The following is a 57671-nucleotide window of genomic DNA, read 5'->3' as shown; positions in this document are numbered from 1 at the left end:
CCATGCCACCAGCAGACACGCACGGCCCGTCACTCCGCGTCACCCGCAAGAGTGTCCGAACCCGGAAACGGGTCGGGGGCGCGCCCTAGGGGCCGTCGGGGGCGGCGTCCAGGTGCCGGCGCTCGTGGCGGACCCCCGGTCGTCCGTCCACCGTGATGTTCTCCACCCGGACGAAGCCGCTGCGGGCGAGGACCTTCAGGGAAGCCGGGTTGTCCAGGGTCGTGACCGCGGTGAGGGACGTCAGACCGTAGCCGGTGGCAGCCAGCCGGCACACCTGCGCCACGGCTGCCGTCGCCACGCCCCGGCCTGCGGCCTGTCGGCCGACGCGGTAGCCGAGTTCGGCCTGGCCGTCCACCAGGTCCATCAGGTTCACCCGGCCGATCAGCTCGCCGTCCTCCCCGAGGACCACGTGGAAGCGGCACACGCGCGCGTGCTGCTCGTCGAGGAGCGCCCGAAGCCGTGCCGCGAACCCCGCCGCCGTGAAGAAGGCGTCCCCGCGGTCCGGCACGGTGCGGGCGAAGTACGCTCGGTTCTCCCGCTCGAAGGCCAGCAACGCGTCCGCGTGTTCCGCCCGCAGGGGCTCCAAGGTCACCATGGGCGCGAGGATACGGACGCGCTCAGTCCTTCAGCACCGGGAATTTCCGGGGCGCGAGGAACAGCAGCACCAGGAACGCCAGGGCCGCCGCGCACGCCGCTCCCAGGTAGACCGCGTGCACCGCGTCGGCGATGGCCCGCCGGGTCGCCTCCGGCGCGCTGCCCGAGTCGAGTGCCCGCGTCACCGAGTCGAGGTCGCCCGCCCCGCCGAGCCGCGCGGCCAGCACCCCGTTGGCGACCGCGCCGAACACCGCCGCGCCGATCGTCTGGCCGGTCTGGCGGCAGAACAGCACGGACGCGGTCGTCGTACCGCGCTCCGCCCATCCCACCGTCGACTGCACACCGACGATGAGCGGCAGCTGGAACAGGCCCAGCGCGGCGCCGAGCAGCAGCATCAGCAGGGCCGGCTGCCAGGCCTGCCCGGGGTAGGGCAGGAAGGGGAACGCGAACAGGATCAGTGCGGCCGTGCCGATGCCCAGCATCGCCGTGTTGCGGAAACCGATCCTGCGGTACACGTGCTGGCTCAGCGCCGCCGACACCGGCCAGCTCAATGTCCAGACGGACAGCACGAAGCCGGCCGCCACGGGCGCGAGGCCCAGCACCGACTGGGCGTAGGTGGGCAGGAAGACCGACGGCGCGACCATCAGCAGACCCAGCGCGCCCAGGGCCAGATTGACCGCGGCGATCGTACGGCGCCGCCACACCCAGCCCGGGATGATCGGCTCCGCCGCCCGGCGCTCCACCAGCACCACGACCGCGGCCAGGGCGAGTCCCGAACCGAACAGCGCCAGCGAGGGCGCCGACAGCCACGGCCACGCCACCCCGCCCTGCACCAGGGCCGTGAGCAGCACGCCGCCGCAGGTGAACACCGAGAGGGCCCCCGCCCAGTCCACGCGCGCGCGTGCGGTGGCTTCCCGCTCCGGCTCGTGGAGGTGACGCACGATCAGCCACAGCGCGACCGCGCCGATCGGCAGGTTGATCAGGAAGATCCAGCGCCAGTCCGCGTACGCGGCGAGCACTCCGCCGAGACCGGGGCCGGCGACCGCGGAGACCGCCCACACCGTCGACAGCTTCGACTGGATCTTCGGCCGGTCCTTCAGCGGGTACAGGTCGGCGGCGAGTGTCTGCACGGTGCCCTGGAGCGCGCCGCCGCCCAGGCCCTGCACGACGCGGAAGGCGATGAGCGCCCCCATGTTCCAGGCCAGCGCGCACAGCAGCGACCCTAGGAGGAAGAGCGCCGACCCCGCTATGAGGACCGGCTTGCGGCCGAAGGTGTCGGAGAGCTTGCCGTAGAGGGGCAAGGTGACGGTCACGGCCAGCAGGTAGCCGGAGAACAGCCAGGAAAAGACGGAGAAACCGCCGAGGTCCCCGACGATCTGCGGGACGGCGGTCGAGACGATGGTCGCGTCCAGCGCCGCCAGCGCCATCGAGAGCATCAGCGCCGCGACGACGGCTCCGCGCCGGCCGGCCGCGGCGGGTCGTGCGGCCTCACGTTCCGCGGAACTGGTGCTGCCCACCCCGGTCCTCCCCCTCGCCCGGCCACACCCTCGCCCCGGGCCCGTCGCTCATGCCTGCCCCTTGCACCTACCTGCCGCGGACAGCTTCCCACTTGACCCTGACGCTGCGGGAGGGTGGAGCCTGAGTGAGCCCACGGGTGGAGCCGACCCTGAGACGGACTCCACCCTTCGGTGGACTGCCCCTAGGGGTACCTCCGTACTACGACCTGGGGAGGGTTCGTACCGGCGGAGGACGAGACGGGCAGAGGCCCGTCCTTAACCTGGCTTTACGCCGCCGGGGGGCGGTTGGCACACCGGCGGGGGTGGGGTTTTCCACAGCAAAAGACTGCGCTGAACACCAGGGCGCGGGACCCCTCCCCGCCGCGAGACTGAAACACGTCGGACCGGTTCCGGGTCCGGCACCGCCCACAGCGGCTGCCGACCGGGCGACCGCCTTCACCATTTGCTGACCGATATAGGAGACATACCGTGACTTCGGCTGTGACCATTCCCAGGCACGGGGGTACTGGAGGGCGTACGGCCGTTGCCGCGCGGGCGCGGCAGGTCGTGAAGGCGTACGGATCCGGTGAGACCCGCGTCGTCGCCCTCGACCACGTCGACGTGGACATCGCACGCGGCCAGTTCACCGCGATCATGGGTCCCTCGGGATCCGGCAAGTCCACCCTCATGCACTGCCTGGCCGGGCTCGACACCGTGACGGGCGGCCAGATCTACCTCGACGAGACCGAGATCACCGGTCTGAAGGACAAGAAGCTCACGCGGCTGCGCCGGGACCGGATCGGGTTCATCTTCCAGGCGTTCAACCTGCTGCCGACGCTGAACGCGATCGAGAACATCACCCTGCCCATGGACATCGCGGGCCGCAAGCCCGACAAGGAGTGGCTGACGCGGGTCGTGGAGACCGTCGGGCTCGCCGACCGTCTCAAGCACCGGCCGACCCAGCTCTCCGGCGGCCAGCAGCAGCGCGTCGCCGTGGCGCGGGCGCTCGCCGCCCGGCCCGAGATCATCTTCGGGGACGAGCCGACCGGAAACCTCGACTCCCGCGCCGGCGCCGAGGTCCTCGGCTTCCTGCGCCGGTCCGTCGACGAGCTGGGCCAGACCATCGTGATGGTCACCCACGACCCGGTGGCCGCCAGTTACGCGGACCGGGTGCTGTACCTCGCCGACGGCCGCATCGTCGACGAGATGTTCAAGCCGACCGCGGAAGCAGTCCTCGACCGCATGAAGGACTTCGACGCCCGGGGGCGCACGTCATGACCGTCATGAAGACCTCGATGCGCAACTTCCTCGCGCACAAGGGGCGGATGGCGCTCTCCGCGATCGCCGTCCTGCTGTCGGTCGGCTTCGTCTGCGGCACGCTCGTCTTCACCGACACCATGTCGACCACGTTCGACAAGCTCTTCGCGGCCACGTCCTCCGACGTGACGGTGAGCGCCAAGGGCGCCTCCGACAGCGGTGAGACGACCGCGGACAACGGCAAGCCCCCGGTCATGCCGGCCTCCGTGCTGGGCGAGGTCCGCAAGGTACAGGGCGTGAAGTCCGCCGAGGGAACGGTGTTCTCCACCTCGGTGACGGTCGTCGACGGCGACAAGGACAACCTGTCGCCCTCCAGCGGCGCCCCGACCATCGTGGGCAACTGGAACGACACCGACGCCCGCACCATGAAGATCACCTCCGGCGCGGCGCCCGAGGGCCCCGAGCAGATCATGGTCGACGCCGACACCGCCGACAAGCACGACCTGAAGCTCGGCGACGAGATCGGCGTCATCAGCGCCGTCGGCACGCACAAGGCGAAGATCTCCGGCATCGCCGACTTCACCGTGACCAACCCCGGCGCCACGATCTTCTACGTCGACACCAAGACCGCACAGCAGACCCTGGTCGGTGAGAGCGACGTCTACACCAACGTCAACGTCACCGCGGCCGCAGGCGTCAGCGACGCACAGCTGAAGAAGAACGTCACCGCCGAACTCGGCGGCGGCTACCAGGTGAAGACGGCCAAGGAGACCGCCGACGCCAACCAGAAGGACGTCGAGGGCTTCATGAACGTCATGAAGTACGCGATGCTCGGCTTCGCCGGGATCGCCTTCCTCGTCGGCATCTTCCTGATCATCAACACCTTTTCCATGCTGGTCGCCCAGCGCACCCGGGAGATCGGCCTGATGCGGGCCATCGGCTCCTCCCGCAAGCAGGTCAACCGCTCCGTGCTGGTCGAGGCCCTGCTGCTCGGTGTCGTCGGCTCGGTGCTCGGCGTCGGCGCGGGCGTCGGCCTCGCCGTCGGCCTGATGAAGCTCATGGGCCAGATAGGCATGGAACTGTCCACCGACGACCTCACGGTGGCCTGGACGACCCCGGTGGTCGGCCTCGTCCTCGGCGTGATCGTCACCGTGCTGGCCGCCTACCTGCCCGCCCGGCGCGCCGGCAAGATCTCCCCGATGGCCGCGCTGCGCGACGCGGGAGCCCCCGCGGACGCCAAGGCCGGCTGGATCCGCGCCGCGATCGGCACGGTCCTCACCGGGACCGGCGGCTTCGCCCTCTACCTCGCCGCGGAGGCCGACAAGGCCAAGACCGGCTCCATGTGGCTCGGCCTCGGCATCGTGCTGTCGCTGATCGGCTTCGTCGTCATCGGCCCGCTGCTCGCCGGCGCCGTGGTGCGTGTCCTGGGCGCCGTGCTGCTGCGCATGTTCGGCCCCGTCGGCCGCATGGCCGAGCGCAACGCCCTGCGCAACCCGCGCCGCACCGGCGCGACCGGCGCCGCGCTGATGATCGGCCTCGCCCTGGTGGCGTGCCTGTCCGTGGTCGGCTCCTCGATGGTGGCCTCCGCCACCGACCAGCTCGACAAGACCGTCGGCACGGACTTCATCATCCAGTCCGACCGCGGCCAGCTGATCACGCCGCAGGCCGTCAAGGCCGCCAAGTCGGCGCCGGACGTCGAGCGGCTCACGGAGTACAAGCTGGGCAAGGCCGACTTCACCACCCCCGACGGCAAGACGCTCAAGGACACGTCGATCACCGCGGCCGACCCGTCGTACGCGACCGACCTGCGCACCGAGACCGTCGCCGGCAAGCTCCCCGACGCCTACAAGCCCGACTCGATGTCCGTCCACGAGAAATTCGCCGAGGACCACGGCATCACCCTCGGGTCCAAGATCAAGGTCGCCTTCAGGGACGGCTCAGCGGCCGACCTGACGGTCCGGGCGATCACCAGCAGTGACGTCGTGATCGACGCGGGCGCGATGTACACCTCCATCTCGACGATGGCCAAGTACGTCCCGGCCGACAAGATGCCGCTGGACTCGCTGGTCTTCGCCAGCGCCAAGGAGGGTCAGCAGGACGCCGCCTACAAGTCCCTGAAGTCGGCGCTGCACGACTACCCGCAGTACATCGTGCGCGACCAGACCGACTACAAGGACGCCCTGAAGGACCAGATCGGCCAGCTGCTCAACATGATCTACGGCCTGCTGGCCCTGGCGATCATCGTCGCCATCCTGGGCGTGGTGAACACCCTGGCCCTGTCGGTGGTGGAGCGCACCCGGGAGATCGGTCTGATGCGGGCCATCGGCCTCTCGCGCCGCCAGCTGCGCCGCATGATCCGCATGGAGTCGGTCGTCATCGCCCTCTTCGGTGCCCTGCTGGGCCTCGGACTGGGCATGGGCTGGGGCGCCACGGCACAGCAGCTGCTCGCCCTGGAGGGCCTGGGTGTCCTGGACATCCCCTGGCCGACGATCATCGGCGTCTTCATCGGCTCGGCGTTCGTGGGCCTGTTCGCCGCCCTGATCCCGGCGTTCCGGGCAGGCCGGATGAACGTCCTCAACGCGATCGCCACCGAGTAGCCGGAGCCGCCCGAGACCACCGCACACGGGGGTTGCGGGGGACGGGCCCGCCCCGGAGGTCTCCGCCTCCGGGGCGGGCCCGACGACTTGCCGGGCGGAGCGTGCGCTTCGGGCCGCATCGGCGGGTCGCTCAGGGGGCCGGGCCCGCTCCGCGGTGGATGCGTCGCCCCCGCCGCGTCAGACCCCGCCGCGTCATACCCCGGCCGTCGCCGTACGGCGCTCCAGCACCACGTACCCGGCCGCCTCGCCCGCGACCGCGTACTCGGCGAGGGGGTGCAGGGTCCGGGCGTAGCCCACGGGGTCGCGGTACCTGCCGTCGATGTTCTCCAGGGCGATGTACTCGGGGAGGACACCCCCGGTGTCGCCGAGCCAGAAGACCCGGCAGCGCGCCGTGAGGCGGCTGATCGGGCCGATGTTGGCCTCGACGGTGGCGTCGTCGGGAATCCGCGCCAGCAGCCGTTCCACGTCGGAGACCGCGGCCGGCCTGCGATAGACCTCGGCCTGGGTGAGCTGAGCCAGCGGCAGGGACGTGGTCAGCGCCAGTGCCGCCGCGGTGACGGCGGCCGGCAGGTGAGCGGCGTAGGAACGCAGCCACGCGCGTGTGCCGCGGCGAACGGCCGGGAGCGCGTCGGCGAGGGCGAGGAAGACGACCGGCATCAGGACCGCGCTGTAGTGCCAGTCGGTGCCCCAGTAGTGCTCGTCGCCGGAGAGGAACCGCCGGCCGAGCGTCGGCAGTGCGACCAGCAGCAGCGGGGAATGCAGGGCGAGCAGGCCCGAGGTCGGGATCAGCAGCCAGGCGAGCGTGCGCAGTTTGCTGCCCGCACCGCTGACCTTGCTCCAGTAGTCGTAGCCGCCGTCGGTGTTGAACGCCGGGACGGCCACCGTCAGGACGAGCACGGTCGCCGCAACGCCGAACACCGCCGCGCCGAGCGCGTACCGGACCGTCCGCGGCGACGAACCGCGCGCCCGCCAGGCGACGACGAGCGCGATCGCGGTCAGCGTCATCCCCAGGTCCTCCTTCACCAGCACCAGGGGGAGCGCCCACCCCAGGGCCGCGCGCGGGCGCCCCGCGAGGAGGGCCTCCAGGGAGAAGGCGATCAGCGGGACGGCGAAGCAGATCTCGTGGAAGTCGAAGTCGACGGCGCGCTGGACGCCCCACGACAGCCCGTACGCGAGACCGAGCGCGAGGCCCTGCCGGTGGCCCAGGAGCCGGGTGGCGGCGCGCGTCACCGGCACGGCGGACAGCGCGAAGAGCGCGGCCTGCGCGACCAGCAGCGTGACCGGTGTGGGGAAGAGCCGGTACACCGGTGCGAGCAGGGCGGTCACCGGGCTGAAGTGGTCACCGAGGATGTCGAATCCCGGCCCCTTGAGGTCGGTCGCCGGCGCCCGAAGCCGCGCGTAGGAGCGCACGACCTGCTCGAAGATACCCAGGTCCCAGGAGAGGGTCGCCAGGTGCCGGTAGCGGCCGACGGAGACGACCGTGTAGGCGGCGAAGAGGACCGCCGCGAGAGCCCAGGGCTCACCTCGCGCGCGGCCGGGGTTCCGGTCACCCGGGGGGCGGGCGACCGGCGCCGGTATGCGGGGTTGGGAGGCCTGGAGGGTGGGGGCAGGCATGCCGTGCCTTCAGGGGGGCGGTGAACGGCCGGAAGGGCGTCCGACCGATCATGCCGGGGTGAAATCAACGGGTGGGGATGATGCTGTGAAGGTTGGGCGGCCGGCGGGTGTTCGCCCCCGGGAGAACGGGCGTTATCCACAGGCCCGCCGCGCGGGCGCGCATCGTCGTACGCTGGAGACCCCCCGGCCCGCGGCGCGCGTCAGGCCCGTCGTCTTGCCCACCCTCTGCCCTCGATGCCCGCGACCAGCCCACTCCCGCCCGTCGACTTGCCCACCCCCCTGGACGGAAAGCCCCGAATGAGCCTGCACGGTCTGCTCGACGCCGTAGTCAAGGACGCCGCACTCGCAGAAGCGATCAGGGCGGCCGCAGACGGCAACCGCATGCACGTCGACATGGTCGGCCCCCCTGCGGCCCGGCCCTTCGCCGTCGCCGCCCTGGCCCGAGAGACAGGCCGCCCGGTGCTGGCGGTCACGGCGACGGGCCGCGAGGCGGAGGACCTGGCCGCGGCCCTGCGCTCCCTCCTGCCCGCCGAGGGGGTCGTGGAGTATCCGTCCTGGGAGACGCTGCCGCACGAGCGGCTCAGCCCCCGCAGCGACACCGTCGGCCGCCGCCTGGCCGTGCTGCGCCGCCTGGCCCATCCCCGCCCCGACGACCCCGAGACCGGCCCCGTCTCGGTCGTCGTCGCGCCCGTCCGGTCCGTGCTCCAGCCGCAGGTCAAGGGCCTCGGCGACCTGGAACCGGTCTCCCTGAGGAGCGGGCAGAGCACCGACCTCAACGAAATCGTCGAAGCCCTCTCGGCAGCGGCGTACGCGCGCGTGGAGCTCGTCGAGAAGCGCGGCGAGTTCGCCGTGCGCGGCGGCATCCTCGACGTGTTCCCGCCCACCGAGGAACACCCCCTGCGCGTCGAGTTCTGGGGCGACGACGTCGAGGAGATCCGCTACTTCAAGGTCGCCGACCAGCGCTCCCTCGAAGTCGCCGAACACGGCCTGTGGGCGCCGCCGTGCCGCGAACTGCTGCTCACCGAGGACGTCCGCACGCGCGCGGCTGCCCTGGCCGAACAGCACCCCGAGCTCGGCGAACTGCTCGGCAAGATCGCCGAGGGCATCGCCGTGGAGGGCATGGAGTCCCTCGCGCCGGTTCTCGTCGATGACATGGAGCTGCTGCTCGACGTGCTGCCCAAGGGCGCCATGGCCGTGGTGTGCGACCCGGAGCGGGTCCGCACGCGCGCGTCGGACCTCGTGGCCACCTCACAGGAGTTCCTGCAGGCCTCCTGGGCGGCCACCGCCGGGGGCGGCGAGGCGCCCATCGACGTCGGCGCGGCCTCCCTGTGGTCCATCGCGGACGTCCGGGACCGGGCCCGCGAGCTGGACATGATGTGGTGGTCGGTGTCGCCGTTCGCCGCCGACGAGGAGCTCGACGGGGACACCCTCAAGCTCGGCATGCACGCCCCGGAGACCTACCGCGGTGACACCGCCAAGGCCCTCGCCGACACCAAGGGCTGGCTCGCCGACGGCTGGCGCGCGGTGTTCGTCACCGAGGGCCACGGCCCGGCGGCCCGCACGGTCGAGGTGCTGGGGAGCGAGGGCGTCGCCGCCCGCCTGGACGGGGACCTCGCCGAAATCTCCCCCTCCGTCGTGCACGTGGCGTGCGGCTCGATCGAGCACGGCTTCGTCGACGACACCCTCAGACTCGCCGTCCTCACCGAGACGGACCTGTCGGGCCAGAAGGCGTCCGGCCGCGAGGGCGCCCGCATGCCGGCCCGCCGCCGCAAGACCATCGACCCGCTCACCCTGGAGCCGGGCGACTACATCGTCCACGAGCAGCACGGCGTGGGCCGCTACATCGAGATGGTGCAGCGCACCGTGCAGGGCGCCACCCGTGAGTACCTGGTCGTCGAGTACGCCCCGGCCAAGCGCGGCCAGCCCGGCGACCGCCTCTACATTCCCACCGACCAGCTGGAGCAGATCACCAAGTACGTCGGGGGCGAGGCCCCCACCCTGCACCGCCTCGGCGGCGCCGACTGGACGAAGACGAAGGCCCGCGCCAAGAAGGCCGTCAAGGAGATCGCGGCCGACCTCATCAAGCTGTACAGCGCGCGCATGGCCGCCCCCGGGCACGCCTTCGGGGCGGACACCCCCTGGCAGCGCGAACTGGAGGACGCCTTCCCCTACGCGGAGACGCCCGACCAGCTCACCACCATCGCCGAGGTCAAGGAGGACATGGAGAAGACGGTCCCGATGGACCGCCTGATCTGCGGCGACGTCGGCTACGGCAAGACCGAGATCGCCGTCCGTGCTGCCTTCAAGGCCGTCCAGGACGGCAAGCAGGTGGCCGTCCTGGTCCCCACGACCCTGCTGGTGCAGCAGCACTTCGGCACGTTCAGCGAGCGGTACGCGCAGTTCCCGGTGAACGTGAAGGCCCTCTCCCGCTTCCAGACCGACACCGAGGCCAAGGCCGTCCTGGAGGGTCTGCGCGAGGGCTCGGTCGACATCGTCATCGGCACCCACCGGCTGTTCTCGTCCGAGACGAAGTTCAAGGACCTGGGCCTGGTCATCGTCGACGAGGAGCAGCGCTTCGGCGTCGAGCACAAGGAGCAGCTGAAGAAGCTCCGCGCCAACGTCGACGTGCTGACGATGTCCGCGACCCCGATCCCCAGGACGCTGGAGATGGCGGTCACCGGCATCCGCGAGATGTCGACGATCACCACACCGCCGGAGGAGCGCCACCCGGTGCTCACCTTCGTCGGCCCCTACGAGGAGAAGCAGATCGGCGCCGCGATCCGCCGTGAGCTGCTGCGCGAGGGACAGGTCTTCTACATCCACAACCGCGTCGAGTCGATCGACCGCGCGGCGGCCCGGCTGCGCGAGATCGTCCCCGAGGCGCGCATCGCCACCGCCCACGGGCAGATGTCGGAGTCCACGCTGGAGCAGGTCGTCGTCGACTTCTGGGAGAAGAAGTTCGACGTGCTGGTGTCCACGACCATCGTGGAGTCCGGCATCGACATCTCCAACGCCAACACCCTGATCGTCGAGCGCGGTGACAACTTCGGCCTGTCGCAGCTGCACCAGCTGCGCGGCCGGGTGGGCCGGGGCCGCGAGCGCGGTTACGCCTACTTCCTGTACCCGCCGGAGAAGCCGCTGACCGAGACCGCGCACGAGCGGCTCGCGACCATCGCCCAGCACACGGAGATGGGCGCCGGCATGTACGTGGCCATGAAGGACCTGGAGATCCGCGGCGCGGGCAACCTCCTCGGCGGCGAGCAGTCCGGCCACATCGCGGGCGTCGGCTTCGACCTGTACGTGCGGATGGTCGGCGAGGCCGTCGCGGACTACCGGCGCCAGCTGGAGACCGGCGAGATCGAGGAGGAGCCGCCGCTCGAGGTCAAGATCGAGCTGCCCGTCGACGCGCACGTCCCGCACGACTACGCGCCCGGCGAGCGCCTCCGTCTCCAGGCCTACCGCGCCATCGCCTCCGCCAACTCCGAGGAGGACATCAAGGCGGTCCGCGAGGAACTCGTCGACCGCTACGGCAAGCTGCCCGAGCCGGTGGAGAACCTGCTGCTCGTCGCGGGCCTGCGCATGTTCGCGCGCGCGTGCGGCGTCGGCGAGATCGTGCTCCAGGGCAACAACATCCGGTTCGCGCCGGTGGAGTTGCGCGAGTCGCAGGAGCTGCGGGTCAAGCGGCTGTACCCCGGGGTCGTCCTCAAACCGGCGGTGCACCAGGTGCTGGTGCCACGCCCGAAGACGGCAAAGGTGGGCGGAAAGCCGCTGGTCGGCCGGGAACTGCTGGCGTGGGTGGGGGAGTTCTTGACGTCAGTGCTGGGGTCCTGAGCCCGGGTGCTGGTCCCGGGGGCCCGGGCCGGAGTCGATACCCGAGGGGTGATCGGTGCTGACGTCCGAACGGACGCCGCGGCCCGGTCGGCAAGGCCCGGACATGGGAAGCCGCCCGCAGGAGACCCGTCCGGGTCTCCGCGGACGGCCCCGCCCCCGAAGCCGGCGGCCTGACGGCGACCTGGCCGCGGGCCTGATCGTCGGAGGCCTTACTGCTGTTCCGGCCGGTCGCGGTCGCGGTCCATGCCGAGCGAGCCCTCGACGCGCTGCTGGCCGGAGTCGACCTGGTCCTCGTACTTGCCGCCGGTCCTCTCGTTGATCCGCTGTTCCGCGGTGTCAGAGCCTTGCTTGCCCTTGTTCCGCGCCTGGCTCTTGAACTTGTCGAAGATGCCCATGCAAAGCTCCCTCCGGAGGTGACTCAGAAGCGACGATACGCGCGAGATGCGAAGTATGCGCATTGAGGCCCGATGTGGTCTGAACCTCTTCCTCGCTACCGTGGGATCCGGCACGGGCCGCCCGTGCCCGAGCGGAACAGGCAGACAGAGGAGGGGCGCACGGTGACGCGTCTGAGGGGCGGGGCGGCACTGGCTGTCGCAATGGTGTTCACCGGTTCGGCGCTGGCCGGCTGCGAGGGCCTGGCCCCACCCGTGGACGGCGGCGGAGCCTCCGCTTCCGGCGCCCCGGCTGCGGGCAACGGACGGGCCGCGAACCCGTTGGACAACCCGGACGGCACCAAACCGGGGCTGGCGGCGATCACTTCCAGCGCCGACAAGGAGCGGGCGCGTGCCCTCATCGAGAAGGTGGCGACCAAGGGCCGCGGCCCCAGGACGGGCTACGAACGGGACAAGTTCGGCTACGCCTGGATGGACTCGGCACCGCGCGACGTCCCCTTCTCCCGCAACGGCTGCGACACCCGCAACGACCTCCTGAAGCGGGACGGGGAGAAACTGCGCTTCCGGTCGGGATCGGACTGCGTCGTCACCTCGCTGACGCTGCACGACCCGTACACCGGGGAGGTCATCGAGTGGACCAAGTCCCACGCCATCAAGGTCCAGATAGACCACGTCATGCCGCTGTCGTACGACTGGCAGATGGGCGCCTCGCGCTGGACGAAGGACAAGCGGGAGTCCATCGCCAACGACCCGCTCAACCTCGTCCCGGTGGACGGACCGACCAACGGCTCGAAGGGCGACTCAGGACCGGCCTCCTGGCTGCCCCCGAACAAGCGGATCCGCTGCGCCTACGCGGTGCGCTTCGCCCAGGTGTCTCTGAAGTACGAACTCCCCGTGACGGCGCCCGACAAGGACATGATGCTGAAGCAGTGCGGCGGGTAGGACCCTGCCCGCCGCCGTCATGATGGTTGGCGCTCGGCGAGCCAGATCTCACCGGCCGGGGGCAGCGTGCCCACCCGGTAATCCGGTTCCGGCGGTCGGCCCCCGTACTTACCCTGATCGGATGCAGCCGAAGATATCGAGCCTCGCCGACCGCCCCGACATGCTGGAGCAGGTCGTCGACATGGCGGACAGCTGGCCGGAGTTCGTGATCCAGGACCTCGTCGGCGCCGCCCACTTCCCGCGGATCGCCACCGAACTCCCGGAGTACGTCCTGTTCGCCGAGGACGAGCAGGGCGAGGTCGTGGCGAACGCCTACAGCGTGCCGTTCGCCCTCGGCACCGAGAGCCGCGGCGGCCGGCTGCCGGCCAACGGCTGGGACGCGACGCTGGTGTGGGCCTTCTCCGATCTGCGGAGAGGGGTCAGGCCCGACACGGTGAGCGCCGTCTCGGTCTCCATCGCCCCGCAGGCACAGGGCCGCGGCCTGTCCGCGCTGATGCTCTCGGCCATGCGCGACAACGCCCGGGCCCGTGGGTTCCGTGAGGTCGTCGCCCCGGTCCGTCCCAACGCCAAACACCTGGAGCCCCGTACGCCGATGGAGGAGTACGCCCACCGCGTCCGCCCCGACGGCCTGCCCCAGGACCCGTGGCTGCGCGTCCACGCCCGCGCCGGAGCCACCATCGACTCGGTGGCACCGGCGTCCATGACGGTGTCCGCCCCGCTCGCCGACTGGCGCCGCTGGACGGGCCTGCCCTTCGACACCGACGGCGACATCGAGGTGCCGGGCGCCCTGGTGCCGGTGCGCTGCGAGGCGGAGCGCGGGTACGCGGTGTACGTCGAGCCCAACGTGTGGATGCGGCACCCCCTGTAGAGCATGACAGGCCCGTACGGCCTTACGAGGCCCCTCGACAGCCATACGACGGGCCTACCACGGGCTGTTCACACGAAGTGATCAGCATGACAACGGTTCGGTACAACCCGTGACCGGTTGTCCGTGTCGGGCTATACGCTCGGATTCCCCACCAGGGTCTGTCACTCGCACGTCCGTCCTCATCGGCCACCGGTCCAGGAGCAGTCATGTACGGCCACGGCGCGGCGCCGCCTCCCCGCAGCGCGGCAACGGTCATCTCCCTGCGCGTACTGTTCGCAGCAGCCGGTTTCCTCACGTGCGGCGTGCTGGCCTGCGTACCGCTGTTCCGGGTGGCCGTCCTGCGCGGCCGGGTCCTCGACTGGGTGCTGGCCTGGGTGAGCCTGCCGCTGTCCATCGCGGGCTTCGCCGTGATCGGCGCGCTGCCGGAGGACGACTACCGGACCGACATCGCGCTGGCCATGATCCTGCTCCTCGGTGCGGGCTCAGCCATCTACTTCCTCGTTGTGGACATCGGCCACCACGGCGAGCAGCGCAGGCTCGCCGGCTACGCGTCGCCCCACGCGCACACCGTCACGCACACTCCGTACGGCTACCCGCACCCCGCGCCGCCCTACGCCCCGGCGTCCACGCCCGTCCCGCAGCCGCCGGACCCCCACTCACCCGCCCCGCACGACACGCCCCCGGTCGCGGGCCCGATCCAGCCGCCCCCGTCCCCCCAGCGCCCGGCCCCGGCCCGTATCGACCAGGTCCGCGCCGAACTCGACGAGCTCAGCGACTACCTGCGCCGGCACGAGGGCGAAGGCCACCGGGACGGCCACCACGAGGACGGAAGGTGACCGCGGCGGCAGGACGAGTCGTCGCCGGCCGCTACGAACTGTCCACCGTCCTCGGGCAGGGCGGCATGGGCCAGGTGTGGACGGCGTACGACCAGCGGCTCGACCGGCGCGTGGCGGTGAAGCTGCTGCGCCCCGACAAGGTGGCCGGACAGGACGCGGAGGAGCTGCGCCGCCGTTTCGTGCGCGAGTGCCGGGTGACCGCGCAGGTCGACCACCCCGGCCTGGTCACCGTGCACGACGCGGGCAGCGAGGGCGAGGAGCTGTTCCTCGTCATGCAGTACATCGACGGGGCCGACCTCGCCGGCCACCTCGCCGAGCACACCCCGTACCCCTGGCAGTGGGCGGTCGCGGTCGCCGCGCAGTTGTGCGCCGTGCTGAGCGCCGTGCACGCCGTGCCGATCGTCCACCGCGACCTCAAGCCGCGCAACGTGATGGTGAAGCAGGACGGCACGGTCACCGTCCTCGACCTCGGCGTGGCCTCCGTCATGGACGCGGACACGACCCGCCTCACCCACACCGGCACCCCCATCGGCTCGCCCGCCTACATGGCCCCGGAGCAGGCCATGGGAGGCGCGGTCGGCCCCTACACCGACCTGTACGCGCTCGGCGTGGTCCTGCACGAACTGCTCAGCGGCGACGTGCCCTTCTCGGGCTCCACGGCCCTCGGCGTCCTGCACCGGCACCTGTACGAGCCCCCGCTGCCCGTACGCCGGATCCGGCCCGAAGTCCCCGAGGCCCTGGAGGCCCTCGTCCTGCGCCTCCTCGCCAAGGACCCGCAGCACCGGCCCGCCTCCGCGCAGGAGGTCTACGAGCACCTGGAACCGCTCCTGCCCGCGCGCGGGACGCCCACCGGAGCGGCCCTGGATCCCACCCGCCCGTTCCTGCGCCCGCACGCCCCCTGGCCGGATCGTGCGCGCACCCCCGCTCCCCAGCCCACTCCGGCGACACCCGTCACCGAGGCGCCGGGGCAGACGGACATCGCCCGCGCCGTCGACGAGGTCAAACGGCTCCTCGGCGAGGGCCGCGTCACCCAGGCCGTCGACATCCTCGGGGCGATCCTGCCCGCCGCGGCCGAACAGCACGGCGCGCACTCCCCGGTCGTCCGCACCCTGCGCAAGCAGTACGCGGCCACGCTCCTGGACGACGGCCAGTACCGGCGCGCCCTGCCCGAGCTGCGCCGCCTCGCCGACGAACGCGCCGCCGAGGCGGGTCAGGCCGACCCGCAGGCCCTGCGCCACCGCTACGAGGCCGCCCAGTGCCTCGAACAGCTGGGCGAACCGGCCGCGGCGCTCGCCGAGTACCGGGCCGTGCTGCCCTACTACGAGAACCAGTACGTCGCCGCCGGCGGCCCGGAGCTCGCGCACGACGTCCGCCGCCGTATCGGGCACCTCCTGCTCGCCCTCGGCGACCGCGGCGCCGCCCACGACACCCTGGCCCGGCTGCTGCACGACGTCGAACGCACCCACGGTCACGGCCACCCGCTGGGGGCGGAGATCCGCAGGACGCTCCAGTGGCTGGGGCAGGTCCGGGGCTGAGGGCCGGTCCGGGGGCGGCGCGGCGGTGCCGGAACTCCCGGTGAATCGTTGGTCGAATGGGTTGGCCAGAGCTTGCCCACTGCCTACCATCGATCACCGCAAGACCTTGTGCACCGTCGCACAATCTCCTCGGGAGGTCTCCTTGCACCGCCGCCGTCGCACCGCGCTCGTCCTCACCGCCGCGATCGCCGCCGCGGCGCCCCTGCTCACCGCCTGCGGGAACGACGCGCATCCCGGCGCGGCAGCCGTGGTGGGCGGCCAGCGCATCACCGTCTCCCAGCTCGACGAGCGGGTCGGCGAGGTACGCGCTGCCCAGCGGGCGGCCGTGCAGGACGAGGCCCAGTACCAGCAGGCCATCGCCAGAACGGGCACCCTCACGCGCGACACCCTGCAGACCATGGTCCTGGACCGGGTGCTGCACCGCGCCGCCGAGGACGCCGGTGTGAACGTCTCCCGCAAGGAGATCCAGGCGATGCGGTCCGGCCTGGAGCAGCAGGCCGGTGGCGCCAAGGCGCTGGAGAGGACCTGGCTCCAGCAGTACGGCATCCCTCCGCAGCGGCTCGACGAGAACCTCCGCCTCCAGCTGGAGGCCCAGAAGCTGGCCGAAAGGCTCGGCACGGACACCGGCCGCCCCGAGTTCTGGAAGGCCCTCTCCGAGGCCTCCAAGGACCTGAACATCGACCTCAACCCCCGCTACGGCACCTGGGACGTCCAGAAGAGCAGCCGCGCGGACGCCAAGACGCCGTGGGTGCGGGACGTCACGACGGCACAGACCCAGCAGGGCATGTAGAACCCGCCGGGTCCGGGCCCCTCCGGGCCCGTGGACCCTGTGGATAACTTCGGGCGCTGTCGGCGACGTGGGATAGCTTCGAAACGTGAACGCCAACAGCCCCGAAGCCGCCCCGGGCCCCGAGCGGACCGCTCCCGCCGCGGCCGCCGCCCCCGGCCGCATCGTCCTGCTCACCACCAGCCACCGCGTCGCCCCCGGTCTGCTCTCCTGGCCCGCCTGGCAGGCACTGCACGCGGCGGACCGGGTGCTGTGCGCGGACGGCGCCCACCCGCAGTTGCCGTACCTGCGCGAGGCGGGGATCACCGTCGCGGAGGCGTCCCCGACCGCGCAGGAACTGGTCGACTCCTGCGCCGGCGGACACACGGTGGTCGTGGTGGCGACGGGCGAGGGCGAACCGGCCCTGACGGACGGCCTGGCCCGCCTCGCCGGCACCGGTCGTATCGCCATGCCCGAGCTGGAGCTGCTGCCCGCCTCCTACGACCTCCCGGGCGCCCGGCTCCTCGACCTCGTCCAGGTCATGGACCGCATCCGCGCCGAATGCCCCTGGTCCTCCCGGCAGACGCACGAGGGCCTGGCCAAGTACGGCATCGAGGAGGCGTACGAACTCGTCGAGGCGATCGAGGAGGGCGACCGCGACGAACTGCGCGAGGAGCTCGGCGACGTCCTGCTCCAGGTCGTCTTCCACGCCCGCATCGCCGAGGAGGGCCGCCCGGAGGACGGCGAGGAGCCCTTCTCCATCGACGACGTGGCCGGTGGCATCGTCGCCAAGCTGATCCACCGCCACCCGCACGTCTTCGGTGACGCGACGGCCACGACCCCCGAGGAGGTCAAGGAGCACTGGCTGCGCACCAAGGCGGTCGAGAAGCAGCGCACCTCGGTCACCGAGGGCATACCCCTCGGCCAGCCCGGCCTGGCCCTCGCCGCCAAACTGGCCTCCCGCACCCGCACGGCGAACCTGGACGTACCGCTCCCGCCCGTCGAGGGCATCGGCTACGACATCCTGGCCCTGGCGGTCCGCGCCGAGTCGGAGGGCGTCGACCCGGAGGCGGCCCTGAGAGCGGCGGCCCGCGCGTACCGGGACGCGATCAGGGAGGCCGAGGGCTGAGGAGCCCGGCGACGAGGGCGGGGGCTTCCGGACGCCGGAACCAGGGCCGGAACAGCGCCGTGGGAGCCGGCCCAGCCATGACGGAGGCAGGAGCGCTCCCGCAAGCCGGATACGGTCGAGGCGTGACCGACCAGCCCCAGCCCAGCACACCCGCGACCGCTCCCGACCTGTTCACCTGGGAGTTCGCGAGCGATCCCTACCCCGCCTACGCCTGGCTCCGTGAGCACAGCCCCGTCCACAAGACGCGGCTCCCCAGCGGTGTGGAGGCCTGGCTGGTCACGCGGTACGCCGACGCCAGGCAGACGCTCGCCGACAGCCGGCTCTCGAAGAACCCCGCGCATCACGACGAACCTGCGCACGCCAAGGGCAAGACCGGCATCCCCGGAGAGCGCAAGGCCGAGCTGATGACGCATCTGCTCAACATCGACCCGCCGGACCACACCCGGCTCCGCCGGCTGGTGTCCAAGGCGTTCACCCCGCGCCGGGTCGCCGAGTTCGCGCCACGGGTGCAGGAGCTCACCGACACCCTCATCGACGGGTTCGCGCGGAAGGGATCCGCCGACCTCATCCACGAGTTCGCCTTCCCGCTCCCCATCTACGCCATCTGCGACCTGCTCGGCGTCCCGCGCGAGGACCAGGACGACTTCCGCGACTGGGCGGGCATGATGATCCGCCACCAGGGCGGGCCGCGCGGCGGCGTGGCGCGGTCCGTGAAGAAGATGCGCGGCTACCTCGCCGACCTCATCCACCGCAAGCGCGAGGCGCTGCCCGCCGAGCCCGCCCCCGGCGAGGACCTCATCTCCGGCCTCATCCGCGCCTCCGACCACGGCGAGCACCTCACGGAGAACGAGGCGGCGGCCATGGCCTTCATCCTGCTGTTCGCCGGTTTCGAGACGACCGTGAACCTGATCGGCAACGGCACCTACGCCCTGCTCACCCACGCCGGGCAGCGCGCCCGGCTCCAGGCGTCCCTCGCCGCGGGGGAGACCGGCCTGCTGGAGACCGGCGTCGAGGAACTCCTCCGCTACGACGGCCCCGTCGAACTCGCCACCTGGCGCTTCGCCACGCAGCCCCTCACCCTCGGCGGGCAGCGCATCGAGGCGGGCGACCCCGTCCTCGTGGTCCTGGCCGCCGCGGACCGCGACCCGGAGCGGTTCGCCGATCCGGACGCGCTGGACCTCTCCCGCCGCGACAACCAGCACCTCGGGTACGGCCACGGCATCCACTACTGCCTCGGAGCCCCGCTCGCCCGGCTGGAGGGCCAGACCGCGCTCGCCACGCTCCTGACCCGCCTCCCGGACCTCCGGCTCGCGGCGAATCCGGCCGAGCTCAGATGGCGTGGCGGCCTCATCATGCGAGGGCTGCGCACCCTGCCGGTGGAGTTCGCGCCCGCCGAACGTGACGAAACATCAGACTTGTGATCTTCACGTGATCTGCGCGGCATGAACTTGTGACAAGTGATCGACTGCCGATACGTTCACCCATCAACGCGGCGGGGAATCGCACCGCCTCGGTCACTGCTGTCTCGCGAAAGGTCTCCGTATGCTCTCCGGGAACGGTCGGCACCGCCGCCCCCGCCAGGCTCCGGCTCTCCTCGTGGCGGCCGGGGTGACCGGTTCCGCCATCGCTATCCCGCTCCTCGGGGCCTCCGGTGCCAGCGCGGCCGACGGCACGACCTGGGACCGGGTCGCGGACTGCGAGACCGGCGGCGCCTGGAGCCAGAACAGCGGCAACGGCTACTACGGCGGCCTCCAGTTGTCCCAGGACGACTGGGAGAAGCACGGCGGCCTCGACTATGCCGCGAGCGCCGATCTGGCCAGCCGCTCCCAGCAGATAGCCGTGGCCGAGAGAATCCTCGCCGACCAGGGGGTCGGCGCATGGCGTACCTGCGGACTGCTCTCGGGGCTCCAGCAGGACACGGGGTCGGAATCACCCGACTCGTCCGACTCAGCCGGCGAGGTGGACTCGCCCGGATTGCTCGATTCGCTGGGGTCGTCCCCTTCTGAAAGTCCCTCGTCGTCTCCGTCGCCTGACGCGTCGTCGTCTTCGAAGGACGAAACCGCCAAGACCGACACGTCACGCGAAACCGACGGCTCGTCGCGGAATGGGCAGCCGGGCGGCTCCCCGTCGGCCACTCCCGAGGGTGGCGCGTCCGGCAACTCGCGGCAGGGCGACGACTCCTCGGCGTCGGCCGAGACCGGCTCCGGCCGCCATCGCGGTCCCAGTGCGGACGAAACCCGCGCGCCCGGGAGCGACGGTGCGGAGAAGTCCACGGGCCGTCACTCCGCGCCCGCCGACGAGAGTTCCGGCGACGCGTCCGAGGGTGCCTACATCGTGGGCGTCGGCGACAGCCTCTGGTCCATCGCCGACGCCCTTCGTGTCGACGGCGGATGGCATGCGCTCTACGAGGGCAACGAGAAGGCGGTCGGCGCCGACCCCGACCTCATCCACCCCGGTCAGGCGCTCGCGGTCGAGGGCGAAGCGGACGAGAAGTAGCTGTTCGGGCACTGCGGAAACGGTGGTCGAAGTCCCCCCTAAACCGGGTGAGTTCACGTCACGTTTTCATGCTTAATGTCCTGTATAAGGCCAGTGAGAGATAGATCTCAGAAGCCTTGATCGTCTTTGAAATTCCGTGGGCCGCGTGTCTACGGTCGTGACCGCTCGTCACCGCGAGCCCCGGCTGCCGCAACGCCGAATCCTGCCAGCGGCCGCACGGGAACAGTCGTCGCGTCAAGCGCCGTAGGCAGGAGCGGGGGACCCAAGGTAGGTGCCCGACCGGCCGGTTGTGCCGGAAGGGCTTGGGGTGAAGCCGCGTCCCGGGAGGGGCGCGGCCGGGCAACTCAACCGGCCCGAACCCGACAGCTCACCTCGCAGGCGTCGGTGAGGGGATCTCTCCATGCTGTTTTCCAGCAAGGGCAAGCACCGTCGTCCGTCCAAGGCCACCCGCGTCGTCGCGCTCGCCGGCGTCACCGGTGCCGCCGTCGCCGCCCCGCTGATGGCGGCCGGCAACGCCTCCGCCGCCACCGCCTCCGAGTGGGACGCGGTCGCCCAGTGCGAGTCCGGCGGCAACTGGTCCATCAACACCGGCAACGGCTACTACGGCGGTCTGCAGTTCTCCGCCTCCACCTGGGCCGGCTACGGCGGCACCAAGTACGCCTCCACCGCCGACCAGGCCACCAAGGCCCAGCAGATCGAGATCGCCGAGAAGGTCCTCGCGGGCCAGGGCAAGGGCGCCTGGCCGGTCTGCGGCAAGGGCCTGTCGAGCGCCGGCTACACCGGTGGCGGTTCCAGCGACTCCGGCAGCTCCTCGCAGAGCCAGAGCCAGCAGAGCACCGAGACCCGCGAGACCCAGCAGCCGGCCTCCCGCTCCGACGAGCGCCCGGCGGCCAAGAAGACCGTGACCACCCCGACCGGCAAGAAGGTCAAGAAGGGTGACGGCGAGTACAAGGTCGCCAAGGGCGACACTCTGTCCTCGATCGCGGCCGAGGAGAAGGTCAAGGGCGGCTGGGAGAAGCTGTACCAGCTGAACAAGGACATCATCGACGATGCCAACCTCATCTACCCGGGCCAGCAGCTGCACCTGAAGTAAGCAGCGGCCCACCCGGGCCCGCCCAGGGCCCACCGGCTCCCCGCTCCGGCGCGTCATCCCCCGTACGCGCCGGAGCGGGGTTTTTTTGCCGGACTTCGCGAACCGGCTTTGTTCCGTTCGGAAACAATTTACTCTCGGTTCTGTCCATGGGGTGGGCGACCCGGTGGCCGATCGCCCGGAGCCGGTTAGGCTCATGTCGCGAGCCACCGAGGCTCCGCACCTCGCCGGGCCCACGCGGCCCGCGTACCCGCGTCACATAAGAAGGAGATGCTCGTGCCGTCCATCGACGTCGTCGTAGCCCGGGAAATCCTGGACTCCCGAGGCAACCCCACGGTCGAGGTCGAGGTCGGCCTCGACGACGGCAGCACCGGTCGTGCCGCCGTCCCGTCCGGCGCCTCCACGGGCGCCTTCGAGGCCATCGAGCTCCGCGACGGCGACTCGAACCGCTACCTCGGCAAGGGTGTCGAGAAGGCCGTCCTCGCGGTCATCGAGCAGATCGGCCCGGAGCTGGTCGGCTACGACGCCACTGAGCAGCGCCTGATCGACCAGGCCATGTTCGACCTGGACGCCACCGACAACAAGGGCTCCCTCGGCGCCAACGCCATCCTCGGCGTCTCCCTCGCCGTCGCCCACGCCGCCTCCGAGGCCAGCGACCTGCCGCTGTTCCGCTACCTGGGCGGCCCCAACGCGCACCTGCTGCCGGTGCCGATGATGAACATCCTGAACGGCGGCTCGCACGCCGACTCCAACGTGGACATCCAGGAGTTCATGATCGCCCCGATCGGCGCGGAGTCCTTCTCCGAGGCCCTGCGCTGGGGCGCCGAGGTCTACCACACGCTGAAGAAGGTCCTGAAGAGCAAGGGCCTGGCCACCGGCCTCGGCGACGAGGGCGGCTTCGCCCCGAACCTCGGCTCCAACCGCGAGGCCCTCGACCTCATCCTGGAAGCGATCAAGGAAGCCGGTTACACCCCCGGCGAGCAGATCGCCCTGGCGCTCGACGTCGCCGCCTCCGAGTTCTACAAGGACGGCGTCTACACCTTCGAGGGCAAGGAGCGCTCGGCGGCCGAGATGACCGAGTACTACGCGGAGCTCGTCGACGCGTACCCGCTGGTCTCCATCGAGGACCCGCTGTTCGAGGACGACTGGGAGGGCTGGAAGACCATCACCGCCAAGCTCGGTGACAAGGTCCAGCTCGTCGGTGACGACCTGTTCGTCACCAACCCCGAGCGCCTGGCCCGCGGCATCGAGGAGGGCGCGGCCAACGCCCTGCTGGTGAAGGTGAACCAGATCGGCTCGCTCACCGAGACCCTGGACGCCGTCGAACTGGCCCAGCGCAACGGCTTCAAGTGCATGATGTCCCACCGCTCCGGCGAGACCGAGGACGTCACCATCGCCGACCTGGCCGTCGCCACCAACTGCGGCCAGATCAAGACCGGCGCCCCGGCCCGCTCCGAGCGCGTCGCCAAGTACAACCAGCTGCTGCGCATCGAGGAGATCCTCGACGACGCCGCGGTGTACGCCGGCCGCTCGGCCTTCCCGCGCTTCAAGGGCTGACCCCGGCCACAAGAGGCAGCGTCGTACGTACGTCCCCGTACCCGGTCCCGTACCGTGTCCGGGGACGTACGCGCGTATGACGGTGGAGCGGGAGGCGGACTGACATGGCCGTGAAGGACCGGGACCGGTTCTCCACCGCGACCAGGATCCGGTTGCTCGGCGAGCAGACCGCGGCCCGGGTCTACCGCTCCCAGACCAAACGCCAGGCCCGCCGCTCGCGGCTGACCGGCCGGGCCGCGCTGCTCGCCCTGGTGATGTGCTCGCTGATCGTGGCCCTGGCCTACCCGATGCGGGAGTACGTCTCGCAGCGTGCGGAGATCGACGACCTCCAGCGCGAACAGCGGCAGGCCCGTGAGCGCGTCGAACGGCTGCGCGACCTGAAGGCGCGCTGGCAGGACGACGCGTACGCCGAGCAGCAGATCCGGAAGCGGTTGCACTACGTCATGCCGGGGGAGACGGGATTCATCGTCATCGACCCGCACGCGGCGAAGCAGTCGCGCACCGACCTGGGGGCGGCGGACCGCCCTTGGTACTCCAACGTCTGGGACGGCGTCGACAAGTCCGACGCCTCCGGCCAGTGACCTGGCCTCCCAGCCTGCGATCAGAGAAAGACAGCCTGAAGACAGTCATGGAAACGCCCCCGCCGACCACCCCGCGCACCGAACCCACCGATGCGGACGTCGAGGCCTTCAAGCAGCAGCTCGGCCGGCCCCCGCGCGGTCTGCGCGCGATCGCCCACCGCTGCCCGTGCGGACAGCCGGACGTCGTCGAGACGGCCCCGCGGCTGCCGGACGGGACGCCGTTCCCCACGCTGTACTACCTGACGTGCCCGCGCGCCGCCTCGGCGATCGGCACGCTGGAGGCCAACGGCGTGATGAAGGAGATGACCGAGCGGCTGGCCTCGGACCCGGAGCTGGCGGCGGCGTACCGGGCCGCGCACGAGGACTACATCCGGCGGCGCGACGAGATCGAGGAGCTGAAGAACTTCCCGAGCGCGGGCGGCATGCCGGACCGGGTGAAGTGCCTGCACGTGCTGGTGGGCCACTCGCTGGCCGCGGGCCCCGGGGTGAACCCGCTCGGCGACGAGGCGATCACGATGCTGCCCGAGTGGTGGCGCAAGGGCCCGTGTGTGACGCCCGTCGAGGAGGAGGCCCAGTGACCCGTGTCGCCGCCGTGGACTGCGGTACGAACTCCATCCGCCTCCTGGTCGCCGACGCCGACCCGGCCACCGGCGAGCTGGTGGACCTGGACCGCCGGATGACGATCGTGCGGCTCGGGCAGGGCGTCGACCGCACCGGCCGGCTCGCCCCCGAGGCACTCCAGCGGACCTTCGCGGCCTGCCGCGAGTACGCCGGGATCATCAAGGAGCACGGGGCTGAGCGGCTTCGGTTCGTGGCGACCTCCGCCTCCCGGGACGCCGAGAACCGGGACGAGTTCGTGCGCGGCGTGCTGGACATCCTCGGTGTCGAGCCGGAGGTGATCACCGGGGACCAGGAGGCCGCGTTCTCCTTCACCGGCGCCACCAAGGAGCTCGCCGGGGGCGACCACCTCCCCAAGCCCTACCTGGTGGTGGACATCGGCGGCGGCTCGACCGAGTTCGTCGTGGGCGACGACCGGGTCCGCGCGGCCCGCTCGGTGGACATCGGCTGTGTCCGCCTGACCGAGCGGCACCTGGTCCGGGACGGTGAGGTGAGCGACCCGCCGACCGAGGAGCAGATCGCGGCGATGCGGGCCGACATCGAGGCCGCCCTCGACCTCGCCGAGCAGACGGTCCCGCTGCGCGAGGCGCGCACGCTGGTCGGCCTGGCCGGTTCGGTGACGACCGTGTCGGCGATCGCCCAGGAGCTGCCCGAGTACGACTCGCAGGCCATCCACCACTCCCGCGTCTCCCACGACCGGGTCCGCGAGATCACCGGGTGGCTGCTGCGCTCCACCCACGCCGAGCGCGCGGCCGTGCCGTCCATGCATCCCGGCCGGGTCGACGTGATCGGGGCGGGTGCCCTCGTCCTCCTGTCGATCATGGAGCGGATCGGCGCCCAGGAGGTCGTCGTGAGCGAGCACGACATCCTCGACGGCATCGCGTGGTCGGTCGCGTAGCCCGCTTCTGAGCAGGCATGGATCACGAATGAGCGTCTCCCGGGGGGTCCGGACGCCCCCCGGGCGACAGCCCGTCGGAAAAGTTCGTGAAGTTCTTCACAAGGAATTCGGCCCTCCCGGGCGAAGAGAGGGGTCCCGTTGACCCGTCCGGGGGCTGAACAGGCCTTTGAACATGTTCAGAAGCATGGTATGGAGGTGTCCGGGAGGAGGCTCGAGGTGACACTCCGGAGGTCCTCACGGCGCCTCCTCGGGTACAGAGAGGCAGCTCACGCGCCATTGACAACCCTCGGCGGTGCATAAAGCGGCCCGGTTGTCACCATGACATGGATCACGCGGGCCGCGGAGGATAGCACACACCCCACCCAAGCTTGTGAAGGGGCGCACGAGCCACCCCCCTGAGTCGGGTGGATACTCGATGGCATGAGCACCACGGAGCGTCCCAGGATCCTCGTAGTAGGCGGTGGGTACGTAGGCCTGTACGCAGCTCGGCGCATCCAGAAGAAGATGCGCTACGGCGAGGCGACCGTCACGGTCGTCGACCCCCGGTCGTACATGACCTACCAGCCCTTCCTCCCCGAAGCCGCCGCCGGCAACATCTCCCCGCGCCACGTCGTCGTCCCGCTGCGACGCGTGCTGCCCAAGGCGGAGGTTCTCACCGGCCGGGTCACCACCATCGACCAGGACCGCAAGGTCGCCACAGTCTCCCCGCTGGTCGGCGAGGCCTACGAGCTGCCCTTCGACTACCTGGTGATCGCGCTCGGCGCGGTCTCCCGCACCTTCCCGATCCCCGGCCTCGCCGAACAGGGCATCGGCATGAAGGGCGTCGAGGAGGCCATCGGCCTGCGCAACCACGTCCTGGAGCAGCTGGACAAGGCCGACTCCACCACCGACGAGGAGATCCGCCGCAAGGCGCTCACCTTCGTCTTCGTGGGCGGCGGCTTCGCCGGTGCGGAGACCATCGGCGAGGTCGAGGACATGGCCCGCGACGCGGCGAAGTACTACAAGAACGTGTCCCGTGAGGACATGCGCTTCATCCTGGTCGACGCCGCCGACAAGATCCTCCCCGAGGTCGGCCCCAAGCTCGGCAAGTACGGCAAGGAGCACCTCGAAGGCCGCGGCGTCGAGGTCTACCTGTCCACCTCCATGGACTCCTGCGTCGACGGCCACGTCGTGCTGAAGAACGGCCTGGAGGTCGACTCCAGCACCATCGTCTGGACCGCCGGCGTCAAGCCGAACCCGGCCCTGGCCCGCTACGGCCTGCCGCTGGGCCCCCGCGGTCACGTCGACTGCGAGCCGACGCTCCAGGTCAAGGGCACCGACTACATCTGGGCCGCCGGCGACAACGCCCAGGTCCCGGACCTCGTCGGCCGCAAGGCGGGCAACGAGAACGCCTGGTGCCCGCCCAACGCCCAGCACGCGCTGCGCCAGGCCAAGGTCCTCGGAGACAACGTCGTGTCCGGCATGCGGGGCTTCCCGCAGAAGGACTACGCCCACGCCAACAAGGGCGCGGTGGCCGGTCTCGGCCTCCACAAGGGCGTCGCGATGATCGTCATGGGCAAGATGAAGATCAAGCTCAAGGGCCGTCTCGCCTGGTACATGCACCGTGGCTACCACGGTCTGGCGATGCCGACCTGGAACCGCAAGATCCGCGTCTTCGCCGACTGGACCCTGGCGATGTTCCTCAAGCGCGAGGTCGTCTCCCTCGGCGCGATGGAGACGCCGCGCGAGGAGTTCTACGAGGCCGCCAAGCCGGCCCCGGTCGCCGCCGCGCCGAAGGAGAAGACCGAGGAGAAGGCCAAGGCCTCCTGACCGGCCGGTCATCCGTCAGACGAAGGGCCTCCCGCCATCCGTGGTGCGGGAGGTCCTTCGGCTTGTTTTGCCCAGACATGACGCGTGCCGGGGACTGCGCCGAAGCCCCGCAGGTGTTTACGTGGTGTCCGACATTCCGGGATTACCTGTCACGGAGGTGTACACCATGGCAGACGCCGCGCCGCGGCTGCAGGGCCTCTTCACACAGTTGCTGGGAGCGCCGCTCCCGGTGGGCATCCGTGCCTGGGACGGTTCGCAGGCCGGTCCGCCGGGCGCGCCGACCCTGGTCGTACGCAACCGCCGCGCCCTGCGCCGCCTGCTGTGGAAACCGGGTGAACTGGGCCTGGCCCGCGCCTGGGTGGCGGGGGACCTCGACATCGAGGGCGACCTCTACACGACCCTCGATCTGCTGGCGGGCCTCATCTGGGAGCGCGGCGAGGACGCCCGTACCCTCGCCCAGGCGCTGCGCGACCCCGAGGTCCGCGCCGCCGTCCGCGGACTGGTCAAGCTCGCCGGTCTCCCGCTGCCGCCCACGCCGCCCCGCGAAGAGGCCCGCAGCCCCCGCCGCCACCTGCACACCAAGCACACCGACCGACGCGCCATCAGCCACCACTACGATGTCGGCAACGACTTCTACGAGATCGTCCTCGGTCCGTCCATGGTGTACTCCTGCGCCTACTGGCCCACCCCGGACAGCACCCTCGAACAGGCCCAGTGGGACAAGCTCGAACTCGTCTGCCGCAAGCTCGGTCTGAGACCCGGCCTGCGGCTGCTCGACGTCGGCTGCGGCTGGGGCTCCATGGCCATCCACGCCGCCCGGGAGCACGGCGTGAGCGTCGTCGGCGTCACGCTCTCCCAGGAGCAGGCCGCCTACGCCCGCAAGCGCGTCGCCGACGAGGGCCTCACCGACAAGGTCGAGATCCGCGTCCAGGACTACCGCGACGTCCGTGACGGACCCTACGACGCGGTCTCCTCCATCGGCATGGCCGAACACGTCGGCGCCGAGCGGTACCTGGAGTACGCCGACGACCTGTACAGCCTGCTCAAGCCCGGCGGACGGCTCCTGAACCACCAGATCGCCCGCCGCCCGCAGCGCGACGAGTCGACCTACAGCGTCGACGCGTTCATCGACTCCTACGTCTTCCCCGACGGCGAACTCCAGCCGATCGGCAGCACCGTGGCGCAGCTGGAGCGCGCCGGGTTCGAGGTGCGCGACGTCGAGGCCATCCGCGAGCACTACGCCCTCACCCTGCGCCGGTGGGTGTCCCGCCTGGAGGCCGACTGGCGGCGTGCCGTCCAGCTGGCCGGCCCCGGCCGCGCCCGCGTCTGGCGCCTGTACATGGCGGCCTCGGCCCTGGCCTTCGAACGCAACCGCATCGGCGTCAACCAGGTCCTGGCCGTCCGCACCCCGGACCCGGGGATCTCCGGGATGCCGTTGCGGGCCCGCACCTGGGGCGCGCCCGACCGGGACTGACCCGGGCACGACCGACCGGGACTGACCCGGGCACGACCGGAAGGGCCGGGCCCCCCGTGACGGGGGGGCCCGGCCCTTCGGCGTACCGCGGAGCGGCGAGGTCACTCTGCCTTGATGGCGTTCAGCATGTTCAGCCGCGCGGCGTTGCGGGCCGGCCACATCGCGGCCAGGACGCCGACCAGACCGGCCAGCACCAGGAAGATCCCGATCCGGTCCCAGGGCAGGACCAGCGCGTACCCCGGGATCTGGTCCGCGAAGGTCTCGCCGATCGCCCAGCCGAGGAACGCCCCGAGACCGATGCCGACCACCGCGCCGAACACCGAGATGACGACGGCCTCCAGCCGGACCATCCGCTTCACCCGGCGCCGGTCCAGGCCGATGGCGCGCAGCATGCCGATCTCCTGCTGCCGTTCGAAGACCGACATCGCGAGGGTGTTGACCACGCCCAGCACCGCGATGATCAGGGCCATCGCCAGCAGGCCGTACATGATGTTCAGCAGGGTGTTGATGGCGCCGCCGAACTCGTTGCGGATGTCCTGCCGGTCCATCACGGTGATCGCGGGGTTGTCGCCCAGCGCGTCGACGAGGACCTGCTCGTTCGCCGCGGACTGGCCGCCGTCGACCTTCACGAAGATCTGCTGGATGGACGGCTTCGTCTCGTGCCGGTCGACGATCTTGCGATCGATGAGGACGGGGGAGAGGAACTCGCTGTCCTTGTAGACGGCGCCGACCGTCAGCTCGGCCTTCTTGTCGTCGCCGAAGGTGACGGGGACGGTGTCGCCGGTCTTCCAGCCCCTGCTCTTCGCCGTCTTCTCGGCGACCGCGATCCGGCCCTCGGCGAGCGAGTCCGCGCTGCCGCTGACGACGTCGACGGCCAGGACCTTCTCGATGTCGCCGGGGGTGACCGCCGAGGCGGAGACGAAGTCGTCGCCGTCGACCTTGAAGTAGGAGCTCTGCTGCGGCGAGAGAGCGGAGACGCCCTTCGCCTTCTCCAGCGCGGTCAGGGCCGACCGGTCGAGGTCACCGCCGTTGGCCATCGAGACCATGTAGTCGGCCCTGATGTTGTCGGTGGTCATCTTGTCGATGGCCGTGCCGACCGTGATGCCGAGCACCGACAGGCCGGTCACGAGCGTCAGTCCGATGGCCAGCGCCGAGGCGGTGGCGCCGGTGCGGCGCGGGTTGCGGACCGCGTTCTGGCCGGCCAGCTTGCCGGCCACCCCGAAGGGGCCGACGAGCAGCGGGCGGACGAGCGCGATCACGGGCCGGGACAGCAGCGGAATCAGGATGATCACGCCGATCAGCGCGAGGAAGGCGCCCGCCCCGATGTACATGCGGCCGTCGTCGCCACCGGTCGAGGCACCCGCCACGATCCCCACGGCGCCGGCGGCGGTGACGACCGCGCCGATGGAGTTGCGCAGCACCAGCGACTTGGTGGTGGCCACCGCGTGGACGCTGTTCATGGCCGCCACCGGCGGGATCTTCGCGGCCCGGCGGCCGGGCAGCCAGGCGGCGAACGTCGTGATCAGCACGCCCACCGAGAGAGCCGCGATCACCGGCGTGGCGGACAGGATCAGCGGACCGTCCGGCATCTTCATGTCGAACGCGGCCATGCCGGAGCGCAGTGCGACGGCCAGGCCGATGCCGAGGACGAAACCGACGGCCGAGGCGACCAGACCCACCAGCGCGGCCTCGGCGAGCACCGAGCGGGTGATCTGCTTGCGGGACGCGCCGACGGCGCGCATCAGGGCGATCTCCTTGGTGCGCTGGGCGACCAGCATCGTGAACGTGTTGGAGATCAGGAAGATCCCGACGAAGAGCGCGATGCCCGCGAAGCCGAGCAGGACCTGCTTGAGGTTGCCCATGCCCTGCTCGATCTGCTCGGCCTGTTCGTCGGCGAGCGCCTTGCCGGTCCGGGCCTCGGCCGTCTCGGGCAGCAGTGGCTTGACGGCGTCCAGGATCCGCGCGTCGTCGGCGCCGGACGCGGCGGTGACGGTGACGCTCTCGAAGTACCCCGGCTTGAGGTACTGCTTCTGGGCGACGGCGGTGTCGAAGAGGACGAGGCTGCCGCCGGCGTTGACGGCGCCGTCCTCGGTGGTGAACACGCCGCTGAGGGTGTACTCCTTCACCGGCCCGTTGGTCGCGACGCGCACCCGGTCGCCGACCTTGTACTCGCCCTTGGCTGCGGACTCCTCGTCCAGGGCGATCTGGTCGTCCTTCACCGGGCCGGAGCCGTCGGTGAACGTGTAGGCGGCGTCCTTGCCGTCCTTGCCGGGGGCGAAGTTGGAGCCCTTGTTGGACCAGCCGACGCCGATCAGCTTCCCGTCGGGGTCGGCGACCCCGGCGAAGCCCTCGACACGGCCGTGCACCCCTGCGACGCCGTCCACCGCCGAGATCCTGTCGAGGACCTTGCCGGACAGGCCCGGCTCCTGCTCGGGGTCGTCCGGGTCGGCGTGCGAGGAGACGGCGACGGCGACGTCGTCGTAGCTCTTCGCCGACTGGTTGCGGAAGGCGTTGGAGAGGGTGTCGGCGAAGACCAGGGTGCCGGAGACGAATGCGACGCCGAGCATCACGGCGAGCACGGTCATCAGGAGCCGGGCCTTATGCGCGAGCACATTGCGCAAGGCGGTACGGAACATGGGTTCTTCTTCTCAGTCCTGTCGGTCCTGACGGGGGATCAGCTGGTGCGGCCCTTGGCGTCGAACGCCTTCATGCGGTCGAGCACGGAGTCGGCCGTCGGCCCGTGCATCTCGTCGACGATCCGGCCGTCCGCCAGGAAGATCACCCGGTCCGCGTAGGCCGCGGCCACCGGGTCGTGCGTCACCATCACCACCGTCTGGCCCAGTTCGCGCACGGAGTTGCGCAGGAAGCCCAGCACCTCGGCGCCGGAGCGCGAGTCGAGGTTTCCGGTGGGCTCGTCGCCGAAGATGATCTCGGGCCGGGAGGCCAGCGCCCGGGCCACGGCGACGCGCTGCTGCTGGCCGCCGGAGAGCTGGGACGGGCGGTGGCCGAGCCGGTCCGCCAGGCCGACCATCCGGATGACGGAGTCCAGCCACTGCTTGTCCGGCTTGCGCCCCGCGATGTCCATCGGAAGGGTGATGTTCTCCAGGGCCGTCAGGGTCGGCAGCAGGTTGAACGCCTGGAAGATGAAACCGATCTTGTCCCGGCGCAGCTTCGTCAGCTGCTTGTCCTTCAGGGAGCCGAGCTCGGTGTCGCCTATGCGCACCGACCCGGAGGAGAAGGAGTCGAGGCCGGCCACGCAGTGCATCAGCGTGGACTTGCCGGAGCCCGAGGGGCCCATGATCGCGGTGAACTCCGCCTGCCGGAAGTCCACGGAGACCCGGTCCAGGGCGACCACCTGGGTCTCACCCTGTCCGTAGATCTTCGACAGGTCCGTGGCGCGCGCGGCCGCGGTGGTGGCCCGGTCGGTGAGGGGTGCGGTGGTCACGGGATGGTTCTCCTGTCGGACGGCTGGAGTCGGGGAAGGACGTGTTCCATCGTCCGGGTCCCACGCCGCCGTGTAGTCACCCGTTGTTCCGGTTCCGAGGGCCGACTGCGGTCTGACCGCGCGGGGCAATGTCATACCTGGGGATGACGAACACCCCTGAGGGGCCCCGGTGTCGGGAACCGATGCGTCCGGGTGTCGAGAACAGGTGGAGTGCCCTCGTTCAGGCGGTGAAATTCCGTCATTCCGTATGCGCGGCCGACCGTCGCACGCAAGGCTATTGGCAAGTGCGGATGGCGTGTTCCGTGTGCTGATGCACCCTCAGACGTCAATAAAATAAGACAACATCGGTCCACGCTTCCGCTGTTCGGGGGACCCGTCCGGATAGTCTCGGAACCTCGATGCGGAGCCCACGGCCTGCCCGGATGGTGGAATGCAGACACGGCGAGCTTAAACCTCGCTGCCCCTTCGCGGGCGTGCCGGTTCAAGTCCGGCTCCGGGCACCTTCCGATCCCTGCGTGGTCCATTGAAGAGTTCACGGCGTGCCCGTTGACAGCGGTCGCATGCCGTCGGAGACTCACAGGCACATGGTGAAGGAAATTTCACCTGACGAACGCAGATCGATGAGAAGCAGATCGATGAGAAGGGGTCGCCCGATGCGTACCACCGTCGGCATCATCGGAGCGGGCCCGGCCGGCCTCCTCCTCGCCCGGCTGCTCCACAACGCCGGCATCGACTCCGTCGTCCTGGAGAGCCGCGACCGCGCCTACGTGGAGCGGCGGCAGCGGGCCGGAATCCTGGAGCAGGGCACGGCGGACGTGCTGCGCGCGGCCGGGGCCGGGGAGCGCATGGACCGCGAAGGGCTGCGCCACGACGGCATCGAGCTGCGCTTCGACCGCACGCGCCACCGCGTCGACTTCCCCGGGCTCACCGGCGGCCGGTCCGTGATGGTCTACGCCCAGACCGAGGTGTGCAAGGACCTCATCGCCCTCCAGCTCCGCGAGGGCGGGCCCCTGCTCTTCGAGGCGGAGGCGCTGGCCGTGGAGGACGCCGGCACCGACACCCCGCGCGTCCGCTTCCGGCACGAGGGCCGCGAGGACGTCCTGGAGTGCTCCTACGTCGTCGGCTGCGACGGCTTCTGGGGCGTGGCCCGCAAGGCGATCCCCGCCGGACTGACCCAGGTCTTCGAGCGGACGTACCCCTTCGGCTGGCTCGGCATCCTCGCCGACGTGCCGCCCTCGCACGACGAGCTCGTCTACGCCCGCCACGACCGCGGCTTCGCCCTGCTCTCCATGCGCTCGCCGGCCGTCTCCCGCCTCTACCTCCAGGTGCCCGAGGGCACCGACCCCGGGGCATGGGCCGACGAGGAGATCTGGGACGAGCTGGAGCGCCGGTTCGAAACCGCCGACGACTGGTACCTCCAGCGCGGCCCGATCACCCAGAAGTCGGTCACCCCCATGCGCTCCTTCGTCCACGAGCCCATGCGCCACGGCCGCCTCTTCCTCGCCGGCGACGCCGCGCACATCGTGCCGCCGACCGGCGCGAAGGGGCTGAACCTCGCCGCCGGCGACGTCGTCACCTTCGCCCGGGCCCTCGTCCACCGGCAGGAGACCGGATCACCCGAGCTGCTCGACGCCTACTCGCAGACCTGCCTGCGCCGCGTCTGGCAGGCCGAGCGGTTCTCCTACGACATGACGACCCTGCTGCACCGCGCACCCGGCGCGACGCCCTTCGAGGACCGGCTCCAGCTCGCCCGCCTGGAGCGGATCGCCTCCTCCCGCGCGGCCGAGACGGACCTGGCGGAGGCGTACACCGGCTTCCCCTTCGGATGAGCCGGTGAATGCCCCCCTCCGGTGAGGGGAATCACGAAGCCACGTAGCGTGTTGCGCAGCACGACGAGGGAAAGATCCTCCCCAAGCAGTAGGGTCATTCCTTTGCCTACCTATTACTCTTGAGCCAAGGCCACGCCTGGTGGCCATGGAGGAGTGAAATGAGGAGCAGAAACCCGGTCTTCTCGCGACGGGGGTTCAGCCGCGACAACGGCTACGCGGGCTTCAACACCGCGCCGCAGGCCGGGGGTCCCGCTGTCGCCACGCAGGGCAACCCGTACGCCCAGCCGACGGGCAACCCGTACGCGCAGAACCCGTACGCGCAGAACCCTTACGCCCAGCAGGACCTGCAGCACGGCGCGCCGCCGCAGGCACCGGCCACCACCGGCCGGATGACCATCGACGACGTCGTCCTGCGCACGGCGAGCACGCTCGGTGTGCTCATCGTCACCGCGGCGCTCTCCTGGGCGCTGCTGCCGGTCGACGACGCCAACATCAGCCGCAGCTACGGCATCGGTATCGGTGCCGCGCTGATCGGCATGGTCCTGGCGTTCGTGCAGTCCTTCAAGCGCAAGGCCTCGCCCGCGCTGATCCTGACGTACGCCGCGTTCGAGGGTGTCTTCCTCGGCGTCATCTCCAACATCGTCGACAACCGCATCGCCGACGGTGCGGCCATGCAGGCCGTGATCGGCACCATGGCGGTCTTCGCCGGCGTGCTGATCGCCTACAAGGCCGGCTGGATCCGCGTCAACCGCCGCTTCTACGGCTTCGTGATGGCGGCCGCGCTCGGCTTCATCCTGCTGATGACCGTGAACCTGCTGTTCGCGGTGTTCGGCGGCGGTGACGGCCTCGGCTTCCGCAGTGGTGCCCTCGGCGTCGTCTTCGGCGTCATCGGCATCATCCTCGGCGCCTGCTTCCTCGCCCTGGACTTCAAGCAGGTCGAGGACGGCGTCGCCTACGGCGCCCCGCGCGAGGAGGCCTGGCTCGCGGCCTTCGGCCTCACGCTGACGCTGGTGTGGATCTACCTGGAGTTCCTGAGGCTCCTCTCGATCCTCAACAGCAGCGACTAGTTTCTGCGGTCGTAGCGCGAAGGGCCCCGGCTCCGGCCGGGGCCCTTCGTCGTCCAGGCGTACGGGCCCGGAGCGGTGCGCGCCTAGAGCAGTTTGCGCGCGGCCCTCCTCAGGTCGTACTCGTGGATGATCGCCTTGGCGTGGCCGTACGCAAGGTTGTGTTCGTGCCGGAGCCAGCTGACTTTTTCCTCGAAGCGGAAGAGTGACGGGCCGTCCTCGACGGTCCGCAACCAGTCGGAGATCTCACGACCGGTGCAGTGCGGAATGCGGGCGAGCATGTTGCGATGGGTCTCTTCGGAGAAGACTTGGGACATCGGCGCCTCCGGACGCTGGGATGTAAGCCGGTCCTTCAGGTCACCGTGCCTGAGTGTTCGCCCGTTGGCAACAGTCCCGGTGCGACGCGTACGCTCGCGGCGTGGTTGATACGACGCCTCTGACCCGTGCGGTGGAACACTTCGCCGATCGTTTGAGGGCCGCGCCCCAGAGCCGGTTGCAGCGGGGAGCTGCCGCCGAGGCTCTGGAGCTGGCCAGGGAGCTGGCCCGGAGGGCGCAGGTCCTCGAGGGCGTTGAGCCCCGGGAGATGCCGGATGCGGGGATGTTTGCAGCGGCAGATCAGATCACCGTGGCCGGGCATGATCTGGCCGTTGTGATTCCCGGTGACGCCGACGTCGAGGAAGCGGTGACGTTGGTGGAGGAGGCGCAGAAGCGGGCGGGGGTCTGAACGACGTTTGCGGGTGCGGGTTTCGTGTGGTTGCTCGCGCCCGCGCGGCGGAGCCGCATATCGATACAGCCCCGCGCCCCTGACTACAGGGACGCGATCACTCGGTCCGCCAGGATGTAGACGTTCTCCTCGCCGCACTCGAACGTCAGGGTGTAGGCGCCGGAGATGCCGGAGCCGCCCAGGAGGACCGGGGTCTTGCCGGTGCGCAGAGCAGCGGCGAGGTGTTCGGCCGTCTCGCGGTGGCCCGGGGTCATGCACAGGGTCGTGCCGTCGGCGAACACGTAGACGTCCAGGGTGCCCAGCGGGCCGGGGCGGACGTCCGTCAGCTCGACGCGGGAGGAGGCCAGCTCCTCCAGGGTGGCGACGGTGCGCTCGTGGTCGTTGACGACCGGCGACTGCGTCGGCACGAAGTCCGGGTGGGAGGGGTGGCGGCGGCGGGCCGCGGCCAGCTCCGGGGACTCGGCGGCCGGCTCCTCGGCCTCAGCACCGGGCTCGGACACCGGCTCCAGACCCGCGAAATCCGCCTGACGGGGCAGGAACAGATCGACCTCGGGCAGGCCCAGCAGGGAGGGCGCGTCGGAGGCGTCACGGGCCTCCTGGGCGGCCCAGAACGCCCGCGCCTCGGCGAGCTCCCGCTCCCGCTCCTCGGCGAGCGCTGCCGCCACGGCGGCACGTATCTCATCGGTGTCGGCAGTGGTACGAGCGGCGGGCAGCAGCGCACGGGTGGTGGCGGCGCGGCTCTCGGCCAGCGCGGTGTGCAGGGCCGCGACCTGTCGGCGCAGCTGCAGGACGGTGCGCAGGACGGCGACGCCCACGGCGCCCGTGGCGGCCGTGGTGACCAGCAACGCGATCGGCATGGCGCTCACTGACGTACTCCCGGTTCAAAGTCGACCCCCGACTTCCTACATCAGCTTGAAGGGCGGACTAACCAGCTGTCAGTGCGTAAGGTCACGAAACGGACAGGGCTTCGGTGTCGGGAGAGGGGGTGGGGCTGCTGTGACCTGGGGTTCTCCCCTGACGGAGGGAGATAGGTCACATCCTGGGGGAGATTGGATCACAAAACAGCCCAGAACCCTGGTGTTTCCAGGGTTCTGGGCCGGGAGCTCACAGCGGGTGCTATGGCGGCTACGGTGCGCCGCTCAGCTGAGGCGCTCGATGACCATGGCCATGCCCTGGCCGCCGCCGACGCACATCGTCTCCAGACCGAACTGCTTGTCGTGGAACTGCAGGGAGTTGATGAGCGTGGTGGTGATGCGGGCGCCGGTCATGCCGAAGGGGTGGCCGACGGCGATGGCACCGCCGTTGACGTTCAGCTTCTCCAGCGGGATGCCCAGGTCGCGGTAGGAGGGGATCACCTGGGCGGCGAACGCCTCGTTGATCTCGACCAGGTCGATGTCGTCGATGGTCAGCCCGGCGCGGCCGAGGGCCTGCTTGCTGGCCTCCACCGGGCCGAGGCCCATGATCTCGGGCGACAGACCGGAGACGCCGGTCGACACGATCCGGGCGAGCGGGGTGAGGCCGAGCTCGCGGGCCTTGGTGTCGGACATGATCACGAGGGCCGCGGCGCCGTCGTTCAGCGGGCAGCAGTTGGCGGCCGTGACCATGCCGTCGGGGCGGAAGACCGGCTTGAGGCCCTGCACGCCCTCCAGGGTGACGCCGGCGCGGGGGCCGTCGTCCTTGGAGACGACCGTGCCGTCGGGGAGGGTCACCGGGGTGATTTCGCGCTCCCAGAAGCCGTTCTTGATGGCCTCTTCGGCGAGGTTCTGCGAGCGGACGCCGAACTCGTCCATGTCCTGGCGGGTGACGCCCTTGACTCGGGCCAGGTTCTCGGCGGTCTGGCCCATCGCGATGTACGGGTCGGGCAGCAGGCCGTCCTCGCGCGGGTCGTGCCAGGTCGAGCCCTCGGACTCGGCGACCGCGGCGGTGCGGGCCTCGGCGTCGGCGAAGAGGGGGTTGTGCGTGTCCGGAAGGCTGTCGGAGTTGCCCTTGGCGTAGCGGGAGACCGTCTCGACGCCGGCCGAGATGAAGACGTCGCCCTCACCGGCCTTGATGGCGTGCAGGGCCATCCGGGAGGTCTGCAGGGAGGAGGAGCAGTACCGGGTGATGGTGCAGCCCGGAAGGTGGTCCATGCCCATCTGCACGGCGACGACACGGCCGAGGTTGTGGCCCTGCTCGCCACCGGGCAGGCCGCAGCCGAGCATCAGGTCGTCGATGTCCCTCGGGTCGAGCCCGGGGACCTTGGCCAGTGCGGCCTGGATGATCGTGGCGGTCAGGTCGTCCGGTCGCACGTCCTTCAGGGAGCCCTTGAAGGCGCGGCCGATGGGGGAGCGGGCGGCTGAGACGATCACGGCTTCGGGCATCACGGCTCCATTGACGTACCGGGTGGTCTGCTTGGGCTGTCTGGGAAGTTACCCGTACGTATGCGCTGGGTCACTGGTGTCGCGGTGTGACCCTGGCCGCAGTTTCCAAGCGCTTGCTTTGTCTGCTCCTAGTTCGTGGGAGTCGCGGGGGCCGGCTCCTGCTCGGGTACCCGCCTGCGCCGCCGGCGCTTCAGCAGCGCCCATGGTCCGCGCGGACCGCTCGGCATCGCCGCCGCGACCTCCGTGCCCGCTTCCGAGGCGGCCTCCGCCGCCGCCCGCGCCACCGGCAGGAAACCCTCGCGGCGGGAGGCGTCGGGGCGCTCCTCCTCCGCGGGCCACAGACCCAGGGACGCGCAGACGGTCGGCAGCACCGCCATCGCCGCCGTCGCGTAGCCCTCGGCGGACGGGTGGTAGCTGTCCGGGCCGAACAGCTCGCGCGGGTTCTCGGCGAACTCGGGGCCCAGCAGGTCGCCCAGCGACACGGTGCGGCCGCCCTGTTCGACGACTCCGATCGTCTGGGCGGCCGCCAGCTGGCGTGAGGCCCGTCGGGCGAGCCACCGCAAGGGCTGCCGCACCGGCTCGATCGTTCCGAGGTCGGGGCAGGTGCCGACCACGACCTCCGCACCGGCCGTGCGCAGCCGGCGGACCGCCGAGGCCAGATGGCGGACCGAGCGCGTCGGGGGCATGCGGTGGGTGACGTCGTTCGCGCCGACCATGATCACGCAGATGTCCGGCACGGGACCGGGGTCGGCCAGCACCAGGGCCACCTGGCGGTCCAGGTCGTCCGAGCAGGCACCCGGCGTCGCCACCGTGCGCAGCTCCACCGGGCGTTCGGCCAGCGCCGCGAGCCCCGACGCCAGGAGCGCCCCCGGCGTCTGCCCGCCGCGGTGCACGCCCTGGCCCGCGGCCGTGGAGTCGCCCAGCATCGTCAGCCTCAGCGGTGCCTCGGCCGGACCGGCGTACATCCGGCCGTACAGACCGTCCGCGTGCGGCACGTGCGGTGACGTGCCGTTGCTCACCCGGCGCCGCGCCAGCTGCACCTCCGCCAGCACCAGACCCACGGTGGCCGCTCCGGCCAGACCGATCCCGCCGCCGCCATAGGCCGCGCCGGCCGCGATCCGCCGGGCCACCCTCGCCCTCGACATGCTCGTCATGCGTCGCCGCCACCTCCTCGAACCCGTACACCCAGTGCTTGCCCCGTACAGCCCGTCGCCCAATCTCAACGGGGAGTGAACGACCGTCACGGGCGACGGCGAAGTCATAGGCTGGCGGCACCACTACGACCGAATCTTTTGCGGCATCCGGAGACAACGGTGCAATTTCACGACTCGATGATCAGCCTCGTCGGCAACACCCCGCTGGTGAAGCTCAACAGCGTGACCAAGGGCATCAGGGCGACCGTCCTGGCCAAGGTGGAGTACTTCAACCCCGGCGGCTCGGTGAAGGACCGCATCGCCCTGCGCATGATCGAGGCGGCGGAGGAGAGCGGCGCGCTCAAGCCCGGCGGCACGATCGTGGAGCCGACCAGCGGCAACACCGGCGTCGGGCTCGCCATCGTCGCCCAGCAGAAGGGGTACAAGTGCATCTTCGTGTGCCCCGACAAGGTGAGCACCGACAAGATCAACGTGCTGCGCGCGTACGGCGCCGAGGTCGTGGTGTGCCCGACCGCCGTCGACCCCGAGCACCCGGACTCCTACTACAACGTCTCCGACCGGCTGGTCCGTGAGACGCCCGGAGCCTGGAAGCCCGACCAGTACTCCAACCCCAACAACCCGCTCTCCCACTACCACTCGACCGGCCCCGAGCTGTGGGAGCAGACGGAGGGGAAGATCACCCACTTCGTGGCGGGCGTGGGCACCGGCGGCACGATCTCCGGGACCGGCCGCTATCTGAAGGAGGCCAGCGACGGCAAGGTCAAGATCATCGGCGCCGATCCGGAGGGCTCCGTCTACTCCGGCGGTTCCGGCCGGCCCTACCTCGTCGAGGGCGTCGGTGAGGACTTCTGGCCGACCGCCTACGACCGGACCGTCGCGGACGAGATCGTCGCCGTGTCCGACAAGGACTCCTTCCAGATGACCCGCCGCCTCGCCAAGGAGGAGGGCCTGCTCGTCGGCGGCTCCTGCGGCATGGCCGTCGTGGCCGCGCTGGAGGTCGCCGCGCGGCTCGGCGAGGACGACGTCGTGGTGGTGCTGCTGCCGGACAGCGGCCGCGGCTACCTCAGCAAGATCTTCAACGACGAGTGGATGGCCGACTACGGCTTCCTGGAGGACACGGGCCCGAGCGCCCGCGTCGCCGACGTCCTCGCCGACAAGGAGGGCGACCGCATGCCCTCCCTCGTCCACATGCACCCGGAGGAGACGGTCGGTCAGGCCATCGACGTGCTGCGCGAGTACGGCGTCTCGCAGATGCCGGTCGTCAAGCCGGGCGCCGGCCACCCCGACGTGATGGCGGCCGAGGTCGTCGGCTCCGTCGTCGAACGCGAGCTGCTGGACGCGCTGTTCAGCAAGAGTGCCTCGCTGGAGGACCCGCTGGAGAAGCACATGTCCGGCCCGCTTCCCCAGGTCGGCTCCGGCGAACCCGTCGCCGACCTGATGGCCGTGCTGGGCAAGGCCGACGCGGCGATCGTCCTCGTCGAGGGCAAGCCGACCGGTGTGGTCAGCCGGCAGGACCTGCTGTCCTTCCTCGCCCGCACGGGTAAGTGACGGCCAACTTCCGGTGAACCGCCCGTGAAACGGGTGAACTTGCGGCGTCCGTGATCTTCGCGGACGTCGCGGAACCGGTACGCGGGTGTCACGTCGGCGCAGCACCCGCTTAACACGCGTCCTGCACATTGGTGGGTGTCGGCAGGGCGGGAGCGGCTCCCCGCCCCGGCCGGCGCCGAACGGCGTCACAGGACCTCCGGAGCGGCTCCCGGACCTCCACGGACGCCATGGACGCGCACGCCCGGCCCTGACCGGGCCCGCGTCCTTCGCGGGGACCGCCGTCGTCCCGCCCCCCGGTCACGGGGGTGCGGCGGTCCCCGCGCATTCACCTTCCCGGCCCTCCGGCCGCCGGGCCGTCAGTGGCGGATGGCAGGATCCCCGCCATGCCACTGCCTCAGCCTCACGACCTGACCACGCTCGTGCTGCGCACCGACTTCGGCGACGGCGCGGCGTGGGAGGCGCTGTGCGCCGCTCTCGACGGGGCCGACGAGCATCCGTGCGCCACCCGCGTCAGCGATCCCCGGTTCGCCGGCGCCGGCATTCAGGATTTGCTCGCCGAGGAGTCGGCCGCCGGGGAGGACGAGCGGATCTGCGAGGTCTTCCTCGCCGACGCGACGGCCCTGGCAGGACCGGAGCACCCGCTCCTGGCCGTCGACCTCTTCACGGAGCCGGGGCGGACCTTCCGCGTCCCGGTCCGCTGGTACCCGGAGATGTCCGCCAACCTGAGCATCGCCAACATGGACTTCGCCGAGTACGCCGACGCCGCGGACCCTTCAGGCACGTTCCGGGGCTTCGGGGACGGCTGAGGACCAGCTCCCCAGCAGCGCCAGGCGCTCCGCCGTCTCCGAGCCCGGCTCGGGCGCGTAGGCCACGATCGTCTGGTCCGGGGCCGCCGGGATCGTGAGGGTCTCGTAGGGGAGGGTCAGCAGACCCGCGACCGGGTGCCGCAGGACTTTCACGCCGTGGTCGCAGGGCTTGACCAGGTGGTCGGCCCACAGACACCGGAACTCCTCGCTGGCCCGGGTGAGTCCGGCGACGAGTTCCCCCGTGACGGGGTCCCCGGGATGGTGGCCCGCCTGAAGACGGAGGTGCGCGACCGTCTGGGCGGCGATCGCGGACCAGTCCGGATAGAGCTCACGCGAGGCGGGGTCGAGGAAGAGCCGGCGCGGCAGGCTGAGGTCGCCCGGGCCGCTGAAGCCGAGCACGGCGTCGGCGAGGGCGTTCCAGGCGAGGACCTCCATGCGGTGGTCCAGGACGTAGGCGGGGTTGCGGTCCATGCCGTCCAGGAGCAGCCGGACACCCGGGCGCACCCGGGAGGCGCCGGACCCGGGCCCGTCCTGCCGGCGGGGCCGGGCCACCGCCCGCAGATACGCGTGCTCGGCCTCGTCCAGCCGCAGCACCCGGGCGATCGCGTCCAGCACGGCGTCCGAGACACCCCCGGACTTGGTCCGGCAGGGATCCCCGGGCCCCCTGCCCTGTTCCAGGCGGACGTAGTAGTCGACGCTCACCCCGGCCAGCTGCGCCACCTCCTCGCGGCGCAGACCCGGGACGCGGCGGCGGCCGTACGAGGGCAGCCCCACCTCCTCCGGCCGGATCCGGGCGCGGCGCGAGCGCAGGAAGTCTCCCAGTTCTCCGTCCATGGGGCCGAGCCTAGGCCGCCCCGGCCCGGCGAACCTGGTACTGCCGGACCCAGGATGAGCGCAGCCCTGGGTGGGGCGGCCGGAGCCGCCGAGGGTGGTGGCCGAGGCCCGGGGAAACGCCCCGGCCGCCACACGAGGGGGTATCCCATGTCGTACGACAACCTGGCCGGCCGTACCGCCGTCGTCACCGGAGCCGCGAGCGGGATCGGCGAGGCCGTAGCCGTGCTGCTGGCCGCGCACGGGGCCCGGGTGGCCCTGCTGGCCCGGCGGGCGGACCGGCTGACGGCGATCGCCGGGAAGATCCGGGCCGATGGCGGGCAGGCCCTGGCCGTCGCCGCGGACGTCACCGACGAGACGTCCGTGGCCGAAGCGGCCGACCGCGTCCACGCGGAGTACGGGACCGTCGACCTGGTCGTGAACTGCGCCGGCGTCATGCTGCCCCACCCGATGGACGCCCGGCGCGCCGACGAGTGGCAGCGGATGCTCGACACCAACGTCGCCGGAGTGCTGCGGGTGACCGGCGCCTTCACCGGAGACCTGGTGAGCGCCGCCGCGGACGGCCGTACGGCCGACATCGTGAACATCTCGTCCATCGCCGCGCACGTCAGCTTCCCGAACTACGCGGTGTACGGCGCGACCAAGGCGGCCGTCACCTACCTGTCGGAGGCCCTGCGCGGGGAGTTCGGCCCGCGGGACGTCCGGGTCACCAACATCGAGCCCGGCTTCGTGGAGAGCGAGCTGCGCACCCACATCTCCGACGCCGAACTGTCCCGGCAGGTCGAGGGCATGCTCGACGTGGTGGGCGCCCTGTCCGCCGAGGAGCTGGCCGACCTGGTGGCCTACGCGACGAGCCGGCCGCGCCGGGTCAACCTGCGGCAGATCGTCGCGCTGCCGACGCGGCAGGTGTGAAACCGGCCCGCACGGGGCGTTCAGTCCTCCCAGTCCCGGTCCTGGGAGGACTTGCGGCGGCGGCCGAAGAGGTCCGGGTTGGTGCGGAGCGCCTGCACGACGTTGACGCCGACGATGCCCGCCCAGGCGACGAGCAGCCCGGGCAGGCGGGCCACGCCCCCGCCGATCGCCGACAGCGGCACCGCGAGGACCAGCGAGACGATCCCGAAGCCGAACCGCTCGCCCCAGGAGTCCGTGGCCTTCGGCGACCGCGAGTCCCGGGCCGTCTGCATCTGCTGCTCGGCGAGCTGCCGGCGCACCCGGCGCTCCACCGCGCCGTCGATCCGCTGGTCGACCTTCTCCAGAAACGAGTCGACCAGCGCCGACTCGTAGTCCTCGCCCAGATCCCTGCGTGCGTGCAGGGTGGCGTCCAGTTCCTTCTTCAGGTCGGTGTCCCGCGCGTCCATTCCCGTCATGCCGTCCACGGTAGAAAGGGGCGACGCCGGGCGCACTGGGGTTAGCCCCCGGTTCCGCAGGGGGTTACCGGTCGTCTGGCGGCCGTTCTCCGGTCCGGCTTGCCGCTCTGCATATGCTCATGCAGAATCCTCAGCTACTGAATAGGCGAGGGGGAGCACGTCATGAGCGTGAGCGACAGCCCTGCCGCGCGGCTCCAGGCGCTCTTCGAGGGCCACCGGCTGACGCCGACCCAGCGGCGCATCGCGCACAGCATGGTGCGGCGCGCGGCCGACGTGCCGTTCCTGTCGAGTGTGGAGCTCGCCGAGCTGGCCGGGGTCAGCCAGCCGTCCGTGACCCGCTTCGCCGTCGCCCTCGGCTTCGACGGCTACCCCGCCCTGCGCCGCCATCTGCGCGAGGTCGCCCCCGCCGAACCCGCCGCGGAGGCCGGGGCCCACAACGAGTACCAGCAGGCCGTCGAGGCCGAGATCGAGAACCTGCGGCACCTGGCGGAGGCACTGGCCGATCCCGCGCCCGTCCAGCGCGCGGGGCACCTCCTCGCGGCCTCCCGGCCGCTGCTCGTCCTCGGCCTGCGGGCGGCCGCCGCCCAGGCGCACGGCTTCGCCTACTTCGCCGCCAAGGTCCACCCGGACGTACGGCTGCTCGGCGAGGGCGGCACGATGCTCCAGGACCGCATCGACGCCGCCGTGCGGGCCGGCGCGAGCGCACTGCTCTGTTTCGCGCTGCCCCGGCACCCCCGCGAGGTCGTCGACACCCTCGCCTACGCCAAGGAGGCCGGCCTGACCGTCGTCACGGTCGCCGACTCCGCGTTCGCACCCGTCGCCAAGGTGTCCGACCTGCTGCTGCCCGCCGCGGTCGGCACCGGCCTCGCCTTCGACACGGCCTGCGCGCCGATGCTGCTCGGCCGGGTCCTGCTGGAGGCCATGTGCGACGACCTGCCGCAGGCCCAGTCGCGCTTGGAGGAGTTCGACACGAAGGCGGCTGCGCGGGGCCTGTTCGTCGACTGACGGACGCGCGCATTTTCTCAGACTCATCTCACGTGGCGTCGCTACCGTACGTCTCCCCGAGGCTTCGCAGACCGGACGGAGGCTGGACGTGACACGCGGAGGACAGGGACTGGCCCGGGTGGCCGTCGTCGTACGGGCGGGGGCGGCCCCGCTGTGGTGGCTGGGCGTGCTCGCGGCGGGCATCGGCCTGCTCGCGCCGGGCCTGACCGGACGCCGCATCGGCGTCCTGGCCGGGGCGGCGCTGTTCCTTCTGGCGACGGCGGTGGTGGCCTGCGGACGCCGTAAGCGCTACGCGGCCCTGGCCGCCGCCGCGTCCAAGGCCGGCAAGCACGACGTGCTCCAGGACCGCGCGGTCACGGTACGCAACTGGCGCCGGGGCCACCGCTGGTGGCTCCTGCTCACCTTCCTCGCCGCCCTCGGCAGCGCGTTCGCGGCCCCGGCGGCCGGGGGCATGCTGCTGGCCGGCTGCGGAGCGGGCCTGTGGCTGAAGTCCGCCTGGCTGGGCCGCCGGGAGCGGGCCGACGAGGCGCTGCTGTGGGTCCGCGTGGACTGGCTGCGCGGGGGAGCGGCGCACCCGGCCGGCAAGCGCGTGAAGGCGTACCGCAGCACGGGCATCGCAGCGGGGGACGCGGACCCGGGAGGCGCGCGACGGAAATCGCCGGCGCTGGTCTGACCGAACGACGGGCCGCCGCCCCCGGGGGCGCGAGGAACTCTTCCCAGGGCGCTCGCGTCATCCGATGGCGGCGTGCCCACCCAGGGGCGCGGGGAACTGCGCGCCAAGCCACGACGCTCGCGCGGCCGAAACCCTACGGAACCCCCCACCCGGCTCGCGTCATCCGGCGGCGGCGTGCCCACCCAGGGGCGCGGGGAACTGCGCGCCAAGCCACGACGCTCGCGCGGCCGAAACCCTACGGAACCCCCCACCCCGCTCGCGTCAGCGCATCCACCTCCGCCCCACCCGACTCGGCGACGACCTCCTCCACGGTCTGCGCCCGCCGCACCACCGCGAAGCGACCGCCCGGCCCGAACCCGTACACCCCGGGCCGCACCAGCGAGTTGTAGCCGTAGTGGTGCGCGAAGTAGTACGCCCCTGTGTCCAGTGCCGCCGCGTAGTCCCCCTGCTCCAGCAGCGGCATGGACCGGCCCTCCGCCAGCAGGTCCCCCGCGAAACAGGCCGGCCCCGCGACGTCCTGCACCACCACCGGCCCCTCCTTCGGCCGCCCCTTCTCGTCGTACGCGGCGATGCGCAACGGCCAGCTCCCCGGCGCGTACACCGTCCGCGCGGCCACCTGCACCCCGGCATGCGTCACCGCCACGGCCCGTCCGCCGGAGGTCTTCGCGTACTCGACGCGCGCCACCACCGTCCCGTGCTTCGCCAGCAGTGACCGCCCGAATTCGGTGACCAGCCCGTACCGCCCGTCGAACAGCCCCGGCACCTCCCGGGCCAGCATCCGCGCGTACTGCGCGTACGTCGGGGTCGTCGCGTCCGACGCGAAGTTCACCGGCAGGCCGCCGCCGATGTCGAGCGTGTCGACCTGCCGCCGCCCGGCCCGCCGGTTGATCTCCTCCGCCAGCGCGTACGTCTCCGCCACGCCCCGCGCCAGCAGGGACAGCGGGATGCCCTGGGAGCCGGTGTGCGCGTGCAGGCGGGTCAGCCACGGCCGGTCCAGATACGCCTGGACGACCCACTCCCGGGCCCCCTCGTCGCGCAGCGCGACCCCGAACTTCGAGGTGGCCGTCGCCGTGGACAACGCCTCGATGGAACCGCCCCCGACCTGCGGGTTCACTCGGATTCCGAGAGGGGAGCGGCCGGCCCCCGACCGCATCAGGGTGTCGATGCGGTCCAGCTCCTGCGGATTGTCGGCGTTGACGGCGATGCCCAGGGACAGCGCCTCGCGCAGCTCGGCCGGGGTCTTCGCAGGCGAGTCGAGCACCGTCGTCTCCACCGGCATGCCCGCCGCCCGCGCCAGGGCCAGCTCACCGGGGCTCGCGACCTCCGCGCCGACCCCCTCCTCCCGCAGCAGCCGCAGCACCGGCACCAGCGGGGTCGCCTTCACCGCGAAGGCGTGCAGCACGGGTGTGCCCGGCGCCACCACCGCGGCGAACGCCGCCCGCAGCTCCGCCGCCGACTCCCGGATGCCCGTGACGTCCAGCAGCCCGACGATGGGGCTGCCGGGCCCGAGCAGTCCTTGCTCCACGGCTGCCCGCACCGCCTCGTCCCGCCGGGCCGCCCGCCCGGCTCCGTCGTCGCCCGCGTCTTCCGCCTCGATGTGTGCGCCCATGCATCCAGCCAAACACCCACCGCACCGCCGCGGCCGACACCCCGACGTATTGACTAGGCCTATTCATGAGGCCAGGATGTGAATAGAGTCAGCAACATTCCGTCGGGAGCACCCACCAGGAGGCAGCCCATGTCAGGACCCCGCCCCGTCCGAGCGCCGCGCGGCACGGAACCGAGCGCCCTGGGATGGCAGCAGGAAGCCGCCCTGCGGATGCTGCAGAACAACCTCGACCCGGAGGTCGCCGAGCACCCCGACAAGCTCGTCGTCTACGGCGGCACCGGCAAGGCCGCCCGCGACTGGCGCTCCTTCGACGCCATGGTGCGCACGCTGAAGGGGCTGAAGCAGGACGAGACCATGCTGGTCCAGTCCGGCCGCCCGGTCGGCGTCATGCAGACCCACGAGTGGGCCCCGCGCGTCCTCATCGCCAACTCCAACCTCGTCGGCGACTGGGCCAACTGGGAGGAGTTCCGCCGCCTCGAACAGCTCGGCCTGACCATGTACGGGCAGATGACCGCCGGTTCCTGGATCTACATCGGCACCCAGGGCATCCTCCAGGGCACCTACGAGACCTTCGCCGCCGTCGCCGCGAAGAAGTTCGGCGGCACCCTGGCCGGCACCATCACCCTGACCGCCGGCCTCGGCGGCATGGGCGGTGCCCAGCCGCTCGCCGTGACCATGAACGACGGCGTCGCGATCTGCATCGACTGCGACCCCCGTGCCATCGACCGGCGCATCGAGCACCGCTACCTCGACGTGAAGGCCGACTCCCTGGACCACGCGCTCCGGCTGGCGACCGAGGCGCGTGACGCCCGCCGCCCCCTCTCCATCGGCGTCCTCGGCAACGCGGCCGAGCTGGTGCCGCAGCTCCTCGCCATGGGCGCCCCCATCGACATCGTGACCGACCAGACCTCGGCCCACGACCCCCTGGCCTACCTGCCGCTGGGCACCGCCTTCGAGGACATGGCCGACGCCGCCGCCAAGGACCCGGCCGGCTTCACCGCCCGGGCCCGCGAGTCCATGGCCCGGCACGTCGAGGCCATGGTCGGCTTCCTGGACGCCGGCGCCGAGGTCTTCGACTACGGCAACTCCATCCGCGGCGAGGCCCAGCTCGCCGGATACGACCGGGCCTTCGCCTTCCCCGGCTTCGTCCCCGCCTACATCCGCCCCCTGTTCTGCGAGGGCAAGGGCCCCTTCCGCTGGGCCGCCCTGTCCGGCGAGGCCTCCGACATCGCCAAGACCGACAAGGCGGTCCTCGACCTCTTCCCGGAGAACGAGTCCCTGGCCCGCTGGATCAAGATGGCCGGCGAACGCGTCCACTTCCAGGGCCTGCCCGCCCGGATCTGCTGGCTCGGCTACGGCGAGCGAGACAAGGCCGGCGAGCGGTTCAACGACATGGTCGCGAGCGGGGAGCTGGCCGCGCCGGTCGTCATCGGCCGCGACCACCTCGACTGCGGTTCCGTCGCGTCCCCCTACCGCGAGACCGAGGCCATGCTCGACGGCTCCGACGCCATCGCCGACTGGCCGCTGCTGAACGCCATGGTCAACGTGGCCTCAGGCGCGTCCTGGGTGTCGATCCACCACGGCGGGGGCGTCGGCATGGGCCGGTCGATCCACGCCGGCCAGGTGACGGTGGCCGACGGCACCCCGCTCGCGGGCGAGAAGATCCGCCGGGTGCTCACCAACGACCCCGGCATGGGCGTCATCCGCCATGTCGACGCCGGCTACGACATCGCGGAGTCGGTGGCGGGGGAGCGGGGCGTGCGCGTCCCGATGCGCGAGGGTGACGGCGCGTGAGTTTCCACAGCATGTGGGCGGAGCTGCTGCCGGTCGGCCGCAGCTCCGCGTCCGGCGGCTACCGGCGCTTCGCCTGGACGGACGCCGACGCCGACTGCCGCGCCTGGTTCGAGGACCAGGCCCGCGCGCGGGGCCTCTCCCACGAGGTCGACCGGAACGGCAACCAGTGGGCCTGGCTGGGCGACCCCGCCGAGGGCGACGCCGTCGTCACCGGGTCGCACCTGGACTCCGTGCCGGACGGCGGCGCCTTCGACGGGCCCCTCGGAGTCGTGTCCGCCTTCGCCGCGCTGGACGAACTGCGCGGCAGGGACGCCCGCTTCGACCGCCCCCTCGCCATCGTGAACTTCGGCGACGAGGAGGGCGCCCGGTTCGGGCTCGCCTGCGTGGGGTCCCGGCTCACCGCCGGACAGCTCACCCGCGAGCAGGCCCACCGCCTCACCGACGGCGACGGCGTGACACTGCCGCGGGCCATGGAGGCGGCCGGATACGACCCGGACGCCATCGGGCCGGACCCCGAACGGCTCGCCCGTATCGGCGCCTTCGTCGAACTGCACGTCGAACAGGGCCGGGCCCTGGACCTGTCCGGAGACCGGGTCGGCATCGCCAGCGCCATCTGGCCGCACGGCCGGTGGCGGTTCGACTTCCGCGGCGAGGCCAACCACGCCGGCACCACCCGGCTCGCCGACCGGCGCGACCCCATGCTGTCCTACGCCGAGACCGTCCTCGCCGCCCGGCGCGAGGCCGAACTCGCCGGAGCCGTCGCCACCTTCGGCAAGATCGCCGTCGAACCCAACGGCGTCAACGCCATCCCCTCCCTGGTGCGCGGCTGGCTCGACTCCCGTGCCGAGGACCAGACGCGCCTCGACACCGTGGTCGGCGGCATCGAGAAGGCGGCCCGGAGCTACGCGGACGCGCACGGCATCGACCTCGACGTCGTCCGCGAGTCCTTCACCCCCGTGGTCGAGTTCGACCACGCCCTGCGCGACGAACTCGCCCGCATCCTCGGCGCGGACACCGGCCTCACGGTCCCCGTCCTCGGCACCGGCGCCGGACACGACGCCGGGATCCTGTCCGGGAGCATCCCGACCGCCATGCTGTTCGTGCGCAACCCCACCGGCGTCTCCCACTCCCCGGCCGAGTCCGCGAGCGAGGACGACTGCGTGGCGGGGGTACTCGCACTCGCCGACGTACTGGAAGGACTCGCGTGCAGGTGACGCAGACGTACTGGCTGGAACACGCCTGGCTCGGCACCCACGTCGAGCCGGGCGTCGCCCTCGACACGGCCGACGGCCGCATCACCGCCGTCCGGACCGGGGTGACCGCCCCGCCGCCCGGCGCCGAACCCCTGCGCGGCCTCACCCTGCCCGGCCTGGCCAACGCCCACAGCCACGCCTTCCACCGCGCCCTGCGCGGCAGCGCCCAGGTCGGCTCCGGCACCTTCTGGACCTGGCGCGAGGTCATGTACTCCGTCGCCGACCGGCTGACCCCGGACACCTATCACGCGCTCGCCCGCGCCGTGTACGCCGAGATGGCCCTGGCCGGCATCACGGCCGTCGGCGAGTTCCACTACGTCCACCACGCCCCCGGCGGCACCCCCTACGCCGATCCCAACGCCATGGGCGAGGCCCTCATCGCGGCCGCCGCCGAAGCCGGGATCCGCACCACCCTCCTCGACACCGCCTACCTCTCCTCCGGCTTCGGGCAACCGCCCACCACCCACCAGCTCCGCTTCTCCGACGGGGACGCCGAGGCCTGGGCCGCACGCTCTTCACTTCTCAAGGAACGGGACCACGCACGGATCGGCGCGGCGATCCACTCCGTACGGGCCGTGCCCGCAGAGCAGTTGGAGACCGTCGCGCGGTGGGCCGGGGAGCGGCGGGCCCCGCTCCATGTCCACCTGTCCGAGCAGACCGCCGAGAACGAGGCGTGCCGGGAGGTCCACGGCTGCACTCCGACCCAGCTCCTCGCGCTGCACGGCGTCCTCGGACCGCGCACCACCGGCGTCCACAACACCCACCTCACCGCCGAGGACATCTCCCTCATCGGCGGCAGCGGCACCGGCACCTGCATGTGCCCGACCACCGAGCGGGACCTCGCGGACGGCATCGGACCGGCCGTCGCCCTCCAGAACGAAGGGTCACCGCTCTCCCTCGGCTCCGACAGCCACGCCGTGATCGACCTGCTCGAAGAGGCGCGGGCCATGGAGCTGAACGAGCGGCTGCGCACCCGCACCCGAGGTCACTGGACGGCGGCGGCCCTGCTGCGGGCGGCCTCGGCCGACGGCCACGCGGCCCTCGGCTGGGAGGACGCGGGCGCCCTGGAGCCCGGCGCACTCGCCGACTTCACCACCATCGCGCTCGACTCGGTCAGGACGGCAGGGCCGCTTCCGCGGCTCGGGGCCGAGACGGCCGTATTCGCCGCGTCGGCAGCGGACGTGTCGCATACGGTCGTGGCAGGTCGGCACGTCGTACGGGACGGGGTCCACTCCCTCGTACCGGACGTGCCGCGAGCCCTCGCGGACGCCGTCGAAGCCCTGCGCGGATGACCCCGGGCCGCACGCCCGCGCGGCCCGCCTCCGCCCCCGAACCCGACCCCACCGCCGACCAGGCCACCAAGGACGCCATGAGCAACGCGACGACCGTCAGCCCCGCCCACTCCGCGAGCACCGCAAGCACGCTCATCACGAACATCGCCAGCCTGGTCACCAACGACCCCTCCCTCGGTGACAATTCCCCCCTCGGACTGATCCAGGACGCGGCCGTCGTCATCGAGGGCGACCGCATCGCGTGGACCGGTGATCACAGGAAAGCACCCGCCACTGACAATCGGGTCGACGCCGGCGGCCGGGCGGTCCTGCCTGGCTTCGTCGACTCCCACTCCCACCTCGTCTTCGCGGGCGACCGGACGCAGGAGTTCAACGCCCGCATGTCCGGGCGCCCCTACAGCGCGGGCGGCATCCGCACCACCGTCGCGGCCACCCGGGCGGCGAGCGACGAGGAACTCGAAGCCAACGTCACCCGTTACCTCGCCGAAGCCCTCCGCCAGGGCACCACCACCTTCGAGACCAAGTCCGGCTACGGCCTGACCGTCGAGGACGAGGCCCGCGCCCTGCGCATCGCCGCCGCCCACACCGACGAGGTCACCTACCTCGGCGCGCACATCGTCCCGCCGGACCACGCCGAGGACCCGGCCCGCTATGTCGCCCTGGTCACCGGCGAGATGCTCGACGCCTGCGCCCCGCACGCCCGCTGGATCGACGTGTTCTGCGAGAAGGGCGCCTTCGACGGCGACCAGGCCCGCGCGATCCTCACCGCCGGCAAGGCCCGGGGCCTGCACCCCCGCATCCACGCCAACCAGCTCTCCTACGGCCCCGGCGTGCAGCTCGCGGTCGAACTCGACGCGGCCAGCGCCGACCACTGCACCCACCTCACGGACGCGGACGTGGACGCCCTGGCGGACAGCCGGACGGTCGCGACGCTGCTGCCCGGTGCCGAGTTCTCCACTCGGGCCGCATGGCCGGACGCCCGGCGGCTGCTGGACGCCGGTGTCACGGTCGCGCTGTCCACGGACTGCAACCCCGGCTCGTCCTTCACCTCGTCCGTTCCGTTCTGCGTGGCGCTGGCCGTACGGGACATGGGGATGACGCCCGACGAGGCGGTGTGGTCGGCCACGGCGGGCGGCGCGGCGGCCCTGCGGCGCACCGACATCGGCCGCCTCACCCCGGGCGCGTACGCCGATCTGGTCCTCCTCGACGCCCCGAGCCACGTCCACCTCGCCTACCGCCCCGGCGTCCCCCTGGTCACCGGCGTCTGGTGGCGCGGTGAAAGGGCTTTCTGACCGCCGAAACCACCCGAAGGTTGTGCACGATTTGCATTCCGGATGCATCACGAGTGCATGACAAAGAAAACCTGACGGTCCGCCACATCGTCATCCACCGCCCATAACGGACTTGACCCCTTTCATGTCGCGGCGGAAGATCGCGCCACAGTCGCTGCGCGCCGCTTCCCGACCCTTGGGCCGCCGCGACGAGGGGGGTTTCTCAGCGCACGTCCCGGCAAGGGCGTGCCGCTTCATGCGCGGACACGTGGGCGTGCACAGCGAACGCACCGCGATGACACCGCTTTCCTCCCCGCCTCACTTTCCGGACGACAGGAGGAAGCCCATGGCAGACGAGATGGTGCAGCGCGCCCAAAGATTCATCAACACCACGTACAACAACGGCGCGACGCTGGGCATATCCAAGCTGGACGAGAACGGCCAGACCGGCTGGCCCGTGATGTATGCCCTGACCAGGGCGCTCCAGTACGAGATGGGCATCACCGCCCTGTCCGACTCCTTCGGCCCGACCACGCTCGGCAAGCTGGGGGAGCTGTACGGCAAGCTCGACGAGTCGACGATCCCGTCGGCCAACTTCTGCCGCATCATCCAGTCCGCCCTGTACTGCAAGGGCTACGACGGCGGCGAGATCGACGGCCAGTACAACGACCGGGTCAAGGCCGCGGTCGTGAAGCTCAACCAGAACATGGGCGTCTCGGGCACGTACCCCGGCAGTTCCCTGTGGCCGAAGGTGGTCAAGGGCCTGTTCAACATGGACGCCTACGTCACCGTCAGCGGCGGTTCGGACACCATCCGGACCATCCAGCAGTGGCTGAACGGCCGTTACATCCTGCGCAAGGACTTCTACGTCATCCCCTGCGACGGGTATCACTCCCGCGACGTGGCCAAGTCGATGCTGTTCGCGATCCAGTACGAGCTGGGCATGGCGGACGGCGTCGCCAACGGCGTGTTCGGGCCCGGCACCCAGTCCGGCCTGAAGAGCCACACCGTCTCGACCGGCACCACCGGCGTCTGGGCGCAGCTGTTCACCGCGGCGATGGTCCTGAACAAGCGGAACGTCCCCTTCGGCAACTTCACCGCCACCGTGCAGTCCGGCGTGGAGACCTTCCAGTCCTTCAGCAAGCTCCCGGTCACCGGCAAGGGCGACTTCCAGACCTGGGCCTCGCTGCTCGTCTCCTACGGCGACCAGTCCCGCAAGGGCACGGCCTGCGACGGCGTCACCGAGATCACGCCCGCGCGGGCGCAGGCGCTGAAGGACGCCGGCTACAAGTACATCGGCCGGTACCTCTTCAACCCCTCCAGCACGAGCCTGCCGGAGAAGCAGATCCAGCCGGGCGAGCTGGCCACCATCAAGGAGTACGGCCTCAACTGCTTCCCGATCTTCCAGACCTGGAGCCGGTCCGCGGACTACTTCAGCTACAACCAGGGCACCGCTGACGCGTTCCGCGCGATCGAATGGGCCGAGTTCCACGGCTTCAAGCCCGGCACCATCATCTACTTCGCCGTCGACTACGACGCGATGGACGGCGAGGTCACGGACTACATCATCCCGCACTTCCGCGGCATCATGCGGACGATCGGCGAGAACTCCGCCTACGGCATCGGCGTCTACGGCCCGCGCAACGTCTGCCAGCGTGTGGCCGACGCCGGGTACGCGGCGACGAGCTTCGTCTCCGACATGTCCAGCGGCTTCTCCGGCAACCTCGGCTACCCGCTGCCCACCAACTGGGCGTTCGACCAGATCTCCACGATCAAGGTCGGCTCCGGCTCTGGCCTCATCGAGATCGACAACAACATCGCCTCGGGGCGGGACTTCGGCCAGAGCGACTTCAACCCGGGCGCCGACCTCGGGGGACTGGACACGGACCTGGACAAGGACGCCTACCGGAGCCTGATGCTCCAGGACGTGAAGGCCTACCTGGAGTCGATCGGCGTCCCCGAGACCGGCGGCGACGGCTGGACGGACAAGGACTGGGCCACCCTGGGCGGTATCTCCACGACCAAGGCGTTCGACCTGGTGCTCAGCGCGGACTGGCTCTTCACCTCGCTCGCCCGTCAGCTCAAACTCCGCAAGGCGCTCATCCAGGCGCCCGTGCTGTGGGAACTGCGCAAGATGAACCCCCTGGACGTCGCCGCGGACGAGGCCGTGAAGAACGGCCTGGACGACGACTGCAGCACCGGCTGGGGACAGATCTTCGCCTGGGTGACGATCGACGCACGCAACTACTGCATGCAGCAGGGCATCATCAACGGCTCGCCCCTCACCGACGACGACATCCCCACAGTGTGGAAGCAGCTCCACGAGGACGAGACGTACAACATCCGCTCGGTCGCGTACCTGACGCTCTACAACGCCCACCAGCTGGGCGCCCCGCGGCCGAACCTGAACACCACCCAGGCCCAGACGCAGGCCCTGCTGGCCCGCTACAACGGCACCGGTGACGCGGCGGCCCAGTACGGCCGCGAGCTGATCGGCCTGTACAACGTGCTGGAGAACTACAACGCGTTGTCGCGCGCCACGTGAGCCGGCGCTGAAGTGGAGGCAGGACGGATGGCAAGGCGCTGGCAGCTCGCGTTGGGCGTGAACGTGCTGCTCGGGATCCCGGCCGTGGTGCCGATCTGGTTGCTCTGGTACCTGGCGTCGAACTGGCCGCTGGCCGCACTTGGGCTGACCGAGCGGGAGCCGACGGAGAACGACGGTGTGCTCCCGTGGTTCCTCGTCGCGGGGCCGGTCGTCCTCGTGTTCGGTCTGCTCTGGTGGCTGGCCAACCGCCCGCTGCGGCGCGGCACGACCCTGTCGCCCGCCCGCTACTGGGTGCTGAGCGTCCTCGCCACGCTTCTGCCGACGCTCGTCCTCATCGTCATCTCCGAAGTCTGAGAAGGGAACAGCAGACGTGCAGCACGACATGCGCAACGCCGTATCGAGACGAACCCTGGTGAAGGGCGCCGGTGTGATCACGGCCGCGGCGGCGATCGGCTCGATCGCCCCGTCCACCGCGACGGCAGCCCCGAAGAGCGGCCCCGTGAGCGGCCCGGTGGGCGCGCCGAAGAAGGCTCCCACCTCCGCCAACGGCTGGCCCCTTGAGCAGGAGGCCAACCATGTCTCCACGGTCTGGACGCGTTCCGTCCCCGGCACCGGCCTCGAGGTCGACGTCCGGATCGGTGACGTGGAGGCGATCCTGCTCCACGTCGTACGGCGCTACCACTACGAGGTCGAGCAGCTGCACCGCGTGGACCTGGCGGGCTGGCAGCGGATCGACGGCCTGGACACGGGCGGGCCGGAGTCCAACCTCGCCTCGGGCACCGCGGTGCGGATCCGCCCGGGCGCGGGCGCGAGCGGCAGCCTCTTCCCGCTCCAGGTGCTGACGGTGCGCGACATCCTCGCCGACTGCGAGGGCGTGGTGCGCTGGGGCGGCGACGACAGCCCCGTGGACGAGTCGCTGTTCTTCATCGACCGCGGCCCGGACGACGCCTCGGTCCGGACGCTCGCCGACCGGCTGCGGGTGGCCGAGGCCACACCGGGTGCGGGCGCCGGTGTGACGGTCGACGTGCTGAACCGCTCCCGCCGTGACCGCGCGGAGCGGCTGGTGCGGGAGCAGCGCGCGAGCTGAGCCCCGTACGGGACGCGCCTGGGGGCGGACCGCTCGGTCCGCCCCCGAAGGACAGCGTCACCCGGTGAGGATCACTCCTCGACGGTCAGCCCCTTGCGCAGCCGCACCAGCGTCCGCGACAGCAGACGCGAGACGTGCATCTGCGAGATGCCGAGCTCTTCGCCGATCTCCGACTGGGTCATGCCGGCGACGAACCGCAGGGACAGGATCTTGCGGTCGCGCGGCGGCAGTTCGGCGATCAGCGGCTTCAACGACTCGACGTACTCGATGCCTTCGAGCCCGTGGTCCTCGTAGCCGATGCGGTCCGCGAGAGCGCCCTCGGAGTCGTCCTCCTCCGGCTGGGCGTCCAGCGAGGAGGCGGTGTAGGCGTTCGAGGCGGCCATGCCCTCGACGACCTCGTCGTTGGAGAGCCCGAGGCGTTCGGCCAGCTCGGCCACCGTGGGGGCGCGGTCGAGCTTCTGGGCCAGTTCGTCACCGGCCTTGGCCAGGTCCAGCCGCAGCTCCTGGAGCCGCCGCGGAACGCGCACGGACCACGAGGTGTCGCGGAAGAAGCGCTTGATCTCGCCGACGATCGTCGGCATCGCGAACGTGGGGAACTCCACACCGCGGGACAGCTCGAAGCGGTCGATCGCCTTGATCAGGCCGATGGTGCCGACCTGGATGATGTCCTCCATCGGCTCGCTGCGGGAGCGGAACCGGGAGGCGGCGAACTTGACCAGCGCGAGGTTCAGTTCGACGAGCGTGTTGCGGACGTACGAGTACTCGTGGGTCCCTTCCTCCAGCGTCTCCAGACGCTCGAAGAGGGTCTTGGACAGGGCCCGGGCGTCGACCGCGTCGACTTCCTCGTACGGGGGGATGTCCGGAAGTCCGGCGAGAAGGCCGTCCTGTGTGACGAGCATCTCGTCCTGCTCGATGGGATCCAGATGTTCCGGAGGGGGTGTCGACGTCGCTTTCTGGGTACGCGATGCGTCGAGCCGGGGTGACATGATGTCCTCCATCGTTCTCGGCATATGGCTGCCGGAGCCGTTAGGTGCACTGCGGTGTGCGGCGCCTCCAAAGCCGGCCGTGGTCGGGTACGTGTCCTTACTAGGCCTACCCGCTTTCCCGAGCCCACCGCAAGTGCGTTCTGTGGGCATATGTCCGTTTGTGTGTAGTTGTTCGGGTGTCGAAGCGTGCTGGGAAGGCGTAGTGTTCGAGGGCGTCAGCAACCACCTCGACGTCGGGAGAGAGAGACGGCATGGACCGCGGGACGGTCGGCAGCGCACAGTCTGGCCGGCTTCTGGTGGAGGTGCGGGAAGAGGGCTCTAGTGCCGTCGTGACCCCGGCGGGTGAGTTGGATCACCACACCGCCGATCTGTTGCGTGAGCCACTCGACGACTGCCTCGCCAAGGGATTCAAGCGCCTGGTCATCGATTGCGCGCGCCTGGAGTTCTGCGACTCCACGGGGCTCAACGTGCTCCTCGGGGCGCGGCTGAAGGCGGAGGCCGCCGGTGGCGGCGTCTCGCTCGCCGGCATGCAGCCGGTGGTGGCACGCGTATTCGAGATCACGGGCGCGGATGCGGTCTTCAGCGTCCATGACTCGCTCGAGGCGGCCCTGGCCGACGAGTCGGGCTGACCGGCGGTGTGTCGGTGCG

At 71.2% G+C, this 57671-nt stretch carries 49 protein-coding genes, 1 tRNA gene and 1 riboswitch (1 of these 51 running past the window's edge); of the genes, 35 read left to right on the top strand and 15 right to left on the bottom strand.

What is annotated here, in order from left to right:
• The 3 genes from OO68_RS28625 to OO68_RS28610 all read right to left on the bottom strand — a co-directional run.
• On the bottom strand, nucleotides 1-4 hold the 5' portion of the coding sequence (locus OO68_RS28625; protein ID WP_157852757.1) for a hypothetical protein. It extends 2381 nt beyond the left edge of the window; the window shows 4 of its 2385 coding nt (coding positions 1-4); its start codon is at nucleotides 2-4; its stop codon lies off the left edge, out of view.
• A gap of 81 nt (nucleotides 5-85) precedes the next feature.
• Nucleotides 86-595, bottom strand: a complete 510-nt coding sequence (locus OO68_RS28615; RefSeq protein ID WP_033312062.1) for a GNAT family N-acetyltransferase — start codon at nucleotides 593-595, stop codon at nucleotides 86-88.
• A 22-nt stretch (nucleotides 596-617) separates the two neighbouring features.
• Nucleotides 618-2111, bottom strand: a complete 1494-nt coding sequence (locus OO68_RS28610) for an MFS transporter (protein ID WP_033312061.1) — start codon at nucleotides 2109-2111, stop codon at nucleotides 618-620.
• Nucleotides 2112-2579: 468 nt separating this feature from the next.
• On the opposite strand from OO68_RS28610, the gene OO68_RS28605 reads away from it, so the two are divergent.
• Nucleotides 2580-3368, top strand: a complete 789-nt coding sequence (locus tag OO68_RS28605; protein WP_033312060.1) for an ABC transporter ATP-binding protein — start codon at nucleotides 2580-2582, stop codon at nucleotides 3366-3368.
• On the top strand, nucleotides 3365-5944 hold the full coding sequence (locus OO68_RS28600) for an ABC transporter permease (RefSeq protein ID WP_033312059.1): 2580 nt from the start codon (nucleotides 3365-3367) through the stop codon (nucleotides 5942-5944). The genes OO68_RS28605 and OO68_RS28600 overlap by 4 nt, the downstream gene beginning before the upstream one ends.
• 192 nt (nucleotides 5945-6136) lie before the next feature.
• Here OO68_RS28600 and OO68_RS28595 read toward each other — a convergent pair whose 3' ends face one another.
• On the bottom strand, nucleotides 6137-7558 hold the full coding sequence (locus tag OO68_RS28595; protein WP_033312058.1) for a DUF2079 domain-containing protein: 1422 nt from the start codon (nucleotides 7556-7558) through the stop codon (nucleotides 6137-6139).
• 297 nt (nucleotides 7559-7855) lie between these two features.
• Here OO68_RS28595 and mfd point away from each other — a divergent pair, with 297 nt between their 5' ends.
• Nucleotides 7856-11389 (top strand): transcription-repair coupling factor, encoded by a 3534-nt coding sequence (mfd, locus tag OO68_RS28590; protein WP_033312057.1) that lies wholly within the window; start codon nucleotides 7856-7858, stop codon nucleotides 11387-11389.
• A 209-nt stretch (nucleotides 11390-11598) separates the two neighbouring features.
• Here mfd and OO68_RS28585 read toward each other — a convergent pair whose 3' ends face one another.
• Entirely contained in the window at nucleotides 11599-11784 is a 186-nt protein-coding gene (locus tag OO68_RS28585; RefSeq protein WP_033312056.1) for an antitoxin, read from the bottom strand.
• A 162-nt stretch (nucleotides 11785-11946) separates the two neighbouring features.
• On the opposite strand from OO68_RS28585, the gene OO68_RS28580 reads away from it, so the two are divergent.
• From OO68_RS28580 to OO68_RS28510, 15 genes are all read left to right on the top strand, one after another.
• Nucleotides 11947-12723, top strand: a complete 777-nt coding sequence (locus OO68_RS28580; protein WP_033312055.1) for an HNH endonuclease family protein — start codon at nucleotides 11947-11949, stop codon at nucleotides 12721-12723.
• Between the two features lie 121 nt (nucleotides 12724-12844).
• Nucleotides 12845-13591 carry a GNAT family N-acetyltransferase gene (locus OO68_RS28575; protein WP_033312054.1) on the top strand — a complete coding sequence of 249 codons (747 nt, stop codon included), beginning with the start codon at nucleotides 12845-12847 and terminating at the stop codon, nucleotides 13589-13591.
• Nucleotides 13592-13797: 206 nt separating this feature from the next.
• Nucleotides 13798-14427 (top strand): hypothetical protein, encoded by a 630-nt coding sequence (locus tag OO68_RS28570; RefSeq protein ID WP_033312053.1) that lies wholly within the window; start codon nucleotides 13798-13800, stop codon nucleotides 14425-14427.
• 38 nt (nucleotides 14428-14465) lie between these two features.
• Nucleotides 14466-15962, top strand: a complete 1497-nt coding sequence (locus tag OO68_RS28565) for a serine/threonine-protein kinase (RefSeq protein WP_280922545.1) — start codon at nucleotides 14466-14468, stop codon at nucleotides 15960-15962.
• A 142-nt stretch (nucleotides 15963-16104) separates the two neighbouring features.
• Entirely contained in the window at nucleotides 16105-16752 is a 648-nt protein-coding gene (locus OO68_RS28560; protein WP_033312051.1) for a SurA N-terminal domain-containing protein, read from the top strand.
• Between the two features lie 85 nt (nucleotides 16753-16837).
• Nucleotides 16838-17857 carry a nucleoside triphosphate pyrophosphohydrolase gene (locus tag OO68_RS28555; RefSeq protein ID WP_033312050.1) on the top strand — a complete coding sequence of 340 codons (1020 nt, stop codon included), beginning with the start codon at nucleotides 16838-16840 and terminating at the stop codon, nucleotides 17855-17857.
• A gap of 122 nt (nucleotides 17858-17979) precedes the next feature.
• On the top strand, nucleotides 17980-19278 hold the full coding sequence (locus tag OO68_RS28550; protein WP_033312049.1) for a cytochrome P450 family protein: 1299 nt from the start codon (nucleotides 17980-17982) through the stop codon (nucleotides 19276-19278).
• A 121-nt stretch (nucleotides 19279-19399) separates the two neighbouring features.
• Nucleotides 19400-20353 carry a LysM peptidoglycan-binding domain-containing protein gene (locus OO68_RS28545; protein ID WP_033312048.1) on the top strand — a complete coding sequence of 318 codons (954 nt, stop codon included), beginning with the start codon at nucleotides 19400-19402 and terminating at the stop codon, nucleotides 20351-20353.
• 229 nt (nucleotides 20354-20582) lie between these two features.
• A riboswitch (cyclic di-AMP (ydaO/yuaA leader) is annotated at nucleotides 20583-20749 on the top strand.
• 4 nt (nucleotides 20750-20753) lie between these two features.
• On the top strand, nucleotides 20754-21446 hold the full coding sequence (locus OO68_RS28540) for a LysM peptidoglycan-binding domain-containing protein (protein WP_033312047.1): 693 nt from the start codon (nucleotides 20754-20756) through the stop codon (nucleotides 21444-21446).
• Between the two features lie 273 nt (nucleotides 21447-21719).
• Nucleotides 21720-23000, top strand: a complete 1281-nt coding sequence (gene eno, locus OO68_RS28535; protein WP_106974449.1) for a phosphopyruvate hydratase — start codon at nucleotides 21720-21722, stop codon at nucleotides 22998-23000.
• A 104-nt stretch (nucleotides 23001-23104) separates the two neighbouring features.
• The gene (locus OO68_RS28530; protein ID WP_033312045.1) at nucleotides 23105-23581 is read left to right on the top strand and encodes an FtsB family cell division protein; all 477 of its coding nucleotides are present in this window, start codon (nucleotides 23105-23107) and stop codon (nucleotides 23579-23581) included.
• 47 nt (nucleotides 23582-23628) lie between these two features.
• On the top strand, nucleotides 23629-24159 hold the full coding sequence (locus tag OO68_RS28525) for a DUF501 domain-containing protein (protein WP_033312044.1): 531 nt from the start codon (nucleotides 23629-23631) through the stop codon (nucleotides 24157-24159).
• A complete protein-coding gene (locus OO68_RS28520) occupies nucleotides 24156-25097 on the top strand; it encodes a Ppx/GppA phosphatase family protein (RefSeq protein ID WP_033312043.1) in 942 nt (313 codons plus the stop codon). The genes OO68_RS28525 and OO68_RS28520 overlap by 4 nt, the downstream gene beginning before the upstream one ends.
• Before the next feature lie 420 nt (nucleotides 25098-25517).
• A complete protein-coding gene (locus OO68_RS28515) occupies nucleotides 25518-26906 on the top strand; it encodes an NAD(P)/FAD-dependent oxidoreductase (protein WP_078625500.1) in 1389 nt (462 codons plus the stop codon).
• 166 nt (nucleotides 26907-27072) lie between these two features.
• A complete protein-coding gene (locus tag OO68_RS28510; protein ID WP_033312041.1) occupies nucleotides 27073-28380 on the top strand; it encodes a class I SAM-dependent methyltransferase in 1308 nt (435 codons plus the stop codon).
• Nucleotides 28381-28481: 101 nt separating this feature from the next.
• On the opposite strand, the gene OO68_RS28505 is transcribed toward OO68_RS28510, so the two are convergent.
• Both OO68_RS28505 and OO68_RS28500 read right to left on the bottom strand, forming a co-directional pair.
• Entirely contained in the window at nucleotides 28482-31016 is a 2535-nt protein-coding gene (locus OO68_RS28505) for an ABC transporter permease (protein ID WP_033312040.1), read from the bottom strand.
• Between the two features lie 38 nt (nucleotides 31017-31054).
• The gene (locus tag OO68_RS28500) at nucleotides 31055-31825 is read right to left on the bottom strand and encodes an ABC transporter ATP-binding protein (RefSeq protein ID WP_033312039.1); all 771 of its coding nucleotides are present in this window, start codon (nucleotides 31823-31825) and stop codon (nucleotides 31055-31057) included.
• Between the two features lie 416 nt (nucleotides 31826-32241).
• Between OO68_RS28500 and OO68_RS28495 the strand changes: the two genes are divergently transcribed.
• The 3 genes from OO68_RS28495 to OO68_RS28485 all read left to right on the top strand — a co-directional run bounded on the left by OO68_RS28495 (nucleotide 32242) and on the right by OO68_RS28485 (nucleotide 34721).
• A tRNA-Leu gene (locus OO68_RS28495) sits at nucleotides 32242-32325 on the top strand.
• A 153-nt stretch (nucleotides 32326-32478) separates the two neighbouring features.
• Nucleotides 32479-33654: a 4-hydroxybenzoate 3-monooxygenase gene (locus OO68_RS28490; protein WP_033312038.1), complete on the top strand. Its 1176-nt coding sequence runs from the start codon at nucleotides 32479-32481 to the stop codon at nucleotides 33652-33654.
• Between the two features lie 158 nt (nucleotides 33655-33812).
• Nucleotides 33813-34721 carry a Bax inhibitor-1/YccA family protein gene (locus tag OO68_RS28485; protein WP_033312037.1) on the top strand — a complete coding sequence of 303 codons (909 nt, stop codon included), beginning with the start codon at nucleotides 33813-33815 and terminating at the stop codon, nucleotides 34719-34721.
• Between the two features lie 83 nt (nucleotides 34722-34804).
• Here OO68_RS28485 and OO68_RS28480 read toward each other — a convergent pair whose 3' ends face one another.
• Complete coding sequence (locus OO68_RS28480; protein ID WP_033312036.1) at nucleotides 34805-35035, bottom strand: DUF4287 domain-containing protein; 231 nt, start codon at nucleotides 35033-35035, stop codon at nucleotides 34805-34807.
• A gap of 101 nt (nucleotides 35036-35136) precedes the next feature.
• On the opposite strand from OO68_RS28480, the gene OO68_RS28475 reads away from it, so the two are divergent.
• Nucleotides 35137-35442 (top strand): hypothetical protein, encoded by a 306-nt coding sequence (locus OO68_RS28475; protein ID WP_078625510.1) that lies wholly within the window; start codon nucleotides 35137-35139, stop codon nucleotides 35440-35442.
• 83 nt (nucleotides 35443-35525) lie between these two features.
• On the opposite strand, the gene OO68_RS28470 is transcribed toward OO68_RS28475, so the two are convergent.
• The 3 genes from OO68_RS28470 to OO68_RS28460 all read right to left on the bottom strand — a co-directional run bounded on the left by OO68_RS28470 (nucleotide 35526) and on the right by OO68_RS28460 (nucleotide 38956).
• Nucleotides 35526-36308: a hypothetical protein gene (locus OO68_RS28470; protein WP_033312035.1), complete on the bottom strand. Its 783-nt coding sequence runs from the start codon at nucleotides 36306-36308 to the stop codon at nucleotides 35526-35528.
• A gap of 273 nt (nucleotides 36309-36581) precedes the next feature.
• A complete protein-coding gene (locus tag OO68_RS28465; protein WP_033312034.1) occupies nucleotides 36582-37802 on the bottom strand; it encodes an acetyl-CoA C-acetyltransferase in 1221 nt (406 codons plus the stop codon).
• 128 nt (nucleotides 37803-37930) lie between these two features.
• Entirely contained in the window at nucleotides 37931-38956 is a 1026-nt protein-coding gene (locus OO68_RS28460; protein ID WP_033312033.1) for an SGNH/GDSL hydrolase family protein, read from the bottom strand.
• A gap of 159 nt (nucleotides 38957-39115) precedes the next feature.
• Between OO68_RS28460 and OO68_RS28455 the strand changes: the two genes are divergently transcribed.
• Nucleotides 39116-40504, top strand: a complete 1389-nt coding sequence (locus OO68_RS28455; protein WP_033312032.1) for a cystathionine beta-synthase — start codon at nucleotides 39116-39118, stop codon at nucleotides 40502-40504.
• Nucleotides 40505-40887: 383 nt separating this feature from the next.
• Nucleotides 40888-41310: a DUF6924 domain-containing protein gene (locus OO68_RS28450; protein WP_051814841.1), complete on the top strand. Its 423-nt coding sequence runs from the start codon at nucleotides 40888-40890 to the stop codon at nucleotides 41308-41310.
• Here the strand turns inward: OO68_RS28450 and OO68_RS28445 are convergent.
• Nucleotides 41278-42144 carry a helix-turn-helix transcriptional regulator gene (locus OO68_RS28445; protein ID WP_033312031.1) on the bottom strand — a complete coding sequence of 289 codons (867 nt, stop codon included), beginning with the start codon at nucleotides 42142-42144 and terminating at the stop codon, nucleotides 41278-41280. The two genes, OO68_RS28450 and OO68_RS28445, sit on opposite strands and share 33 nt — an antisense overlap.
• Nucleotides 42145-42291: 147 nt before the next feature.
• Here OO68_RS28445 and OO68_RS28440 point away from each other — a divergent pair, with 147 nt between their 5' ends.
• A complete protein-coding gene (locus OO68_RS28440) occupies nucleotides 42292-43053 on the top strand; it encodes an SDR family oxidoreductase (protein ID WP_033312030.1) in 762 nt (253 codons plus the stop codon).
• Nucleotides 43054-43073: 20 nt separating this feature from the next.
• On the opposite strand, the gene OO68_RS28435 is transcribed toward OO68_RS28440, so the two are convergent.
• Nucleotides 43074-43499, bottom strand: a complete 426-nt coding sequence (locus tag OO68_RS28435) for a hypothetical protein (protein WP_033312029.1) — start codon at nucleotides 43497-43499, stop codon at nucleotides 43074-43076.
• Between the two features lie 171 nt (nucleotides 43500-43670).
• Between OO68_RS28435 and OO68_RS28430 the strand changes: the two genes are divergently transcribed.
• Nucleotides 43671-44513, top strand: a complete 843-nt coding sequence (locus tag OO68_RS28430) for a MurR/RpiR family transcriptional regulator (protein ID WP_033312028.1) — start codon at nucleotides 43671-43673, stop codon at nucleotides 44511-44513.
• A gap of 88 nt (nucleotides 44514-44601) precedes the next feature.
• On the top strand, nucleotides 44602-45186 hold the full coding sequence (locus OO68_RS28425; RefSeq protein ID WP_033312027.1) for a hypothetical protein: 585 nt from the start codon (nucleotides 44602-44604) through the stop codon (nucleotides 45184-45186).
• A 235-nt stretch (nucleotides 45187-45421) separates the two neighbouring features.
• Here OO68_RS28425 and OO68_RS28420 read toward each other — a convergent pair whose 3' ends face one another.
• On the bottom strand, nucleotides 45422-46795 hold the full coding sequence (locus OO68_RS28420; protein WP_033312026.1) for a type III PLP-dependent enzyme domain-containing protein: 1374 nt from the start codon (nucleotides 46793-46795) through the stop codon (nucleotides 45422-45424).
• Nucleotides 46796-46924: 129 nt separating this feature from the next.
• On the opposite strand from OO68_RS28420, the gene hutU reads away from it, so the two are divergent.
• The 7 genes from hutU to OO68_RS28385 all read left to right on the top strand — a co-directional run bounded on the left by hutU (nucleotide 46925) and on the right by OO68_RS28385 (nucleotide 56037).
• A complete protein-coding gene (gene hutU / locus OO68_RS28415; protein ID WP_033312025.1) occupies nucleotides 46925-48589 on the top strand; it encodes a urocanate hydratase in 1665 nt (554 codons plus the stop codon).
• Complete coding sequence (locus OO68_RS28410; RefSeq protein WP_033312024.1) at nucleotides 48586-49803, top strand: allantoate amidohydrolase; 1218 nt, start codon at nucleotides 48586-48588, stop codon at nucleotides 49801-49803. The genes hutU and OO68_RS28410 overlap by 4 nt, the downstream gene beginning before the upstream one ends.
• Nucleotides 49794-51134, top strand: coding sequence for a formimidoylglutamate deiminase (locus OO68_RS28405; protein WP_033312023.1), 1341 nt, complete (start codon nucleotides 49794-49796; stop codon nucleotides 51132-51134). The genes OO68_RS28410 and OO68_RS28405 overlap by 10 nt, the downstream gene beginning before the upstream one ends.
• Entirely contained in the window at nucleotides 51131-52426 is a 1296-nt protein-coding gene (hutI, locus tag OO68_RS28400) for an imidazolonepropionase (RefSeq protein WP_033312022.1), read from the top strand. Before OO68_RS28405 ends, hutI begins: the two co-directional genes overlap by 4 nt.
• Before the next feature lie 325 nt (nucleotides 52427-52751).
• Nucleotides 52752-54950: a glycoside hydrolase domain-containing protein gene (locus OO68_RS28395; protein WP_033312021.1), complete on the top strand. Its 2199-nt coding sequence runs from the start codon at nucleotides 52752-52754 to the stop codon at nucleotides 54948-54950.
• 27 nt (nucleotides 54951-54977) lie between these two features.
• On the top strand, nucleotides 54978-55304 hold the full coding sequence (locus OO68_RS28390) for a hypothetical protein (RefSeq protein WP_033312020.1): 327 nt from the start codon (nucleotides 54978-54980) through the stop codon (nucleotides 55302-55304).
• A gap of 16 nt (nucleotides 55305-55320) precedes the next feature.
• The gene (locus tag OO68_RS28385) at nucleotides 55321-56037 is read left to right on the top strand and encodes a hypothetical protein (protein WP_245237197.1); all 717 of its coding nucleotides are present in this window, start codon (nucleotides 55321-55323) and stop codon (nucleotides 56035-56037) included.
• A gap of 71 nt (nucleotides 56038-56108) precedes the next feature.
• On the opposite strand, the gene OO68_RS28380 is transcribed toward OO68_RS28385, so the two are convergent.
• Nucleotides 56109-57035: an RNA polymerase sigma factor SigF gene (locus tag OO68_RS28380; protein ID WP_033312019.1), complete on the bottom strand. Its 927-nt coding sequence runs from the start codon at nucleotides 57033-57035 to the stop codon at nucleotides 56109-56111.
• Between the two features lie 239 nt (nucleotides 57036-57274).
• Between OO68_RS28380 and OO68_RS28375 the strand changes: the two genes are divergently transcribed.
• Nucleotides 57275-57652, top strand: a complete 378-nt coding sequence (locus OO68_RS28375) for an STAS domain-containing protein (protein ID WP_030844747.1) — start codon at nucleotides 57275-57277, stop codon at nucleotides 57650-57652.
• Nucleotides 57653-57671: the final 19 nt, after the last annotated feature.

The organism is Streptomyces iakyrus (assembly GCF_000717055.1).
Taxonomy (GTDB): domain Bacteria; phylum Actinomycetota; class Actinomycetes; order Streptomycetales; family Streptomycetaceae; genus Streptomyces; species Streptomyces iakyrus.
Note: the sequence above shows the minus strand (reverse complement) of the source record. Positions and strands in the feature narration are given on the sequence as shown.

Coding starts and splice junctions, on each gene's coding strand:
- OO68_RS28615 (WP_033312062.1), bottom strand. CDS start 595: ATGGTGACCTTGGAGCCCCTGCGGGCGGAACACGCGGACGCGTTGCTG.
- OO68_RS28600 (WP_033312059.1), top strand. CDS start 3,365: ATGACCGTCATGAAGACCTCGATGCGCAACTTCCTCGCGCACAAGGGG.
- OO68_RS28595 (WP_033312058.1), bottom strand. CDS start 7,558: ATGCCTGCCCCCACCCTCCAGGCCTCCCAACCCCGCATACCGGCGCCG.
- mfd (WP_033312057.1), top strand. CDS start 7,856: ATGAGCCTGCACGGTCTGCTCGACGCCGTAGTCAAGGACGCCGCACTC.
- OO68_RS28585 (WP_033312056.1), bottom strand. CDS start 11,784: ATGGGCATCTTCGACAAGTTCAAGAGCCAGGCGCGGAACAAGGGCAAG.
- OO68_RS28575 (WP_033312054.1), top strand. CDS start 12,845: ATGCAGCCGAAGATATCGAGCCTCGCCGACCGCCCCGACATGCTGGAG.
- OO68_RS28570 (WP_033312053.1), top strand. CDS start 13,798: ATGTACGGCCACGGCGCGGCGCCGCCTCCCCGCAGCGCGGCAACGGTC.
- OO68_RS28545 (WP_033312048.1), top strand. CDS start 19,400: ATGCTCTCCGGGAACGGTCGGCACCGCCGCCCCCGCCAGGCTCCGGCT.
- OO68_RS28540 (WP_033312047.1), top strand. CDS start 20,754: ATGCTGTTTTCCAGCAAGGGCAAGCACCGTCGTCCGTCCAAGGCCACC.
- OO68_RS28530 (WP_033312045.1), top strand. CDS start 23,105: ATGGCCGTGAAGGACCGGGACCGGTTCTCCACCGCGACCAGGATCCGG.
- OO68_RS28525 (WP_033312044.1), top strand. CDS start 23,629: ATGGAAACGCCCCCGCCGACCACCCCGCGCACCGAACCCACCGATGCG.
- OO68_RS28515 (WP_078625500.1), top strand. CDS start 25,518: ATGAGCACCACGGAGCGTCCCAGGATCCTCGTAGTAGGCGGTGGGTAC.
- OO68_RS28510 (WP_033312041.1), top strand. CDS start 27,073: ATGGCAGACGCCGCGCCGCGGCTGCAGGGCCTCTTCACACAGTTGCTG.
- OO68_RS28505 (WP_033312040.1), bottom strand. CDS start 31,016: ATGTTCCGTACCGCCTTGCGCAATGTGCTCGCGCATAAGGCCCGGCTC.
- OO68_RS28490 (WP_033312038.1), top strand. CDS start 32,479: ATGCGTACCACCGTCGGCATCATCGGAGCGGGCCCGGCCGGCCTCCTC.
- OO68_RS28485 (WP_033312037.1), top strand. CDS start 33,813: ATGAGGAGCAGAAACCCGGTCTTCTCGCGACGGGGGTTCAGCCGCGAC.
- OO68_RS28480 (WP_033312036.1), bottom strand. CDS start 35,035: ATGTCCCAAGTCTTCTCCGAAGAGACCCATCGCAACATGCTCGCCCGC.
- OO68_RS28465 (WP_033312034.1), bottom strand. CDS start 37,802: ATGCCCGAAGCCGTGATCGTCTCAGCCGCCCGCTCCCCCATCGGCCGC.
- OO68_RS28460 (WP_033312033.1), bottom strand. CDS start 38,956: ATGACGAGCATGTCGAGGGCGAGGGTGGCCCGGCGGATCGCGGCCGGC.
- OO68_RS28450 (WP_051814841.1), top strand. CDS start 40,888: ATGCCACTGCCTCAGCCTCACGACCTGACCACGCTCGTGCTGCGCACC.
- OO68_RS28445 (WP_033312031.1), bottom strand. CDS start 42,144: ATGGACGGAGAACTGGGAGACTTCCTGCGCTCGCGCCGCGCCCGGATC.
- OO68_RS28440 (WP_033312030.1), top strand. CDS start 42,292: ATGTCGTACGACAACCTGGCCGGCCGTACCGCCGTCGTCACCGGAGCC.
- OO68_RS28435 (WP_033312029.1), bottom strand. CDS start 43,499: ATGGACGCGCGGGACACCGACCTGAAGAAGGAACTGGACGCCACCCTG.
- OO68_RS28430 (WP_033312028.1), top strand. CDS start 43,671: ATGAGCGTGAGCGACAGCCCTGCCGCGCGGCTCCAGGCGCTCTTCGAG.
- OO68_RS28420 (WP_033312026.1), bottom strand. CDS start 46,795: ATGGGCGCACACATCGAGGCGGAAGACGCGGGCGACGACGGAGCCGGG.
- hutU (WP_033312025.1), top strand. CDS start 46,925: ATGTCAGGACCCCGCCCCGTCCGAGCGCCGCGCGGCACGGAACCGAGC.
- hutI (WP_033312022.1), top strand. CDS start 51,131: ATGACCCCGGGCCGCACGCCCGCGCGGCCCGCCTCCGCCCCCGAACCC.
- OO68_RS28395 (WP_033312021.1), top strand. CDS start 52,752: ATGGCAGACGAGATGGTGCAGCGCGCCCAAAGATTCATCAACACCACG.
- OO68_RS28390 (WP_033312020.1), top strand. CDS start 54,978: ATGGCAAGGCGCTGGCAGCTCGCGTTGGGCGTGAACGTGCTGCTCGGG.
- OO68_RS28380 (WP_033312019.1), bottom strand. CDS start 57,035: ATGGAGGACATCATGTCACCCCGGCTCGACGCATCGCGTACCCAGAAA.
- OO68_RS28375 (WP_030844747.1), top strand. CDS start 57,275: ATGGACCGCGGGACGGTCGGCAGCGCACAGTCTGGCCGGCTTCTGGTG.